The organism is Sporosarcina sp. Y1011 (assembly GCF_057669885.1).
This window is the reverse complement of the sequence record NZ_JBYHFP010000003.1, coordinates 1-57671: the sequence shown is the minus strand read 5'-3', so window position 1 is coordinate 57671 and position 57671 is coordinate 1. Positions and strand designations below refer to the sequence as shown.

The following is a 57671-nucleotide window of genomic DNA, read 5'->3' as shown; positions in this document are numbered from 1 at the left end:
TACGATTCAGGGAGAGGGAAGTACTCTTCAATGTTTTCAATGGCTGTAATCGGAAGACCTGCAGTAACTTTACCGACAAGAGGGACATGTAGAACTCCGGGTTTCATCGTTTCCAACCCTTCAGGATCCAGGACTTCGATTGCTCTAGGTTTAGTCGGGTCTCTTCTAATGAAGCCCTTGCTTTCTAAACGAGCTAGATGACCGTGAACAGTTGAACTTGAAGCTAGCCCCACAGCCTCCCCAATTTCCCTTACGGAAGGTGGATACCCTTTTTTCTTTACCTCTGATTTAATGAATGTCAAAATGTCTTCCTGTCTTTTTGAGATTTTCTTCACAACAATCACCCCTTAACTAAAATTCTTACAACAATCAAAAATCGTGAAAGTCTCACCGAAATTCGAGTTATTTCAATAGATTCATTATATCAGCCCACTATAGGAATGGCAAACACAAGTTCTAATAAGTGTTGACATCCAGTTTTGTATTTCCTATAATGAAAACAGTGATACGAACAAACATTCGCAAGGGGGAGAAATGATGACTTTCATTAAAAACAATGGTTATGGTATATTTATTGTTATTTTATGTTTAGGTTTTGCAATTATAGGAGTTGGTAAATATGAAACGAAGCAAGCTGAAGTCACAACAATTACAATTACTGAAGGGGACACGCTCTGGGGCCTTGCATTTCACCACTCGAAAAACATGTCGTCAGAGAAATGGATTAAAGAAGTGATGACTCTAAATAATCTGTCCTCTGCCACAATCAAGAAGGGAGAAGATTTGCTTTTGCCAACTATACAGACACATGAAGACGACAGTGTACAACTGGCCGGTGGTACTGATGAATGAGCCGCGAAAGAAGTGCGTCATTTATTGCCGAGTGAGCACAGAAAAAGAAACGCAGGAACTATCACTTACGAGGCAAGAAGAGGAACTTGAAGATTTGGCTAGTGAACTCAATTTAGAACTTGTCGCTACATTCGAGGACAAACATAGCGGTTACGACATTGACCGAGAAGGATTGCTTAGTATGCTGGATTACATCCGCGATGAAGAAGTAGATGCAGTACTGATACAAGATGAGACGAGGCTCGGACGTGGGAATGCTAGGATGGCTGTCTTGCACCTGTTGTTGAAAACAGACACAGCCGTTTTTTCACGCAATGATAGTGGGCCAATTGCACTTAATGAAATGGATACGATGTTACTTGAAATTTTGGCAGTAGTTGAAGAATATCAACGGAAAGTGCACAACGCCAAAATTAGACGGGGCATGAAACGTGCTGTCAGGGAGGGGTATCGTCCTGAACGCAATTTGAAAAACAGAGGAAACGTTGAAGGCCGAGAGCGTATCGAAGTGCCAATCAGTGAAATTGTCTCTTTGAGAGAAAAAGGGCTGACTTATGAAGAAATTACGGGCGTCTTGAAAGGGCTCGGTCACAACATCAGTAAAGCGACTGTCCATCGGCGCTTTAAAGAATATGAAACAGAGCAGGGAGTCTGATTTATTGCACTTTCTGTTTTTTTTGTATACGTTTGTATTTATAACGCAAAATGGAGGAAAAAATATGCTATCACCAGATAAAATCAAACGAATTAATGAACTCTCAAAGAAATCGAAGACAACAGGTCTATCTATCGAAGAAGCTAAAGAACAAACACAATTGCGGAAAGAATATCTTGAGACTTTCCGCTCATCGATGCGGGACACAATCGAGCATGTCAAAGTGCTTGATCCAGAAGGAAATGACGTGACACCCGACAAGGTGAAAAACGCACGTAACGGCAAATACCTAAATTGAACTTTGCAATCACCGCGCTGATTGTCTAAACTAGGATATGAAGATAAATAGACATCACGGGAAAGGATGTACACAATGACTCAACAGATTGACCAGCTAGCTATCAATACAATTCGTACACTCTCAATTGACGCAATCGAAAAAGCGAATTCCGGACATCCGGGATTACCGATGGGCGCAGCTCCAATGGCGTATACGCTATGGACAAAACATATGCATCATAACCCTTCAAACCCACAGTGGTTTAACCGCGACCGATTCGTACTATCAGCAGGACATGGATCGATGCTTCTATATAGCCTCCTTCATCTAGGTGGATACGGTCTCCCAATGGATGAAATCAAGAACTTCAGACAATGGAACTCCAAAACACCTGGACATCCTGAATATGGCCATACGGTAGGCGTTGAAGCTACGACAGGTCCGCTTGGACAAGGGATTGGTATGGCGGTTGGTATGGCAATGGCTGAAAAACACCTTGCTGCTACATACAATCAAACTGACTTTGATGTTGTGGATCATTACACGTACGCGCTTTGCGGCGACGGCGATCTCATGGAAGGTGTGGCGGGAGAAGCGATTTCACTAGCTGGACACCTGCAATTGAATAAATTAATTGTCCTATACGACAGCAATGATATTTCACTTGATGGTGAACTAGACATGTCATTCTCTGAAAATATCCGTAAACGCTTTGAATCATACGGATGGAATTACATCCGTGTTGAAGACGGCAACAACATAGGCCTTGTTTCAACAGCAATTGAAGAAGCTAAAGGCAAAGTTGGAGGCCCGACGATGATTGAAGTCAAAACAGTCATCGGTTATGGTTCACCGAACAGATCAGGAAAATCAGATGCACATGGTATGCCGCTGGGCGAAGATGAAATGAAATTAACAAAAGAATATTACAAATGGACATTTGAAGAAGACTTCCATGTTCCTGAAGGTGTCTATGAAACGTTCCAAGAGGCGGCAGAGAAATTAGGCGCGCAAAAAGAACAGGAATGGAACAAACTATTTACAGATTACGAAGCAAAGCATTCAGATCTCGCGAAGCAATTGAAAGATGCAATTGACCGTAAATTACCGGAAGGTTTCGAGAAGTCTTTGCCCGCCTATGAAGCCGGTTCTTCACACGCAACTCGTTCTGCTTCTGGTGAAGCAATAAATGCAATTGCCAAACAGCTTCCTTCGTTCTTTGGCGGAAGTGCAGACTTAGCAGGTTCGAACAAAACGACAATTAAAGGTGCAGGCGATTTCCTTCCATCTAATTATGGCGGACGTAATATCTGGTTTGGTGTTCGTGAATTTGCAATGGGAACAGCGCTTAACGGAATGGCTCTACATGGCGGGTTACAAGTATTCGGAGGTACTTTCTTCGTGTTCAGTGACTACGTGCGTCCAGCAATTAGATTATCATCACTGATGGGTGTACCAGTCACATATGTATTCACACACGACAGCGTAGCGGTTGGTGAAGATGGTCCGACGCATGAACCGGTCGAGCATTTGGCTTCCCTTCGTGCAATGCCTGGACTCTCTGTTATCCGTCCGGCAGATGCCAATGAAACAGCAGCTGCTTGGAACATTGCCGTATCGTCAAAAAATACGCCGACAGCACTTGTGTTGTCCCGTCAAAACTTGACTGTCCTTCCAAAATCGGCTGAACTAGCGATGGAAGGCGTAAAAAAGGGTGCGTATATCGTTTCACCAGCAACCAAAGATAAAGCAGATGCGATTTTAATTGCAACTGGTTCAGAAGTGAGTCTTGCAGTTTCTGCACAAGCGCAATTGTTGTCTGATGGAATAGACGTAGCGGTCGTTTCTATGCCTTCATGGGATCTGTTTGAGAAACAAGACGATGCATACAAACAAAGCGTATTGCCTAAGGATGTTAAAAAACGTCTTGGTATTGAGATGGGCGTATCACTTGGCTGGCATAAATATGTTGGTGACGAAGGGGCAATCATCGCTATTGATACATTTGGCGCAAGTGCACCGGGAGATACTGTCATCAAAGAATTTGGATTTACTGAAGAAAATGTAATAGCAACAGTTAAAATGTTAATCAGTAACTAATTGTAGTAAATGAAGCTGCACTGTTTGTCTGGAAAAAACCAGGCTGACAGTACAGCTTTTTTTTATTTGACGAAAGATTCAGTTATCCATATTTTACGACAGTAATAGTGTCGTTCCGTTCCGCAATGTGACACTTTTCTTGACTCAATCGATGTAATCTATTAGTAGGGGGTGGCGTTTTTGAGAGCATATGGAATTTATAAGGTAAAGGAGATGTACCAGCCATTCGTCATTGGACGCGAACGGTTATTATATGATCTTTTAAAAGAAGATGAGCAAGAGATTGAGTCTATGCCGGAAGTTCATTACTTATGTGACAGACTTGAAGCGGAAATGATTGATGAAGCAATTATCGCGAACCTTGGTAAAGGTTTTTCATCGATTGAAACGCGAGATGGGGAATATAAACTGACACACCCCGTCAAAGGCACCATACTAATTTCTTTATCCACTTACTCACTTAATGTTCTTTGTGACGGATCGCGCATGTTGGATTTGGACTTATTTGTAGCTTTGTCGGGTGCGGACGACCGTTTCTTTGCAGTCATGGACGGACATGGGGAGTGGGGATGGCTTAAACCAATTAAAACAACTGAATTTCGTCCATATGAAGAAAATGTATACCTATGAAAGAGTAGATATACATACCAATGGGGCTGCCTAAATATTCACTTAGGGGCCTTTTTTTTTGTCTGAAAACGAGAAAAATAAAATCTAATAGCTAGGTCCATTGCTATTCACTGCGGCTTTGTTGTATAATCCTTGATGGTAGAGTAAACTCGAATAATAGAGATAGAGGAGGTATAGCGGATGACTACTGTATGGTGGATTGTTTTGATCATCGTCGCGCTATTAGCAGGTTTGGCCCTCGGATTTTTCATTGCACGTCAATATATGATGAAATATTTGAAAGACAACCCGCCGATTAATGAAGACATGTTACGTATGATGATGATGCAAATGGGACAAAAACCTTCCCAGAAAAAAATTAATCAAATGATGATTCAAATGAACAAAGTAAGTGACAAGAAAGACAAAAAAGTTAAGAAAGAAACAAAAAAATAAAAAAGTACTTATCCATAGACTGTTTGTAAACTAAAAGGAGGCAATTCGTTCAATTTTGAACGAATCGCCTCTTTTTCTTAATCAATGAAGTGTATACCACGGGATTCACCTAAAATCATGTGCTTTTCCAGCGGTATCCTTAGACAAGTGAACTTTCCCTTTTAATCCGAAAAACCGAAACGGCTTAGAAATTCTTGCACTGTTTTTTCGTATTGAACTGGATTATCATTGAACGACTTGGCGTGCATGCCATTTTGAAACAATTTCAGCATTTTGTCGCCAGGTTTTGCCTCGTACAATTCCTGCGTCATATAGGGAAGGATGAAATCATCTTCCATACTGTGAATGAAAAGTACGGGTTTGGTGATGTTTTTCACGACTTCACGTGGAGATACCAGGTTTAGTGTATAGCCGTCACGCATTTTGAGAAAAATATTTGCAACCCGCAAAGCCATCGTCGATCGGATAGGTGTACTTTTTCGTAAAATATGGAGAATTTGTTCGGAGAAATCCGAAAATGGACAATCGACAATATGGAAATCAGTTTCGTCCTCATACGTACCCGCATACAATAATGTCGTAGCGGCTCCCATCGATTCGCCATGGATACCGAGCAAGGCCCTTTTACCAATCCGCTCACGTACGGCATGAACAATCGCTTGTAAATCAATCTTTTCATAATAACCGAAACTCGTCGTTTTTCCCCCTGAATCTCCATGCCGTCGATGATCGAATATGACCGAGTTGTAACCCAGTCGTTCAAAAAGACGGGCATACTTCATCGAATTAATTTTATTTTCAGTAACACCGTGGCAAATAATCACCGTTTTTGCTGTTTCAAGTGGCTTCAAAAAGATCGCTCTCAATAAATACCCGTTCGGTGATTCAATCCACATATTATCTTTACGCACTGTTTCATACCATCTCTCATCAAAGCGTTTCGCAATGATTTCACGTTCCAAAATAACATCGGAATCCTTCAACTTTAAAAACATTAGCTTATTCGTTGCGACAACCCCGAAAATGGTCAGTAAAGCCGTAAAAACACTGGAAATCACACCGGAGAGATAAAGAACGCGCCGTTTCAAACCACTCAACTCCTTCTACAATTGCCCGTTTTCGAACAATCTGTACATACCCGTGTCAATTGGCCGTGACACATGCGGCGCAATCACTCGGACTGCTTCACAAACCCTTTTCACATCGATACCCGTTTCGATACCTAGCGAATGTAACATATTCACTACATCTTCAGTCGCTACATTGCCTGTTGCACCTGGAGCGAATGGACAGCCGCCTAGGCCACCTGCAGAAGTATCAAACCGATCAATACCTGTTTGCAGCGCAGCAAAAATATTGGCAATCGCCATTTTGCGTGTGTCATGGAAATGAGCTGTCAACAACACGTCTGGAAATACTACTTTCAATGTCTTGAACAATAGGTAACTTTCACGGGGATTGGCTTTGCCGATTGTATCCGCGACACTCAATTCATCCGCACCCATCGCTACAAAACGTTTGCAAAGTGCAACAACATCTTCTATCTCTATCTTCCCTTCATACGGACAATAAAACGCGGTTGAAATACAAGCCCGGATAAAAATACCATCTTTTTTTAGTTTCGCAAAGACGGGCTGGAGTGCTTCGATGCTTTCATCCGTAGAACGGTTAATGTTTTTCATGTTAAAAGTATTGCTCACCCCAACGAACACGGCAATACTAGTAGCACCAGCTTCAATCGCAAGCTCGGCACCTTTGTCATTTGGCGCAAGAACGATTTGTCTACCGACTTTCTTCGACTTTTCTACAATTGTTTGTGCATCCGCCATTTGCGGCACCCATTTCGGTGAAACAAACGAAGTCAGCTCCATTTCTAGAATACCTGCCCCTTGTAAAGCTTCAATAAATGCTAGTTTGTCATGTTCATTGACAAGTTTTTTTTCATTTTGTAGCCCATCTCGAGGTCCAACCTCGATAATTGTAACAATCTTTGGTAAACTAAACATATCATCCCTCCTTTAGTATATTGTAATGAAGGGATGCATATACAGGCAACTTAAAAAGAGAATTGGGGGAAAAAGAAATGTCAAAAGAAGTCGTAATAGTCAGTGCAGTTCGTTCTGCAATCGGTTCGTTCCTTGGCTCGTTGAAAGATGTACCAGCAACAGAACTTGGGGCAACGGTCATAAAAGAGGCGTTAAAACGCGCTGGAGTGGCACCGGAGAGTGTTGACGAGGTAATCATGGGGAATGTATTACAAGCTGGGCTAGGACAAAATCCAGCTCGGCAAGCTGCTATGAAAGCTGGACTTCCAGAAGCGGTTTCTGCTCTGACAATTAACAAAGTATGCGGTTCTGGGTTAAAAGCTGTTCATCTTGCTCGCCAGGCAATCATTGCAGGGGATGCAGACATTATTGTTGCAGGCGGCATGGAAAATATGAGCCAAGCGCCATTCTTAATGAAAAACGGTCGTGAAGGCTTTAAAATGGGTGACCAGAAAATTATTGATAGTATGATTTCAGATGGACTATGGTGTGCATTCAACGATTACCATATGGGTGTGACGGCGGAAAACATTTGTGAACGTTATTCGATTACACGTGAAGAGCAAGATGAATTTTCAGCAAAATCACAACAAAAAGCGGCAGCCGCTATCGAAGCTGGGACTTTCTCAGAAGAAATCGTTGCGATTGAAATTCCGCAACGTAAAGGCGACCCTATTATTTTCAATCAAGATGAATACGTCAAAGCAGGCACGACTGCTGAGAAGCTAGGTAAACTTCGCCCGGCATTCAAAAAAGATGGTAGTGTAACAGCAGGAAATGCTTCAGGCATTAACGATGGTGCAGCAGCATTCGTTATCATGTCGAAAGAGAAAGCTGACGAGCTTGGCTTGACGCCGCTAGCGACAATTGTAGCGAATGGCAATGCAGGTGTTGATCCGTCAGTTATGGGTCTAGGACCAGTCGAGGCAGTTAAAAAAGCACTCAATAAAGCAGATATGGAACTATCCCAAATCGATTTGATTGAAGCGAATGAAGCTTTCGCGGCTCAAGCGATTGCAGTTGGAAGAGAACTTGAATTTGAAGAGTCCAAACTGAATGTCAATGGCGGCGCAATCGCACTTGGCCATCCAATCGGAGCGAGTGGAGCGCGTATCCTCGTGTCACTTCTGCACGAGATGAAACGTCGTGATGTGCAAACCGGTCTTGCTACATTGTGCATAGGCGGAGGACAAGGCGTCGCAACAATCGTTAAACGCGGGTGAACGAAGGCAGGTGAAACAAATGGCTAAAAAACGTAAACAAGCTGTACCACAGCCAAAAAAGAGAAACAATGAAGGATCGGTATTTTCCGATGCACTTGATGATGACATTCTTGAAAAATTAAAAGCGGCAAAAAAGGCTTTGTTAGCTACTGAAGAAACAAAAGAAGAAGAACGCCAAGAGCAATTGCGCATCGAACGGATAGAACGTGAGAAGAACAAAAGCTTTGGAGAACTTCTGAAAGAGTACGAAGAGGATGGTTTGAAGTCCTAATAACAAGCACCGGCCGCAATTTGGTCGGTGCTTTTCTATGTGCATGGTTTCTGGGTAGTCCAATAAACGCGTTAAATTATCCCACAAAAAAAACGCTGTCCCTTGCAGCTTGGGACAAGCGTTAGACTCATTTTTTTACCATTTGTTCTTGCGCCATCCTCACCATCTCTTTTACCATATTACCACCAATTGGTCCGCCGATTTTTCCTGCCTCTTCAGATGTCAATTTTCCGTTATAGCCTTTCGACAGAGGAATCCCTAGTTCATTTGCTATTTCATATTTCACGTTATTAGGCTCAGACGTATCGATGTCGTAGCCTTGAGCTTTCATGACATCTGCTTTTAGTCGATCCAACGCATCTCTTGCACTAGGAACTAAAATTCTATTTTTTCCTGCCATTTTATCTCCTCCTTCAAGTCGTAGTGTTCCCAGAATGGAGAAAATCACAACTGTTAAATGAAAAGAAAGCTAAAAAACAAATTTTCAAATGAGAGATTGGTGAAAAGAATTGTGTTTAACAACCATTGAACAATAAGTTAAAAAGCTAGCCAGACTGCAAACAGTCTGGCTAGCTTTTCTTGTGTCTGCACTAAGTAATGTGCATTCGCTTAATGAAAAAACTTCACTCTATATTCAGAGGAAAACGGATTCTGAAATTATCTCGTTATTCTTCCATTTTGTTTAAAATTACATAGATACTCGCTTTTTCGGTACCGGTATTCTTGAAAGCAATCAGCTTATTTCCATTACACTGAATGACTTCATCTTTCATGATCGCCATTTCTTGATCATCTATCGTGAATACACCATTTCCTTGAATCGCGAGCGCAGTTAAATTCATACCAGGATGCTTATGAGCAGGCATTTCTTGACCAGGAAAGAAGTTTAATACAAATGCGACACTGTCCGTTTTCGTAAAAATATTTTTCTTTGTAAATCGTTTTTCGTCAAACACTTGGTAATCTAATAGGGATTTTTTCTCCATATTGAATTCCTCCTAAGTAATCGCTTCTTACTAACATCATAAAGCAGTTGAAGGAAAATTCAATTAAGAAGGCTCTATTTCATATGCCAATCTTTGAGTTGAAAAGAAACTCCAACAATTAGATAATCTTTTTTTACTAATAATGACCATCCACCAAGTGGGAACATTGAGGTAGATACTTGTACACCTTGAAATTATCCGAAGATTTCAAGTAGTGGTTGATTTCTCTGCGTTAATGCTTTAGCATGATAGAGTGTCTTTATGTGAAAATCAAGACATTTTATTCATACATAGAAAGCAGTGAATCGCTATGCCCCTCACAAACATCCAAGAAATTATTACGAAAAATCAAGAAGCATACATAGAACAACTCTTTATCTTGTTACGTCAAAGAAGCATTAGCGCGCAAAATGATGGAATCATCGAGTGTGCAGAATTGCTAAAGAATATGATGGAGGAACTTGGAATTAAGACCGAAATCATGAAAACAGATGGCCATCCAGTTGTTTACGGGGAAATGATGAATGATGAAAACTTCTTCACATTACTTATTTATGGCCACTATGATGTGCAGCCTCCAGAGCCGATTGAAGAATGGCTGTCTCCTCCTTTCGAGCCTACGATTCGGAATGGAAGAATCTATTGCAGAGGCGCAGGGGATAACAAAGGACAGCTTATGGCGCAACTCCTTGGAGTTAAAACATATTTAACTAGTCTTAAAGATCTTCCTATTAATATAAAGTTTTTATTTGAAGGGGAGGAAGAAACGGGGAGCCCCCATTTGGCTTCCTTTGTCAAAGCGCATCGAGAACTTTTGAAGGCGGACCTTGTTTATACAGCGGATGGTTCTTCCCATAATAGTGGTGCTCCGCTAATATTATTGGGCGCAAGAGGTTCGCTCGACCTTGAACTGGTAGTAAATGAAGCGAAATGGGATAATCATTCGGGGAATATGGGGAATATTGTTCCAAACCCTGCTTGGAAGCTCGTCAACTTATTGACAACAATGTGTGATGAAGATGGACGAGTGTTAGTCGAAGGCTTTTATGAACATATCCTGCCACCTTCTACGCGCGAAAAAGAATTGCTTCAAAAATTGCCTTTTGACGCAGAAGATATTGGACAAAAAATAGGTTACCCTCATTTACAGATGGACGGCGAAACCTATTATCACAAATTAACGATGGAGCCAACATTTAATATTAACGGGTTACAAAGTGGCTATACGGGAGAAGGTATGAAGACGATTATTCCGGCTACTGCTACTGTGAAAATGGATGTGCGTCTCGTTATTGATCAGGATCCTATCGACATTTACAATAAAATTTGTCAGCATGTCCAAAAATATGACCCTGACATTGAAGTGAAACTTATAGCATCTATGGAACCGTCAAGAACTTCTGCGGATCTCGAGGTGGTTAAAGTTATTACAAACGCTGTTCATCTTGCATACCAACAAGAACCGCTCATTCAACCAAGCCTTGGCAGTTCACTTCCCGATTATGTATGGACCAAAATTTTAGAAGTCCCATCGATTATTATGCCTTATGCAAATTTCGATCAACGAAATCATTCTCCCAATGAAAATATAACTATCAATAACTTTTTAAGTGGGATTCATTGTACTTGTCATGTGATTCATGCACTTGGTGACTATGCACAAAGTCTTAGAAATGGGGTTTCTAAGTGAACAAGGAAAAGAGAACAATAAAATCCTATTTTAAAGTACCCCATGTATTTGCATTAATGTTTTTCATTGTTGTAGTTTCGGCAGTTCTGACTTACTTCATCCCGGCCGGCGAATTTGATCGTGTGGAAGACCCGGTAAGTGGACGAATGATTGTTCAAGAAGGCTCGTTCCATGAAGTTGAAAAGGCTCCAGTTAGCATTTTTGAAATTCCAAGTTTGATTATTACAGGATTAAATGCATCGAGTGGGATTATATTATTCATATTTGTAGTCGGCGGTTCGTTTAAGGTAATTACATCAACGGGTGCATTTGACGCAGTTATCAGATCCATCACCGCTAAATTGGGTAAGCGGGAAATACTGATTATCCCATTGTTGTTAACGCTATTTTCAATTTGCGGTGCGACAGTTGGTATGTCTATTGAGGCATTAGGAATGGTACCGCTCGTCGTTGCCCTTGCCAGATCTTTAAAGTACGACGCGTTAACCGGTATGGCCATTGTACTCGTCGGTTGCTTTTGCGGATTCATCGCCGGATTAATGAATCCATTTACGGTCGGCGTTGCGCAACAAATTGCCGGACTTCCCATCTATTCGGGCATGTGGTACCGAGCGATAATCTTAGTTGTACTTTTGATCGTTGCGAGTCTGTATATCGTTCGTTATGCAAAAAAGGTGAAGGCGGATCCCGCAAAAAGTTTGGTCTACGAACTGGAACAACAAGCAATAAGCGATCAGTCAGAACTTATGCAGTCCTCCACGTTTCAACTTAAACACTTTTTAGTCATTCTTACATTCATTTCGGGGATTGGTACACTCATATGGGGCGTCTCTACCAAGGGTTGGTATATCGAACAAATGGCTGCCCTTTTCCTAGCAATGGGAATTATTTCAGGGGTGTTTGCAAGATTCAATTCGAGTCGTATCGCTGAAGAATTTGTGGAAGGTGCTAAAGCTGTCACACTTGGTGCATTGATTGTTGGGGTTGCTCGGGCGATTCCAGCGGTATTGGAAGATGGTAATATCATTGACTCCTTAGTCTTTGGAATGTCCAATCTAATCATGTTCATGCCCGATTCTATTAAAGTGCTTAGTATCTATATTTTTCAGAACATCGTAAACTTTTTCATCAATTCAGGTTCCGGTCAAGCAGCGGTTACCATGCCAATTATGATTCCTTTAGGCGACTTAGTCGGAATCACAAGACAAACGACAGTCCTATCGTTTCATCTAGGTGATGGATTTACGAATTTAATCTTCCCGACTGGCTCAACGATGATGGCCTATCTCGCAACAACTGGTATCTCTTATGAAAAATGGGTTAAGTTTATATGGCCTTTAGTGCTTATCTTCATCTTTATCGGTGGCGTTTTCGTTATGATTGCGCAGGCAATTCAGTATTGAGGGTAGTGAGTTGAAAATTGGGCATTAGTGTTGTTTACAAAGAAAATGGTGCACTCAGAAGTTTGTTAGTTTTTTTAAAAAAGCATGGTCCTACTCGGATCATGCTTTTTGTTGCCTATTTAATCATGAATTGTACTTCATGCACAATGAATTCTAGTTCTTACTAGGAAACTTGAGCATTAGCATCCAATTGTTACGTGCAATAAATTGATATATGCTAAGATTAATCAAATGATTAACTATTCCGACGGTTTGGCGATTGGGATTTAACACAAACCTAGAACTTGTGGAAGAGTATTAAGTTATTTGATGTGCATGCGTTCCATCATAGGTATGACTAGTAAAAGGATTTTTTTCAATGGAGGTTGTGATGGGGAATGTCAAAACCTATTTTATATTGAGAGGAGTATTATTATGGTGAAGAATTATGAAGTAATTATTGTAGGCGCAGGTTCAATGGGAATGGCTGCAGGCTATTTTTTAGCGAAACAAGGCGTTAGTACTCTACTGATAGATTCACATGACCCGCCCCATGCACAGGGTAGCCACCATGGTGATACACGAATCATTCGCCATGCATACGGTGAGGGAAGAGAGTATGTCCCTCTTGCACTTAGATCTCAGGAGTTATGGGATGAACTTGAGAAGATTACCCATCACAAAATATTTTCACGAGTAGGTTCAATCGGTTTTGGTCCTAAAGGTGAATCTGCATTTATTGATGAAGCGATTGCCAGTGGGAAAGAATATAACCTGGAAATCGATCTCCTAACGGGCAAAGAAATGAATGAACGTTGGCCGGGGCTAACTGTCCCTGAGGACTATATTGCATTCCATGAACATAACTCGGGATTTTTATACAGTGAAAATTGTATAAGAGCCTATCGGGAGCTGGCAGAACATCACGGTGCCGAGTTCTCAGTAAACAATCCTGTTGAAGATATCGAAGTTTTTAACGACTCCGTCAAAGTAATTACAAATAAGGGAACATTTACTGCGGACAAGTTAATTCTTAGCGGTGGTGCTTGGAGTGGGAAAATAGCCAAAAGCCTAAACCTAAATCTACCAATTACGCCTACGCGTCAGCCAGTAGCATGGTTTGAAGCCGAAGAATCGCTTTATAATACGAATGCATTTCCTACCTTTATGGTTGAAGTTCCAACTGAAACATCAAAGGCAATCTATTATGGATTTCCAACTTTCGGGGGATGTGGCGTAAAGGCTGGAAGACATGAATTTATTGATAAAATTGATCCAGATACGATGAATCGTGAATTTGGCTCCGATGAGAATGACGAAGGACATATTCGTGAATTCTTGGAAAAGTTCATGCCACAGGCAGCAGGAAAGCTTAAGAGAGGCGCAATTTGTATGTATTCCAGAACGCCAGATGGACACTTTATCATCGATAAGCATCCGGAACATCCACATATTTCGATTGCGGCGGGTTTTGCGGGACATGGATTTAAATTTGCTAGTGTTGTGGGAGAAGTGTTAAGTCAGTTGGCGGTATCTGGTGAGACAGAGCATGATATATCCATTTTTTCAATCGATCGCTCGGCTTTGAAACCTATGTTGGAAACAGCGGTAAAATAGGGACACGGTAAGCAGTTACAGCAAGAGTGATACAAGTAGAACGCGTCCGTTGGCTTTGATAAATGAACAGCTATACCGCCTTTTATATTTTTATATCAACTGTTAACAGAACTTTCATATTAACAGAGTTTCATTGGCGGGAAAAAAGAATAGTACCGTATTATTTTCATGCATGTAACTTTTCAAAAAAAATAGGGGGTAATAGAATGTCTGGAAAAACAGTAACGAAAAATGAAGTGAAACTATTGTGTGCTAAGCCTGGTATTCAATTAATAAAAGCGGGGACATATAAACTTAATGAATTGAGCGAGCTACGTGGAACTCCGAATCTGAAAGGGCAAATTGTTGATGTTCCACTTACAACTGAAAAGGCTGAATTGACAATGGGTTACTTTGCACTACAACCTTCGGAAGACTATTCTGCAGACTTTGATTTCATTGAAATAAAAGTTGTAACGAGTGGAACAATGATTGTTCGTGATATAGAGGGGAATAGGTATGTGGGAGAAGTTGGAGATGTATTGGTATTTTCTCCGAATACGACGGTTATTTTCGATGGAGAAAGCAATGGAGAAGCTGTATATTTCAAAAATGTAGTAGCTACCCCTAGTTATTTATAAGTAAAAGGATTCAATAGAAAACGTGCCTGCGCAATACGTGTAGGCACGTTTTAATTAACAGGAAATTAGGTGGATTTATATTGTCTAGAAAGTGGCTCGATATTTAGAGCTGTTTGGATCCAGAATTGACAATCGCGTGAAGATAAACTGTCTTGAAGGAGTTCTTCAATTTTTTTTATTCGATAACGTAATGTATTACGATGAATGTGTAGTGTTTTTGCAACTATTTCACGGTTAAAGTTATGCAATGCAAGACAAGTTAACGTTTCATAAAGGACTTCATCTTTTTCAAAACGCAACGCCTCTGGTAACAATTTGTTGAGAAGATTGTGTGCTTCGGCGGGGCTCATATTTCCATAGAGCAAAATCTCGCGACGAAATTGTGAGGTGAAGAAAATATGGCCTGAATTCGTTTTAAATTGACCGATTGCAGCTAGGGTTTGTGCACTCTTGTAACTTAACTCGTAGGATATCAGTTCCGTTTGCGCATCGCCTATTAGAATAACTGGGCTAAGTTGATCATTGATTTTCACGATTTGTTGACTTAAAATTGCTAAACGCTTGTCTAATTCGGCATTCTCCAAGCCTGAAGAAAACAACAACACTACTTGATTGTTGTATATTTCACAGAAACCACTAATGTCTTCTTGTTTCTTGAACCAATTGTTACAGACCCCTCGAATTAATCCTAATTCCAAAAGAGTTTGTTCGGCTAACTTATCATTGCTCGAAAGGATAAGTCCAGCCATCCATTGTCCCGTTTGTTTTAGACCTATTTCATGCATTTTCCTATCAATGACAATACTAGCTGTTTCCAAATTTTCGATGAGTAATCCTAGTAACTCAGATTGCAATTGCCAACGTTTGACGTTTTCTTCTTGCTGAAGCCTGTAAAGATTGATGAGTACGTGTGCTGAATGTTCCAGTGCAAGTGTGTGATACTCATCTAAGATATTGTCATTGTTTAGAAGCCAAAGCGTTCCATATTCATAACCTTCTATAAATACAGGAACCGCCAGTACATAAGGGGAGACGGTCTGTAATTGAATCGTCTCTATATTTCGTTCAGTTACGTTAATAGCTCTATCACCATATGGATGCTCGTTTTTTAATTGTTTAGCAAAACTTTTCATTTTAGGTGTGAATTTGTTTAGTTGTTCATTTTCTAGACCCGCCACTATCAATGCCTCATCTGTTTCATCGGTAAATACAACAGTACATTTGAGAAAGGAGGCTAGAATTTCGCAAACTTCTTTACTGTCCTTTGCGACTTGCATTAATTCCGAGAGAGTTATAGGAACCTGATGGACTAATTCACTAGTTTTATACTGGCGTTCCATTATTTCCTGATGGATTGCACGGGTTACCCGTACGAAAGGTACCTGAAATGGTGCTTCCATAATGGGAATAGAGTATTGTTCTCCGAATTCTAATAGGGCAGGAGGACAATGTGTTAAATAGCGGCCAGTCGCAAGTATAATACCGGAAATTTGATGCCTTAGTAATGAATTAAGAAATTTTTCTTCTAATATTCTATCTTTTGGCCACACTTGTCCACATGACAATAAAAGCTCTTGGCCTTCAAGAAAATGTGCCACATCGTTATGATCAATTACATGAGCCCAACTAATTTTTCGAGCCAACCCACTTTGCCCGGACCTGACGATTATCTTTTGTAATTCGGGCAAACCTAATGATTCTTGTACGGTGATCATATACTCTCCCCCTTAGTGTAATTGTACTGAAAATTAATACTATTGCAAACTTGGGAGATTAAGTATTATTTTGCTCTACTAGTACATTGTGTGAAATACTCTGTTCACTAAACAGAAGTGTCTATCAAAGCGGGGTATTACCAACCATTTCGCAGATTATTGTCTGTTCCCACAAAAGAAAAAGCATGACCCTCAAACTAAGAGGTTCATGCTTTTTCCATTTCCTAATAAAAAGGGTGCACTCGGAAAATTTGATAGTTTTTTAATTACACAAACTGTTATTACTGACGATTAGTACGTAAAACTCGTCCGTGCAGTTTGATGGGTCTGACTCAATTAGCCATTCGGCCATGCAGTCGCAAGATGTTCGGTTAGCGATCTGTTTTATTGAAGTCAGTATCTAATTGCACTTTAAACAAAAAACATAACGCTTACTGCTTGTTCAACACATTAGCTTGGAACCCACATACTCGGTTCTGAAAAAGTGAAACATCGCCAGCAAAGCAAATTTTCCGCCAAGGCTGTGCAGTTCATCGTTAGAATCACCTGTAGGTTACTCGTCTACCGGGTTCATCCTCCGGAAGTTCTGCCTTGTAATCTAATTATACCCGGCAACATTTAAGTTAAACCTCTTTTTTAAAAAAACTTTTAAAAGTTTTTGAGAGTGCAAGAGATCGATGTTAGTATACTAAATGTTGGCGAGAAAAGTTTGAGAATCGCCATTTTTCACATGATTATTTCCGAACCGCTTTCGGCAAATTAATCACTACACCTTAACCGTGGGGCAAGTGTTGCTAGAAGTGACTCCGTCACTTCTAGCAATACCCTTTTCGGTTAGCTTGTTGTGATTAATCGCCTGTCGCGTTCCTACAATATCCAAGTGAAAAATGCAGATGCTTTGAAAGAAAAGAATAGATTACTCTTTATAAAGAGTATAAGTGCCCGAAGATGAAATTTCGGGCACTCTAGTACGTCGTATACTGCATTCTCTGCTTTACTCTATAAGAAAGTGACACATCCCTTAAATGAAAATTGAATTACTATAGTAGAAGGGTAGAGCGGCCAAAATTGTATCTTTGGCCGCACCTTTCCAGGTGAGAAGCAAACTATTCAATCGTTCCGAAAAGCTTCGGCATAACTTGTACCAGTGTATTTGGAGAGCGACGGATGAACAACCACCATACGATTAACGAAAAAAATAGTAGGGATGCGACGAAGTCGCATCCCTACTAATTAAAAAAACTCGATAATGGTATAGAGGTTGATCAATCCAAAGCAATCCAAAAACAATCTTACACGTAACGTCTGGTGTGTGACCAAATTTTATACTGGTTACTTTTGGTAATAATTTAATGGGTAATAATCTAAAGTTTGACCAAAAGCCTAATCCGAATAGAACGCCCAGCTTATAGTTAAGAGAAGAATGTTTAGATTTTACTCGAAAGCTAAATACTAATACTTGAATGTGAAAGCCTTTTCATTGTATAATTTACTAAACCGATTTACTAAACCGATTTATAGAATTAATTGTATGGATGAAAACTATCAGAAATGGTAGAAGAGGAGGAATTACGTGACTTCGAAATTTAGTGTTTTGACACTTGGTGATGGTCTTATTACAATGAATCCGGCTGATACGGGCCCTTTACGATTTGTATCAAATTTCTCCCGCAAAGTTGGCGGGGCGGAATTGAATTTTGCAATTGGATGTGCTCGCCTTGGCCTGAAATCAAAATGGGTGAGCCGTTTAGGGAAAGACGAGTTTGGAAGAGTCATTTATAATTTTGCGCGCGGTGAAGGTGTCGATGTGTCCGATGTCGAGCTGATGGAAGGGTATCCCACTTCGTTGAACTTTAAAGAAATCCAAGAAGACGGTTCTGGGAAGACGTTTTATTATCGCCATCAGTCACCAATACTAACGATGAAACCAGAAGATATTACGAAAGACATGTTTGAAGGTATTGATGTAGTTCATCTTACAGGCGTGTTTTTATCGATAGATCCAAAAAACTTCGAAATAGTACTACAAGTGCTTAAAACAGCAAAAGAAATTGGAATTCCGGTGTCGTTCGACCCGAATCTACGGTTGAAAATGTGGACCATTGAAGAGGCGAGAGCGACATTATTGAAAATATTCCCTTATGTTGATATTCTACTAACCGGGCTCGATGAAATTGAATTGATCATTGGAGAGTCTTCCGATGAAGCGCTGGTCGCTTGTGCAGAGCGTTTTAAAATAAGTCAATTTGTGATAAAAGACGGTGCAAACGGTTCAAGAATTCTTACAGAGGGTACTTGGTATGAAAAGGCTGCATTTAAAGTCAATCCTGTGGACACAGTAGGTGCAGGTGACGGGTACGATGCAGGTTATATTTATGCGTATTTAAATGGGTTCTCTCCAGAAGAAAGATTGGAACTTGCAAATGGCGTCGGGGCTCTTGTTACGACAGTATCCGGAGACAATGAAGGACTTCCTTACTTGGAAGAGCTATTGCCATTCATCAGACAAGAAAAAGGTATCGAAAGGTAAGGTGAACAAGATGAAAGCTGTTCAAGTCAGAAAAGCGCATGACCTTGTCATCAATGAAGTCGAACAACCTAAAATCGTTTCTGCAACGGATGTACTGGTGAAAACGAAGCGCGTCGGAATTTGTGGGTCGGATATGCATATTTACCACGGAACGAATCCGCTTGCGACATTGCCGCGTGTTGTTGGCCATGAAGTGACGGGCGAAGTGGTGGAAATAGGAACAGATGTAACAACACTCAAAGTAGGGGACCATATAGTCGTAGAACCGATTAGCTACTGCGGCGAATGTTACGCATGTCGTAAAGGACGTCCGAATGTATGTGAACAGTTGTCGGTGTTCGGAGTACATGAAGATGGTGGAATGAGAGAGTATTTCGTTCTTCCTGAAAAGCAACTCCACGCAGTCGATTCGACGCTAGATTGGAACGAAGCTGTTATGGCAGAACCATACACAATTGGTGCTCAAGCAACTTGGAGAGGTCAAGTGGGACCAGGAGATACGGTTCTAATCCAAGGAGCGGGACCGATTGGTATATGTATACTGAAATTCGCCAAACTACAAGGTGCATCTGTTATGATGTCAGACTTGAGCGAGGAACGTCTGGCATTTGCGCGGGAAAGTGGAGCGGATGTTACGGTTCAAGTAGGATCGGAAGATGTGAAAGAACGCGTGAAAGAGTGGACAAAAGGCGAAGGGGCGAACGTCGTCATCGATGCAGTTTGTCTACCAATGACATTTCAACTGGGGATTGAAGTTGTTTCTCCTGCTGGAACGGTTGTTGTGCTTGGTTTCGATGAAAGACCAGCTCAAATTCCGCAATTATTAATTACGAAAAAAGAAATCACAATTGTTGGATCTAGATTGCAAACGAATCAAATGCCAAAAGTTGTTGAATTTTTAAACGCAGGAAAACTTCGTCATGACGGATTAATCACACATACTTTTGCACTTACTGATGTGCAAGAAGCATTTACTTTTGTTGAGAATAATCCAGACAAAGTTCGCAAAGCTGTTATTGTATTCGATTAAGGGAGGCTATACAATCATGTCAAAGTTTGAGACGCATGCGCAAATAGCGGCATCTAAGGTCGTAGCAGTCATTCGCGGGAGTGATGCTGAGGAAGCCATCCAGTTGTCAAAAGCGGCTGCTGAAGGCGGAATTCGGGCAATCGAATTGACGTATACGACGCCGAATGTTCAAAAAGTGTTTGAGGAATTGCAGCATGAAGACATGCTTTTAGGGGCAGGAACAGTGTTAGACCCTGAAACTGCTCGTCATGCCATTTTAGCCGGTGCAAAGTTTGTCGTCAGTCCCCATTTCAATGAAGATGTTGCACGCATTTGCAACCGCTACGGCATTCCGTATTTCCCAGGTTGTATGACAATCCGTGAAATGGTAAAAGCGCTTGAATCTGGTTGTGATGTATTGAAACTATTCCCTGCAAACGGCTTCGATCCCTCATTCATCAAATCGGTGAACGGACCATTGCCGCAAGTGAAGATTATGCCAACAGGTGGCATCAGTCTGGATAATATGAATGACTGGCTTGCAGCGGGCGCAGTAGCTGTGGGGATCGGCAGCGATTTGAACAAAGCGTACAAATCGGGCGGGTACGAAGCAGTAGTGGAACTGAGTAAAGAATATATAAACAAAATTGCACAATAAAAGGAGTGGCATGATGAATATCACATTTCGTTGGTACGGAAGAGACAATGACACGGTCACACTCGATCACATCAGACAGATCCCTGGAACAAAAGGTATCGTATGGGCATTGCACCAAGTACCTGCTGGAGAAGTTTGGAAAAAAGAAGACATAAAAGAAGAAGTCGATTATATTAAATCATTCGGTTTTCACGCGGACGTCGTTGAAAGTGTAAACGTCCATGAAGCCATCAAAATTGGCAATGAAGATCGCGATAAATACATTGAAAACTATAAAGAGACAATCCGCAATCTTTCAGAATTCGGCGTTAAAGTCATCTGCTACAACTTCATGCCTATATTTGACTGGACGCGTACGGAAATGTTCCATCCATTAGAAGACGGATCTACTGCGTTATTCTATGAAAAAGCAAAAGTGGACGGGCTTGATCCGAAAGAATTGATCCGTACTGTAAGTGAAGCTTCCGATTTGACGCTTCCTGGATGGGAACCGGAGAAATTAGATAAGATTAATGAACTTTTCGAAGCTTACAAACAAGTGGACGAAGAGCAACTATGGGCAAATCTTGAGATTTTCTTAAAAGAAATCCTACCTGTTGCAGAAGCTTGCGGCATAAAAATGGCGATTCACCCGGATGATCCACCTTGGTCGATTTTCGGTCTGCCACGCATTATGACAGGTCCAGAAAGTTACGAAAGACTGATTGCCATTTCTGACTCCGAGTCAAATGCATTTACAATGTGTACGGGTTCAATGGGCGCAAATCCGGAGAACGATATGGTTGAAGTCGCGAAGAAATATGCTTCACGTGCTCCATTCTCGCATATCCGTAATGTGAAAATTTATGACAACGGTGATTTCGTAGAAACATCTCATTATACGCAAGATGGCTCAATTGACGTCAAAGGTGTTGTAGAAGAGTTGCATAAGCAAAACTACGACGGATACGTCAGACCGGATCATGGCCGCCATATTTGGGGAGAAGTTTGCCGACCGGGTTACGGGTTGTATGACCGTGCTTTAGGCATCATGTATTTGCTCGGATTATGGGACGCATATGAAACTAAAAAAGCGAATGGTGAATCATGATTCCAAATCATGACTTACTCAATGGACGGGTAGCCGTCATTACAGGTGGAAGTGGAGTTTTATGTTCAGAAATGGCGCGTGAATTAGCGCGCCAAGGTGTTAAAGTGGCGATTTTGAATCGCAATGTCGAAACAGGACAGGAAGTTGTTGACAGCATTGAACAAGCTGGTGGCATAGCGCTTGCAGTCGAAGCGGATGTATTAGATAGAGCTTCGCTGGAACAGGCAAAATCGAAAATCGTGGACCAATTTGGTCGTATCGATATGCTCATTAACGGAGCGGGGGGCAATCATCCCGATGCAGTAACCGATCCTGAGAACCACGATGAACATTCGGAAGGGAAATCTTTTTTCGACTTGGATGAGTCGGGCTTTACGAATGTATTTGCTACAAATTTCACGGGTACGTTCCTTGCAACACAAGTATTCGGAAAAGAACTATTGAAATCAGAAACACCTTCAATCGTCAATCTGTCATCAATGAGTTCATATACCCCATTGACGAAAGTGCCAGCGTACAGTGCAGCAAAAGCATCCATTAATAACTTTACGATGTGGCTGTCTGTCCACTTTGCGGAAACTGGATTGAGAGTAAACGCAATCGCACCTGGTTTTTTCCTAACAACCCAGAATCGTGACTTACTACTCAATGAAGACGGTAGCCATACTGCACGTTCAAGTAAAATTATTGCAGCTACACCGATGAAACGATTCGGTAAACCTGAAGATTTGCTTGGCGCATTACTGTTTCTTGTTGATGAATCGTGTTCCGGTTTTGTTACAGGCACAACAATTCAAATAGATGGAGGCTTCATGGCCTACTCCGGTGTATAATGGTGTGTAGTTAGAAAATGGAGTTGGATAAATTGAAGAATATTACAATAGCAGATGTAGCAAAGTTAGCAGGGGTATCTAAAAGTACAGTTTCTCAATTTTTAAATAAACGCTATGAGTATATGAGTGAGCTTACAAGAGAACGAATAGAAGTGGCAGTCGAAGAATTGGATTATCGCCCGAACAGTGTCGCGCGCAGTCTAACACAGAAATCTACATTTACTGTGGGGGTCATTGTCGCTAATATTCTTCATTCGTTCTCAACTCATATTATCCGTGCGATTGAAAACAAGTTCTATGAAAATGGTTTTCATATCATTGTCTGTAATGCGGATGATGAACCTGATAAGGAAAAAGAATATATCGATATGCTTTTGGCGAAACAAGTGGATGGAATCATTATATTTCCAACAGGCGGAAATCTCGACTTATACAAAAGGATGAAAAAGTCCGGTTTTCCACTTGTTTTTATGGACAGAACAATCCCTGATTTAGGGATTGAAACTGTTCTGCTCGATAATGAAAAAGCGGCGGAATTGGCTGTAAATCAATTCGTTGAAAGCGGTTTCAGAAAAATCGCCATTGTGACTACGTCAATCATCAGAAATATCAGTCCTCGGATTGAACGTATTCAAGGATATAAAAGTGCGTTAGCGCATCATCAATTGAATATCAACACAGATTATGTGAAGACTGCTGACTCGGATGCCATTTCTTCAGCGCTCGAAGAATTGTTCGCGCTTGAAGCACCACCCGAAGCAATATTGGCAGGAAATGATTTCGTACTCATGGAAGTATTGAAATTCATAAAACAGCATGATTTAAAAATTCCACAAGATGTAGCTGTTATCGGGATAGATGACGTACCATTTGCCAGTTTTTACACGCCTTCAATCACAACCATTTCACAACCGATGATTGAAATGGCTAATCTGGCTGTTAAATTACTCATGGAGCAAATGAATGAAAAAGAACAAGGGGAACCAGAAATTCACCGGTTACAACCAACGTTAATTGTAAGAGGATCAAGTTGATACAATTTGTAAGAAGAATTGACTTAGATAGATAAATCGGTTTAGTTCATGGAATCTTAATTTAGTACAAATAGCTGTATATCAACTAATAAAAGTGATCAACTATAGAATATTACAAACATTGTTTGCAAAAATTCTATACTTATCAGAGGGAGAAAATTATGCCATTATTAATTGTCGCATTAGGGATTATTGTTTTACTCGTATTAATCATGAAATTTAATGTCAATACATTTATTTCATTAGTGGTTGTATCATTCTTAATAGCATTAGCATTAGGTATGCCAATCAATGAGATTGTCTCATCAATTGAAAGTGGTATGGGGGGAACGTTAGGTAGTATTGCGTTAGTCTTCGGGCTAGGGGCTATCCTTGGTAAACTTATCGCCGATTCAGGCGGTGCTCAACGTATTGCAATGACATTGATTGATAAATTCGGACTGAAGTATATTCAATGGGCCGTTGTTACCGCTTCATTCATCCTGGGAATTGCGTTGTTCTTTGAAGTCGGCCTTGTGTTATTAATACCTATCGTTTATCAAATTTCTAAACAAATAAATGTGCCATTTTTATACTTAGGTCTTCCTATGGCGGCAGCACTTTCAGCAACACATGCATTTTTACCGCCACATCCAGGTCCTACAGTTATTGCCAATGAGTTCGGTGCAAACGTAGGATTGGTATTGCTTTATGGTTTTATAATTGCAATTCCAATCGTCATTATAGCAGGTCCGATATTTACAAAATTCGCGAAGAAGTTTGTACCAAATGCTTTTAATAAAGATAGTACAAGCGGTAGTATCGCTTCAATCGGTGAAACAAAACAATTTAAACTAGAAGATACACCAGGATTTGGAATCAGTGCATTCACAGCGCTATTCCCAGTTATTTTAATGGCATTTTCAACAATCGTTAAATTAGTACAAGATGAAAGTGGAACTGCAAACGTGTTTTTTGATCTAGTGACTATGATTGGATCTCCTACTACTGTTATGTTGCTGTCAGTATTACTGGCAATCTACACAATGGGTATCGCACGGAAAATTCCAATGAAAGATCTTATGGAATCTGCAGAAACTGCGGTTCGGGCAATCGGTATGATGTTACTGATTCTTGGTGCCGGTGGAGCACTTAAGCAAGTCTTGATCAATGGAGGCGTTGGTGATTATGTCGCAGTCCTCTTTGAAGGTAGTGCAATTTCACCGTTGGTATTAGCTTGGCTTATCGCTGCAGTCATTAGAATTGCACAAGGATCAGCAACAGTTGCGGCACTAACAACAGCTGGACTCGTTATTCCAATGATGGCAGGCACGGATGTCAATTTGGAACTAATGGTATTAGCAACAGGTGCGGGTAGTATCATCGCCTCACACGTTAACGATACTGGTTTCTGGATTGTTAAAGAGTCATTTGGTTTAACGATGAAGGAGACATTTGCAACATGGACAGTGCTAGAAACGGTTATCTCAGTAACTGGACTTGGTTTTGTTTTACTTCTAAGCCTATTTGTTTAATTGATAATCAAATATTATAAGTACATAAAGGACTGCCCCGTGAGTTGGAAATTCTTCGACTTATGCGGGCAGTTTTTTATGAAGGTGAATGTCTTTCATGGTATACGGGTACGGAGTTAATAACAACAATTATTCAAACAGCTTTATAAAAATAACTCTGAAAAGTGCTTAGAGTTGATTGTCTTAATATAAGGCAAAGACGTTTACATATCCCTATATGTATACTATCATACTTGTATACAAGTATGTGTAATTTCTAGCAAGGAAGTGAAATTATGAGTGAATCCCAAGAGTTTCTATACCCTGTAAAATGGAATACGAGCGCTTCTACAGGCGTCCGTTTAGCATGCGAACTTCGAATGCGGATTATTTCGGGCATAATTGAAAAGGGGACCGTTTTATCAGAAAACAAGTTGGCATTGGAATTTGAAGTAAGTCGATCTCCTATCCGCGAAGCCCTAAAGATATTGGCTTCTGAAAATATTATACGATTGGAAAGAATGGGTGCGGTTGTAGTTGGCTTGACAGACCGAGACATTAAGGAGTTTTATGATGTACGTTTGCTCATAGAAACGTTCGTTTATGAACGGATTGCACAAATAGACACAAGTGACTTGGTAAGTGACTTAAGTAAAATACTCGAAATGATGGAAGTTGCCATTAAATACAAAGATGCGGATGAGTTCTCCTATCAAGATGTACTCTTCCATGAAACGATTATTCGTTCCATCAACCATTCTTACATCCAACTGATTTGGAATAATACGAAACCTGTGATGGAAAGCTTAATTCTTTTATCGATGCGGGCGCGATTAAGCGAAAAAGACGATGATTTTTCACGTATTTTAACAAATCATGCGCTTTATATAGAAGCCATACATACAAAAGACAGAGCTATCATGATTCAAGCATTACATCAAAACTTCGATAATGTTCAAAACGAAGTAGAAGACCTTTGGATGTCGCAACAATTGCTCACCAAAGGAAGGGAGCAAAAAAAATGACGAATTATATGTTAGGTATAGATATAGGTACGACAAGTACGAAAGCGGTTTTATTCACTGAAAAAGGTGACATCATTCAACAAGAGAATATCGGTTATCCACTCCACACGCCAGATATCTCGACTGCAGAACAGGATCCGGAAGAAATCTATCAAGCCGTGTTGAAGGCAATCTCAACTACAATGAAACATTCCCACATCTCCCCGGAAAAATTATTGTTCATTTCATTCAGCAGCGCGATGCATAGCGTGATTGCGATGGATGAAAATGATCAGCCACTGACGCAATGTATCACCTGGGCGGATAATCGAAGTGAAGCGTGGACACGGAAAATAAAAGAAGAACTAAATGGTCATGAAGTGTACAAACGGACGGGAACGCCGATTCACCCAATGTCCCCCTTAAGTAAAATTGCTTGGATTGTACATGATCGTCCAGAGATTGCGGTAAAAGCTAAAAAGTATATCGGCATAAAAGAATACATCTTTAAAAAGTTCTTTAATCGATATGTTGTGGATCACTCTCTAGCTTCAGCAATGGGCATGATGAATCTACTAGCACTCGATTGGGACGAAGAAGCTTTGGAAATCGCGGGTGTCACGCGGGAGCAGTTATCTGAACTAGTCCCGACTACTGAGATTTTTAACAACTGTAATTATGAAATAGCAAGAAAAATGGGCATTCATCCACAAACCCCATTTGTCATTGGCGCAAGTGATGGTGTCCTTTCCAATATAGGTGTGAATGCGATCGGCAAGGGAGAAGTCGCAGTGACAATCGGTACGAGCGGCGCAATCCGAACAGTCATTGACCGGCCTCAAACAGATGACAAAGGTCGGATATTCTGTTATGCGCTCACGGAAAAACACTGGGTCATTGGTGGGCCAGTCAACAATGGCGGAATGATTCTTCGTTGGATTAGAGATGAATTTGCAGCATCAGAAGTAGAAACCGCAAAAAGGCTTGGCATTGATCCGTACGAAGTGTTAACCAAGATTGCCGAACGCGTCAGACCAGGCTCGGATGGGTTGTTATTCCATCCTTATTTAGCTGGCGAACGTGCACCCTTATGGAATCCAGATGTGCGAGGCTCATTTTTTGGACTAACGATGTCGCATAAGAAAGAGCATATGATACGTGCAGCTCTCGAAGGCGTTTTATACAATCTATACACCGTGTTTTTAGCCTTACTAGAAGTTATGGACGAGCCTGTAACGAAAATTCAAGCTACTGGTGGCTTCGCAAGATCAGCTACATGGCGCCAAATGATGGCAGATATTTTTGACATGGAAGTGATTGTTCCAGAAAGTTATGAAAGCTCATGTCTGGGCGCTTGTATCTTAGGATTATATGCAACAGGTAAAATCGATTCATTTGACGTTGTATCTGACATGATAGGCAGTACAAATCGTCACACACCAGTAGAATCTGCTGTAGAAGAATACGTGAAGCTATTACCGATATTCATTAATGTCTCTAGGGTTTTAGGAAATGAATATGAAAGTATCGCGAATTATCAAAGAAACTTACCGAAACTTGATAAAAAAGGAGTCGAAAATTGATGAATCATACAATTGGAGTTATGGGTCTTGGCGTGATGGGCAGCAGTATCGCGTTAAACATGGCAAGCAAAGGTGAAGATGTAGCGGTTTATAATTACACTAGGGATTTAACAGATCAACTTATACAAAAAAGTGAAAACGAACAAATTCATCCCTATTATGAGCTTCAGCATTTTGTACAATCTCTACAATCGCCTCGAAAAATCTTTCTAATGGTGACAGCGGGTAAAGTGGTCGATACAGTCATTTCTTCACTGATTCCACTGTTAGATTCAGGCGATATCATCATGGACGGCGGCAATTCAAATTATATAGACACAGCACGTAGGTTTGATGAATTAAAAGCCATTGGAATCGACTATTTAGGAATCGGTGTTTCCGGCGGGGAAGAAGGGGCTTTAAAAGGTCCATCCCTCATGCCTGGCGGCGTCGAAGAAGTGTATGAAAAAGTGGCTCCGATTCTAACCAAAATTGCAGCCCAAGTGGAAGGGGATCCTTGCTGCGTTTACATCGGTCCAAAAGGGGCAGGCCATTTTGTGAAAATGGTGCACAACGGGATTGAGTATGCGGATATGCAACTCATTGCTGAGGCATATACGTTTTTAAGAAGACGACTACAGCTTCCATTGGATGAAATCGCAGACATCTTCGAAACGTGGAATCAAGGAGAATTAAAAAGTTATTTAATCGAAATAACTGCAGATATACTAAGGAAAAAAGATGCCAAAACAGGATTGCCGCTTGTCGACATGATTCTTGATAAAACAGGCCAAAATGGGACAGGAAAGTGGACGAGTATACAAGCAATCGATAACGGAATTCCCGTATCAATTATAACGGAATCGCTATTCGCGCGCTATCTATCCCATGCAAAAGAGGAACGAGTATATGCCGAAAGTGTGTTAGCTGGCCCAGCACTAGGAAATGAAGAGTTGGATAAAGAAGTGTGGGTTGAAAATGTACGCCAAGCTTTGTATATGGGGAAAGTTTGTGCGTATGCGCAAGGGTTTACGCAATACAAAAAGACTTCAGAACTAAATGATTGGAATTTGCCATTAAAAGACATCGCTCTAATTTTCCGCGGCGGCTGTATTATACGCGCTGAATTTTTAAACACAATCAGCGAAGCTTATGAGGATGCGCAGGCGGGAATTGCTAATTTATTGGTTGCCCCATACTTTGTGAAAAAAACGAAAGAATATCAAACAGGTTTGAGGAAAGTTTTAGCGGAGAGCGTCATGTCAGGAATGTCGTTCCCATCACTAAGTGCTTCGCTTACGTATTATGACAGCTATCGAACGGGTCAATCAAATGCGAACTTACTTCAAGCGCAACGTGATTATTTTGGTGCGCATACTTATGAGCGTATTGATGAAAAAGGGACATTTCATACGAAGTGGAAATGATCGGCGTAGTTTGTGTCCAAGGAAACTGGTGAAGTCTCCAACAATCCAATTTGGGAATAAATAAAATGAAAAATAGAATCAGCCATGTAGGACATGGCTGATTCTATTTTTTTGTAGTCATGCAACAAATCGTGTTTCACATGCATTACGATCTGGAATGTATGCTGACTAAAGAGACAATTTAACCGAATTGGATTTTTCCAATTCATGATTAATAATTGAATAGATGATTTGTTTAATGGGTTTAGCAATTACCGAATTCTTTCTATATTGTACATACACATCATTTGGGAGATTTGAGATTTCTTTAATGTGTTTCACTGTTAGAGCGCTTTCATTTATTAAATCTACTCCTAGCACTGGCGTAATCCCGATACCTAAACCGCTTTCGACTACTTTTTTTAACATTTCGTTATTAGCAACTTCAATACGTTTTATATTGGGGATGCCGATTAGTAGTTGTTCAATTTCTGTCCAAAGGCTGGAAGTGTGATGGTAACTAATCAATGTTTCATTTTCTAAATCATCAAGAGTGATCACTTCCTTATTGGCAAGGGGATGCGTTTTCCCAAGTACGACAACTAGTTTATTTGGGAATAGATATTCAGAGACAACTTCGGGCTTATGTGACAAAACATTTCTGGTGAAAACGAGATCCATTTCACCAGATAAGATTTGTTTGTTTAATGAATTGGAGTGTTCCCCTTCAATAATTTTTATGCCCAAATTATCAATGGATACAATGGCGGTTAATAGCTCGATGATGAATGTATATGAATAACCTGGTGAAAAGCCCACTCTTATATTGGGGAAGTTGGATGAGTTGGTCACTTCTTTTGAATGGTTCATATAAGTCAATATACTTGTCGCATATTCGAAGAAAACATTCCCTTCTCGGGATAAAATAATGTCTCTTCCCACTCTTTCGAATAATTGACAGAGCAGTTCATTTTCTAAGTTTTTTATTCTTGCGGTTACTGTAGGTTGGGTGACATTTAAGGATATAGCCGCTTTTGAGTAGCTTTTGTGTTCAGCAATTGCCAGGAAAGTTTCTAGTTGAGTTTGGTCCATATCAATCACTCCTTCTATTAATAGAATCCTAAGAGCATAATGTAAATTGGTGTATTTTGATATCAATCTCAAATCCGGTCTAAAAGACCCTAAGTTTGTATTTTCGCCAATAAATGCATTTTACGGATTATTATGGAATCGTATTGCTTTATTATATCAATTCCAAAGGCACATGCAAGCTGACTTTATCCCCCTCTCTCGTATCATCCATTCTTTTGAAATCACTTTATCCCTAGAAATGATGTATAGAAAATAACTTAAAAAAGACAGTAAATGCAAAAAATATTCGATTGGTCTTTAGTCAGAGTAGTCCATATACTAAGAGTAAGTCAAATATACAGACTATTTAATAACTTATCGCACAGGCAACAAAATAGCGCTAATCCTTTGGTAATTGGACAAAAGTATACATAAACTTTCAAAATTACTTATATGAGGGCTCGCTAGAAAGCGGTTAGATTATGAATGGGAAGGTGTGAGACCAGTGTCAATCCAGATTTAAGCATTGCCGATGAAAATCTATATTGATAGTTTACGGAAGTGTCCTCAAAGTACTGAGGGAAATCCAAGCATTTACATAGAGGCCTATTGTAAGCGCTTTCTATGCAGGGGGAAAAAGAAGTCCAATATAGATGTAACATTTCTTATAGAAGAAGTTGCAGATCAAATAGAATTTCAGCTACAGATAGAGCGAAATTCATCTAGGGGCAAGTGATTCGTATCATTGGTGAAGTCAGAGTTTAAAAGGTAGACCAATTGATTCGTAGATGGGTGAATCAATTTAGTATCCCCGTTAGCAAAAGCTGTTGAATTGTACTCTCTAAAGTTTAAATACGATTTATACCTAGGAGGAAATTTAATGAAGAGTTATATTCGTGAAGACAAACAAGAATGTGAATTTGCAGTCCACCGCAGCGTTTTTACAGACCCTGAAATTTTGGAATCAGAAAGAGATGAAATCTTTAGTAAGTGTTGGTTGTATATTGGACATGAATCAGAACTACCGAAAAATGGAGATTTTAAGAGAAGGAAAATTGGCGGAAGAAACTTGCTATTCACACGTGGCAGTGACGGGATTATCAGGACGCTATATAATTCATGTCCGCACCGTGGCGCTTTAATAAGCCGAGAAAGTGAAGGAAACACGAAAGTATTTAGATGTTTCTACCACGCTTGGAGTTTTAAGAATGATGGAACATTAGTTGGAATGCCAGGAAAAGATGGTTTTCCAGATTCATTTAACTGTGATGGCGACAAAAACATGACACAGGTTAAACGACTTGAAAGTTACCGAGGTTTCATGTTTGTAAACTTTGATAATGAAGCCATCTCCTTAGAAGACTATCTCGGAAATGCAAAAGAATACATTGACCTAGTTGCCGATCAATCAGAATTAGGAATGGAAGTTCTAGATGATCCACAGGAATACAGCGTACGTGCAAACTGGAAGTTAATCTCTGAAAACAGTGTCGATCTGTATCATGGGATGCCGACACATAAAACCTACTTTGATATTAAAGCGGCACAGGATCCTAATGTGAAAAAAGTAGTCCTTGAAGGTACGGGCAAAGACCTAGGAAACGGCCATGCAGTTATTGAATACAAAGCCCCTTGGGGAAGGCCAGTCGCCTATTGGACAGGAGCTTGGGAAGAAGAAGATAAAGAAGAAATAAACGAACTTAAGAATAAGTTAGTTGAAAGATTCGGTGAGGAAAGAGCTGAAAGAATTTCAGACTATAATCGCAACATCTTGATATTCCCTAACTTAGTGATTAACGACATCATGGCTGTTACTGCTCGGACATATTATCCGGTTGAACCCGATTATATGGAGGTTACTGGTTATTCACTAGCACCTGTAGGCGAAAGTGACAAATTTAGACGTAGAAGAAACGATAATTTCCTTGAATTCCTAGGGCCAGGCGGCTTTGCTACTCCGGATGATAATGAAGCACTTGAACTGTGTCAGGAAGGTTACCTGAACAATAAAGAAGTTCAATGGAATGATATATCCAAAGGAATGAACAGAGAACAACCACATGCTACGGACGAAGAGCAAATGCGTAGTTTTTGGAGGCAATGGAATAAAGTAATAACGAAAGTAGAAGCGAAAGAGGAGGCCTTGATATGACAATTACACGTCAAGAAATTACGGACTTTCTATATCATGAGGCAGAACTTCTCGATGAATGGCAATTGGAAGAGTGGGCCGCATTATTTTCAAAAGATGGTATATACCAAGTCCCACCACTTGGCAATCCTGATGCAGATCCAGCAAAATCAATTTTTTATATAGACGATAACCGAGCTCGATTAGAAGAGAGAGCGAAAAGATTATTGAAAAAAGAAGCACATGTAGAATATCCACATTCAAAAACAGTAAGGAACATCCACAATGTAAGGATCAAAAGCCAAGAAGGTAATGAAGTGAGTGTTAGATGCAATTTCTCTACTTATCGAACAAAACGTGATGTGCTCGACTGTTTCGTTGGGGTTATCGATTACAAATTTGTTGTGAATGACAATGAAATTATCATACAAGAAAAGAAAGTGACACTAAAACTTGATAGTTTACGACCTCACGGGAAAATAAGTCTCATTTTATAAAGGTCTTGATTTCCCTCTACAAAAAACTAAATTTTCGGATTAAACACTCGCGTTTTAGTGCTTTTAAAGCTATTCAGGAGGATGGATATGGATAAAAAGGATGAAGTATTTGATATAACGATTATCGGTGGAGGACCAGTTGGATTATTTACTGCCTTTTACGCGGGTATGCGTCAAGCATCTGTAAAAATCATTGAAAGCCTACCACAACTAGGAGGACAACTTTCAGCTCTGTATCCGGAAAAGGATATATACGATATTGCTGGATTCCCTAAAGTAGGGGCACAGGAGCTAGTTGATCGACTAACGGAGCAGATGAACCAATTTGAAACGACAACCTGTCTGGGACAAGCTGTGGAGACTGTTGAAAAAGGGCTAGATGATGTATTTAAAATAACGACATCTACAGACATTCATTACTCAAAAACAATCATTATTACTGCTGGAAACGGCGCATTTCAACCTAAGAAAATGAATATTGAAGGTGAAGATAAATTTGCTGATAAAAACCTTCATTATTTTGTTACAAATATAAATGAATTTGCCGGTAAAAAAGTGGTTCTGTTTGGTGGTGGGGATTCCGCGCTGGATTGGGCATTAATGCTTGAGCCAATCGCGGAAAAGGTCACACTTATTCATCGAAGGGATAAGTTCCGTGCACATGAGCATAGTGTTGAGTTGTTAAAACAATCAACAGTTGAAGTGTTAACTCCTTATATACCCATAGAATTAGTGGGAAATGAGGAAGTTGAAAAAGTAATCATCAAAGAAGCAAAGGGCGATGGAATAATTGAAATTGAAGCAGATGCAGTGCTTGTCAATTATGGATTTGTTTCTTCTCTTGGTCCAATTGGAAATTGGGGACTGGAAATCGAGAAGAACTCTATCGTTGTAAATTCCAATATGGAAACGAATATTCCCGGTATTTACGCAACTGGAGATATTTGCACATATAAAGGAAAAGTGAAGTTGATTGCGACTGGATTTGGTGAATCGCCTATAGCTGTAAGCAATGCAAAAGTGTTTATAGATCCTACAGTGAGATTTCAAGCTCCGCACAGTACAACCATAATGGATGATAAAGAACAATCGAAAAGAGAAAAAGTAGGCGCAACTTCATCACTATAAGCTGTCGTTATGAAATCTACTAAATTGCATGATTCCGAGAGAGGTAGTATGGCAAATAGTGCGTAAACCAAAAACTAGATGAGGAGATGTCAAAATGGTCAAATACACGACGGTTGATCAGGATACATGTATCGCCTGCGGTGCATGTGGTGCAGCAGCACCAGATTTATTTGATTATAATGATGAAGGAATTTCCTTTGCTATCCTAGATGACAACATAGGAAATACACCTGTATCGGAAGATTTGGTAGAAGACTTAGAAGACGCTTATGAAAGTTGTCCATCGAATTCAATATTAATGGCGGATGAACCTTTTAATTGTGAAAAGGTTGTGGCTAGTTAACAAAAGCGTCGATTATTTGGGTAAATTCATGGTTCCTTCGTGACTTGAGAACACCTTTTGGTGGGATGAAGCATAGCGGAATAGGAAGAACTGGTGGCTCACATAGCCTTGAATTCTTCTCGGAACTATCAAACGTCACAATTAAGTTATAAAAGGGAGTGTAGAGGGATGACTACTGAAGTTGCAACGAAACGTAAACAGTTTGCTGATCAATTAGTAGAAGCAGAAGAGACGCTAATTGGCATATCACCACTCACTTCAGTTGAGCCGAAGCTTACTATTGAAGAAGCTTACGCTATCCAACTAGAAAATGTTGAGAGAAAAGTAGCACATGGTCAAAAGATTGTAGGAAAGAAAATTGGACTAACGTCAAAAGCAATGCAATCGCTACTTGGAGTCGATGAACCAGATTATGGACATCTGCTCGATAGTATGGTCGTTGAAAATGGAAGTGCTGTCCCGAAACAAAGAGTCCTTCAAGCGAAAGTGGAAGGTGAAATCGCATTCGTTTTGAAGAAAGACTTAAGAGGGCCAAATGTGACGACGCTTGATGTCTTACAAGCTACGGATTACATATTGCCTGCGATTGAAATCGTAGATAGTAGAATTTCAGACTGGAAGATTAAGTTGCCGGATACAGTTGCCGATAATGCTTCATCCGCCTTCTATGTCCTTGGCGGGAAACCGACAAAGCTAGAAGATGTCGATCTTGAATTGATCGGAATGGTACTAACGAAAAATGGTGAAATCGTCAATACGGGTGTAGGCGCAGCCGCACTCGGAAATCCTGCGAAATGTGTTGCGTGGCTAGCCAATCGATTGGCGGATTTCGACATCCCTCTTCTTGCAGGAGAAGTAATTCTTTCAGGCGCACTTTCAGCAGCGGTAGAAGCGAAAGAAGGAGACGCATTCACAGTTAAGTTTGCCCATTTGGGAGAAGTTAGTGTTCATTTTTAATAGAAGGAAAGGAGAATATCATGAGTAGAGTAAAAGTGGCCGTATTAGGCTCAGGAAATATCGGAACTGATTTAATGATGAAATTGAGTAGATCTACAGTTCTAGAATTAACAACGGTAATTGGTATTGATCCTCAATCGGACGGTTTGAAAAGAGCCAAGGAATTGGGCTATGTCACGATTGATAATGGAATAGATGGATTTATGGAGAGACCTGAGCTTGCAGATATCGTCTTTGATGCAACTTCAGCAAAAGCACATATCCGCAATGCAAAACTATTAGGCGAAGCCGGTATAAAAGTAATTGATTTGACACCTGCTGCAATTGGTCCAATCGTTGTTCCACCGGTCAATTTACTAGATCATTTGGATGCTGAAAATATCAACTTAATCACATGTGGCGGTCAGGCTACGATTCCGATTGTCAACGCAATTCACCAAGTACAGCCTGTCGATTATGCAGAAATTGTAGCGACGATTTCTAGTAAAAGCGCAGGTCCAGGTACGAGAGCAAATATTGATGAGTTTACGCAAACAACTTCCCGCGGCATTGAAGAAGTTGGCGGTGCCAAAAAAGGGAAAGCCATTATTATCTTAAATCCTGCAGAACCACCTATTCTAATGCGAGATACAGTTCATGTATTGGTGGAAGGTGACGCTAAACGGGAAGAAATTACCGCTTCTATTCGGGCAATGGAAACAAAAGTTCAAGCGTATGTGCCGGGTTATAGAATCAGACAAGAGCCTATTTTTGATGGGTCATCTGTCACAGTCTTCATTGAAGTAGAAGGAGCTGGCGATTACTTGCCTATCTACTCTGGAAACCTCGATATTATGACGGCAGCATCGGTGGAAGTGGCTGAAGCATGGGCTAAACATAGAGTAGCAAACGCAATCGTGTGAAAAAGGAGATGAAAGAAACAATGGCAGAAACGCGGGATGTATTGATTACAGAAGTAGCGTTAAGGGATGGCAGTCATGCCGTCCGTCACCAATTTACGGTGGAACAAGTAACGAATGTCGCGAAAGCTTTGGATGGGGCGAATGTGCCGTATATCGAAGTTTCGCACGGGGATGGCCTTGGTGGATCTTCACTGCAATTTGGTTTGTCTTTGACAGATGAAATGGAACTGATCGAGGCAGCAGCCTCCGTTGTTGAGCAAGCTAAAATTGCAGTGCTCCTCATACCAGGAATTGGTACAATGCCTCAGTTGAAAGAGGCGGCGGGACTTGGTGCAAAAATGGCACGAATCGCAACGCATGTAACAGAAGCCGATGTATCGCATCAGCATATTGCGTTAGCGAAAGAGCTCGGAATGGAAGCAGTCGGATTTCTAATGATGTCCCATATGGCTCCACCCGAAAAAATCGTGGAACAAGCGAAATTAATGGAGAGCTATGGGGCGGATTCAATCTACGTTGTTGACTCGGCGGGTGCACTCTTACCGCATCAAGTAGGAGAAAGAATTCGCGCGTTGAAAGCCAATTTGTCTGTAGATATCGGATTCCATGCCCATAATAATATGTCACTCGCGTTGGCTAATACACTTGTCGCAATTGAAGAAGGTGCGACGCGAATCGATGGCAGTATTCGTTGTCTTGGAGCAGGAGCAGGCAATACGCAAACAGAAGTCGCAGTAGCTGTTCTCGAAAAGATGAACATTAAAACAGGAATTGATGTATTCAAGATGATGGATATCGCAGAAGAATTGATTGCACCAATGTTAGAAAAACCACAAGAAATTACGAGAGATAGTCTTGTACTTGGTTATGCGGGTGTCTATTCAAGCTTCTTGTTGCATGCACAAAAGGCGGCACAAAAGTTCGGTATTGATTCTCGGTCAATTTTAGTGGAATTGGGCAAGTTACAAGTGGTTGGCGGCCAAGAAGACATGATCATGGATGTGGCAGCCGAGCTAGCGAAGAAAAAAATCGCAATTGGTGTATAAGGGGGCTATTTAATGGAAGCGACAAAAGTGAAAGAAATTGCTAGTTATTTGGTTGCTGGTGAAGTAGAAAAGCGTGAAATTGAAAAAGTGACAGCACGATTGAGGCCCGAATTAACGGTTGAAGAAGGGTATCTCGTTCAACAAGAGCTTGTTTCAATGAAATTGGCTGAAGGCCGTAAGATTGTTGGCCCTAAAATGGGATTGACGAGCAAAGCAAAAATGGACCAAATGAATGTCAATGAACCAATTTATGGATACGTTTTCGATTATATGTTGATCGACAACGGAGGGGAAGTATCCCTTAGCGATTTGATCCATCCAAAAGTGGAAGCGGAAATCGCATTTGTAATTGGGGAAGACATTGTAGGACCAGGTGTGACAGGAGCTCAAGTGTTGGCGAAGACCGAATTGGTTGTTCCAGCGCTTGAAATCATCGATAGCCGTTATGAAAATTTCAATTTCACATTGCCTGATGTAGTGGCAGACAATGCTTCCACTTCAAGAGTCGTGTTTGGTACTACATTGAAAAGTCCAGACCAATTCGAACTGGATCTAGTCGGCGCTACATTAACGATTAATGGTGAATTGAAAGAGTCTGGAGCTGGAGCGGCTGTTCTCGGTCATCCTGCGAATGCGATTGCAATGCTCGCCAATATGCTTGCTAAAAAAGGTGACAAAGTTCGAAAGGGCGACGTCATTCTATCAGGTGCAATCACAGGTGCAGTGTTACTTGAAAAAGGCGATGTAGTGAGCGGCAAATTTGATGGTCTTGGCGAAGTATCATTTACTGTAACCGAATAAATTCTAAAGCAAGAGAGGTGATCAAGTATGCCGTTAATCCAGGTAAGTATTATAGAAGGTAGACCTAAAGAGAAAGTTTCTGAATTGATTGTAAATATTACGCAAACGGTTTCTGAAACATTGGATGCACCAGTAGAAAATATTAGAGTACTCGTTACAGAGATACCTAAAACGCATTGGGGTAAATCCGGAAAACCAATTTCGGAACAAACGAAATAAAATATAGTCTTACTAAATTGAGCGTATTCTTTTATTAAAAAAATAAAACTTTGGATAGGGGAAATTAAATTATGAGTATATCAGCTGATAAAATTGTTGAGGAACAATCACTATTGAAAGAATTAGAACAGTACACAAGAAGTATTGCACATCTTGGGCACGTAGAAATTGGCGTGACTGATTTAGAAAAATCATTGTGGTTTTTCACAGAAGTAATGGGTCTTTATGTTTCTGATACTGAAGACGACAGAGTCTATCTAAGAGCTTGGCAAGATTTCGATCATCATACACTTATCCTTAAACAGTCAGATACATCTGGCGTTAAACAAGTCGGCTGGCGCGTAAGTTCGGAAAAAGCTTTGAAAGCATTTGAAAGACAATTCAAGGATATGGGCATAGACCACAAATGGATTGAAGCTGGAGAGAAAAAAGCACAGGGAGATTCGATTCAATTTAGATCTCCTGCAGGTTTACCAGTTGAATTGTATTGGGAGAAAGAAAAGTATGACCGGACGAGTAATCCAGAGATTGCTTCGAAACTACCAAGTCATCCTAGTAAATACACAGGTAAAGGGGTATCACCACGCCGCTTTGACCATGTCAACTTTATGGTGAATAATGTGGAAGAAGAGCAGAAATGGTGGAGTGAATTACTAGGCATTCACCACCGTTATTATGTTCAAAATCAGGAGGATGTTCGTATCGGTTCATGGTTGAGCCGTACAAATGTTGCACACGAAATTGCTTTAATGCGTAATGCAAATCAGGATGGCGCACTTTTCCATCACTTGGCTTACTATTTGGATTCACCAGACGAGCTTATCAGAGCAGCGAACTTAATGGCTGAAAATGATATTAAAATCGAATGGGGCCCAGGTAAACATGGTACAAGTGGTGCACAGTTCATCTATGTCATCGAACCTTCTGGAAACCGTGTAGAAATTTGGACAGGTGGCTTCTTGATCTTCGCACCAGATTGGGAACCAATCGAATGGAATCCAGAAGTTGGACTATTGGGTCTTGATCTATGGGGTAGCGTTGCTCCAGAAAGTTACTTCAAGTACGGAACAAAATTACTGTAATTCAATCAGCTTGAGTTGTAGAAAAAAATAGGGTTTTGCGAGTGAGGTAGATGGAGTTATTTGTCTACCTCACTCCATTTTTATAAAGATTTAATGAAAAGGGGATGTTTTTGTTGTCTAAAAAGAATTTACGTATTGATTTTCATACACACATCATACCGGAATTTTTCCCGGATATGGCAGCTAAGTACGGAGATGATCGTTGGCCGACGATGAATCGAACATGCGATTGTGGTGCTGAGATTATGATTAAAGGTAAATCCTTCCGGAAAATAACGGACCAGGCGTGGGATGTGGAAAAACGCCTTGCGGATATGGACAAAGAAGGCATCGATATTCAAGTCTTATCTCCGATACCTGTCACATTTGCTTATTGGTCGGACCCTGAAGCTGGTTTAGAACTTTCGAAGGTACAAAATGACTTTATCGCTTCAGTGGTCAATGAGACACCTGATCGGTTTATCGGTTTGGGTACAGTCCCTTTGCAGGACATAGATATTGCGATTGCAGAAATGGATAGAGCGGTAAATCAATTAGGGTTAAAAGGGATTCAAATTGGCTCCAATGTCAATGATCTAAATCTGGATGACAGCTCCATGGAGAAATTTTTTGAAGCTGCGGAGAAATGGAATGTTCCACTTTTCGTTCACCCATGGAAGACATTAGGCGGAGAGAGAATGCCGAGACATAACTTTATGTATAGTATTGGAATGCCTTCTGAAACGGCACTTGCAGCAGGTAGTTTAATTATGAGTGGCATGATGGACAAGTTCCCTGACTTGAAAATATGTTTTGCGCATGGCGGCGGTTCTTTACCGTATTTATTGCCTAGAATGGACAAAGCTTGGGAAGTTTGGCCGGAAATCAGAAATACTGTGCATCCACCGAGTCATTATGCAAAGAAATTATATTATGATTCTCTCGTTTACGACCCTAGGAATCTTCAATACATGATTGAACGATTTGGTCCGGAACAAATCATTGCTGGATCAGATTACCCGTTCTTACTACGTGAAGCGCCATCAGGTAGAGTTGTTGACGAATTGACATCATTGTCAGAGGAAGATGCTCAACTAATTCTAGGGCAAAATGCGCTTAAATTTTTAGGTTTGCATGAAATGGCTGTTTCTAAATAAATTCCAATGCTTTATTAGGCACCTGAATAACATTAGCGTTCATAGAGGAGGAAAAAATTCTGCGTTCAATCGATGTTAGCCGTACCGTAGATAATTCAAAATTTAACCGTTTTCACGCCCTTATTGTGTTTTGGTGTGCTTTTATCATTGTCTGTGACGGATTTGATTTAGTGGTTTATGGTGCTGTTGTATCTGTATTAATGGATGAATGGTCGTTAACATCCGTTCAAGCAGGTACCATAGGAAGCTATGCTCTAATTGGTATGATGTTTGGAGCATTTATTTTTGCACCACTGGCTGATAAAATTGGACGTAAAAAGATTATAATTTTCTGTATGCTTCTCTTCACCTCTTTCACGGGTCTAATTGCATTTGCCAATAGCCCTACGGAATTTGGAATCTATCGTTTTGTTTCAGGTTTAGGATTAGGAGGGGTGTTCCCGGTTACAGTAGCATTAATGACCGAGTACGCACCTAGAAAAATGAAAAATACGTTGGTTACGCTAATGTTATGCGGCTATGGAGTAGGTGGGATTTTAGCATCAGGACTAGGAATCTTCCTTATTCCCAATTTTGGTTGGCAATCAATGTTTTTAGTCGGTGCTTTGCCTATACTTGCCATACCTTTGATATACAAGTATCTACCTGAGTCACTTGGGTTTCTTGTGGCCAAAAATAAAAAGACAGAGGTCGGCCAGTTATTATCCAAACTCGATCCTTCTTATACGCCTCGGGATGATGACAAGTATGAAATGGTGATTCCTTCTAGAACAGGTATTCCTGTAAAAAAATTATTTGAAAATGGACGGACTTCGAGTACTTTATTATTTTGGACAAACTTTTTTTTATGCTTATTAATCACTTATGGATTAAGTACCTGGCTACCAAAGTTAATGTCCCAAGCAGGGTATGCTTTAGGGTCAAGTTTAATGTTTCTCTTAGTGTTAAATGTAGGTGGTATTTTAGGGTCGCTTATTGGCGGTTGGCTGGCAGACCGTTGGGATACTAAAAAAGTGTTGATCATCTATTTCAGCTTGAATGTAGTTTCTTTAACTTTAATGGGAACTCAGCCCAATGCATTTGTGCTATATGTTCTTGTAGCAATCGCAGGTGCTACAACGATCGGAACACAAATTATCCTATATTCTTACGCTTCACAATATTATCCAATTGAAATTCGATCAACAGGTATAGGATGGGCATCTGGTGTAGGTAGATTAGGTGGAATCGTTGGCCCAATGTTCGGAGGGATTCTATTGGCTGCTAATTTGCCGCTACAACAAAACTTTTTGGTATTGACTATTCCGGGAATTATTGCCGCTATTGCTATTTCCTTAGTACGTGAAAAGAAGAATTCGATACAATCGACACAAATATCTCCTGAAATATATAAGCCAGCCAAAAATCTGTAAATAGAGTAAAGTAAAGCGAAATGTCAGGCGTGGTAATACTTAGTGTACGCCGAAAAGTCCACTTTACGTGGACTTTTTTTAGAATTCCCTATCTATTGAAACAAGGAATATTGTTTTAGTAGATAACGGAGGAGCTAGAAAGCTACCTGGGTGAAAAACAAACTGTAGTGAAGGGAGCTAAATTATGCAAGTTACAAATGCTGAAGAAGTCATTGAAAAGGCAAAATTTAATAAGTTTCACGGCATGCTGCTCTTTTGGGGTGCGGTGATCATGGTGTTTGACGGTTATGATTTGACAGTCTATGGGGCTGTCGTGCCAATCATAATGGATGAGTGGAATATATCAGCAGTTGAGACAGGCATGATTGGTAGTTATGCTTTAATTGGGATGATGTTAGGGGCATTAATTTTCGGAACAATGGCAGACAGATTTGGTAGGAAAAAAGTAATTTTAATCTGTACTTTTATTTTCAGTCTCTTTATGCTATTTGCGGGACTCGCTCCTAGTCCCGAGATATTTGGACTTTGCAGATTTATAACAGGTTTAGGATTAGGTGGGGTTATGCCGAATGTCATCGCTCTCGTAAGTGATTATTCTCCAAAAGGAACGCGGAGTCGTATGATTGCTACCATAATGGCTGGTTTTTCAATCGGAGGAGTTATTGCTGCCACGCTTAGTATGGTGATTATCCCGTACTTCGGATGGCAATCTGTATTTTTCTTTGGTGCTATGCCATTATTGCTTCTCCCGTTTTTAGCACGTTCGCTACCTGACACGGTAGGATCACATATGAAAAAGAAAGAATACAAACAGGTGAAAGAATTACTCATTAAAGTCAATCCATTGTACAGTCCAAAGAAACGTGAACGCTTTGTTATGAACGGTAGTGAAATGTCTGGTTCACCAGTCAAATCATTATTCACTGAACGCAGGGCATCTTCGACGGTCATGTTCTGGATAGCTTATTTCATGTCACTTCTCATGATATACGGATTAAATACGTGGTTGCCAAAATTAATGAATGAAGCAGGATTTCCACTTGGATCTAGTTTAAGTTTTCTGCTTGCATTGAATGTCGGAGCAACAGTTGGAGCCATTATGATGGGCTGGTTAGCTGATCTTTGGGGCGTTAAAAAAGCGCTTATTATGTTCTATATTGTTGCAGCGATTACGATTATGAGTTTAGGATTTACAAGTAATATGCTCCTTTTATACGTATTGGTCGCTATTGCAGGAGCGACAACGATCGGTTCTCAAAACCTTGCCAATTCCTATGTTTCTCAGTACTATCCTTCTTCCATTCGTTCTACGGGCTTAGGTTGGGCTTTAGGAATTGGACGTATCGGGGGAATCGTAGGTCCTCTGCTTGGAGGTTTTTTACTGGCTTCAACTTTATCTCTACAATTCAATTTTATGGTCTTTGCATTACCGGGCGTTATTGCAGCATTGGCCGTTTTCTTGATAGATAGAAAACCTAAAAAGGTGCCTGTTCTTGACGTGCAGGCAAGTTCGATTACGGAATAACCTATAGCTACTTAATTAAGACGAGCAGGTTTGAGACTCCAAACCTGCTTTACTAATAAAGGTAGATGAACGGGCGTTACGATGTAATGAATAAAAAAAATACAGAGGAAATGGGGTATTCAAATGAAAAACATAACGGTACTAGGAGCAGGAATTATGGGGCATGGTGCTGCTCAATTATTTGCACTAGCAGGCATGCATGTACATATACAAGCTCGACGCGAGACATCCCTGGAAAAAGCACGAGAACTCATGACAAACAGTTTGGAAATTATGGTCGAAAAAGACATGCTGACCAATAATGAAATGGAACAGGCATTAGCCCGTGTCACCTATACAACAGATGTGCTTGAAGCAATTAAGGAAGCTGACTTCATTCTTGAATCCATTCCGGAGGTTCTCGAAAACAAGCTAGATATTTATGAAATTATTGAGAGCGTTGTCTCTGATAAAACGATTATTTCGTCTAATACTTCTACTTTTCCATTGAAAGATTTAACGCAAAGAGCAAAGCATCCGGAAAGATTTATCATTACGCACTTCTTTAACCCGCCACAACTTGTACCAATTGTGGAAATCGTCAAATTCGAGAAGACTGATGAAAACATTATAAACACAACTTACGATTTAATGAAGGAAATCGGAAAATCTCCAGTCGTGCTAAAAAAAGAGATTCCAGGTTTTATCGTCAACCGTGTTCAAGTAGCTATGCTTCGCGAGGCGTTCCACTTAATGGAAATGGGTGTCGCTACAGCTGAAGATATCGACATCGCCATGAAAGGAAGCATGGGCTTTAAATGGGCTTTCTGTGGTCCAATGGAGAGTCAAGATTTAGCTGGTCTCCAAACAACAAAGGCAATGGTTGGAAATATTATGGAAGACTTATCGAATACAAGAGAAGTGCCTTCCTTCTTAACAGAAATGGTAGAAAATAATCAACATGGCATTCGAACAAATAAAGGTTTTTACAACTATGATGATCATGGTGAAAAAGCCATTCATACACGAGACGATCATTTCTTAGACCTTCTAAAGTTACAGAATAGTAAAGAGAACAAGAATAAAACTGTTTCAGCTTCAAAATGATAAGTGTGGCGATGGATTTTTGCATTGCACTAGCTCTTTGACCAATTGAGTAACTTTCGAAACGTTCTAGTAGGTTAAATTTTGGCACAAAAGTATGGTATATGGGTTTTAATTAGTAACCCCTATACCATATTTTTTCTGAAAAAATGTGTTGCTTATATAGGAACTTATCATTTTCATAATAGATAACTCACCTACAATGAATAACAAAAAACATTTTAAAGTTATACTTTCTGACCATTTCCACTAGCTAAATCGGGAATAATTGATTCTCTTAGAAATGAAATAAAGGAATGCATAACTGGAGAAATTTCCGTTTTACTCCAAGCTACGCCAGTATTGTATGTCGGAAAATCATGCTTTACTGGAATATAGACAATATCATCGTTTTTTACAAATTGAATGGATGAAGGCAAGATGGCAATCCCCATCCCCGAAGCGACGAGGGAGACAACAGTATGCAATTCTTCTGCTTCTTGCGTTTTCTTTGGACTAAAGCCCGCAGTCTGACAAAGATTTATAATAGAATCATAATAACCTTCACCTGAATTTCTAGGAGTCATAATGAATTGTTCATTACTAAGGTTAGCTAAATTGATTTCTCCTTTTTGCTGAGCTAAATGGTGTGTTTTCGGTAATACCACAATAAATGGCTCTTCATGCAATAGTTCGATGTTTACTGATTTGCTAGTTACTGGCATGACGACTAAACCAACATGAATCGTTTTATTTTGAAAAGATAATAGTTGTTCTGCTGTTGTCATTTGTTTTAAAATGACATCTATATTCGGATATTTTTCTTTATACCCTCTAAGAATTTTTGGGAGTAGTTCAAAGGCAATTGCTCCTGTAAAGGCTAATATTAATTGCCCAGATTCACCTCGATCTACTCTTTTTGCTTCTTCACAAGCTTGAACGGTAAGATTCGTAATTTTATAGGCATTCATAAGAAAAGACTTCCCGGCTGTGGTTAAATCTACACGCTGTCTCGTTCTTGAAAAAAGCAATACACCTAATTCAGTTTCAAGTTGTTTAATTTGTTGACTTAAGGGGGGCTGTGAAATTTGAAGGCGGTTAGCCGCTCTTCCGAAATGAAGTTCTTCTGCTACAGCAATAAAATATCTCAAATGACGTAATTCCATAAGTATATATTCCCCCTTGATATTTTTAAAGTATTAAAGTCTACTAAAATGAGTATTAGACATTTGCATTCTTCTATTATAAGCTAATTGTATCAAAGATTCAGAATTAAATGTATATTCGGGTGGAACATATACATGATTTCTGTTTTTGAAATTAAAGTAGTGGAGGAATGTTCAAATGACAACAGCGATATCTAGCGATGTAAAAGAAAGAGTTAGTACTTATTTAAAAGAAAATCGGGAAAAGCTAGTGTCCGATCTCCAGACATTAATTCAAATCCCAAGTGAATCAGGATATGAAGGTCCTGTTCAGGAACATATTCGCAAGATAATGGTTGGCCTTGGCCTTGATGTTGATACGTTCGAAGCAGATGATTCGGTTCGAAATCACCCGGAATACACAGAGTCAGAAGTTGAGCGGAAGGTTGGCTTTAAAGGTCGACCAAATGTGGTTGGAAAATGGGCTGGTTCGGGTGGTAAAGGGAAATCGTTATTAATGTTTACTCACGTAGACACTGTTCCTGTAGGAGATCCTGTTCATTGGAGTTATCCGCCACTTGAGGGGGTAATTGATAAGGGCATCATGTATGGACGAGGAACCGCTGACAACAAAGGTGGTTTTGGATCTATCCTTGCGGCATTAGAAATTATTCATAACTTAGGTTTAAAACCCAATGCAGACATTACGGCAATATCTGTTGTAGATGAGGAAGTCGGAGGCGCTGCAGGTGCCGTTGCAATGACTCAACGATTGCAAGAGGAAGGATTTAAGGCAGATGCTTGTATTTATCCACACCCACTGACTCCGGGCTTAGCACCTCAGATTGCCTGTGCTGGAGGACTTATTTTTAAAGTCAAAGTCAAAGGGCTTGCTGCACATAATTTGAATGGACAAATTGGTGTAAATGCGATTGGTAAGGCTATCAAAATATATGAAGCGTTAATAGAGTTAGATGAGGAACGGGCTAAAACGATTAAATACGCACCTTTTGAAAGATATTTTGAAGCTTCCAATATGCCAGTTCGTTCAACTAACTTAACGCCAGCAATTATAAGTGCTGGTGATTGGGCATATAAAGTTCCAGCCGAATGTGAACTAACGGGAACAATTGGTTATCCACCAAATGAGGAACTAGAAGATGTAAAAGCGCAAATTGTAGCAGCGATTAATAAAGTTGCAGCTAATGATGAATGGCTAACTGAACATCCACCTGTAATTAGTTGGGAATGGCAAACAAGTGCAGCAGAAATTAGTCCAGATCATCCTCTTGTAACATTGTCTAAGTCAAATATTGACAAAGTTACTGGGAAAGACACTGAGATTCTAGGAATGCCTACATTTAGTGATATTCGCTTATCTATTCTACACTTGGATATTCCGACAATCATTTACGGTCCAACTGGCGGTAATTTACATGGTGCTGATGAATGGTTAAACCTGGAAGAGTGGCTTCAATGTGTTGAAATTAACGTCCTAAACATCCTTGAATGGTGTGGATTTGAAGAAGTTGGTTAAGAACCGTCAATGATGTAATCTCGCAAAAAGTCTAAGATTCAAGAAAGATAGTTCAATAATTTGTGTCCTTGTGTTATTGAAGTGCATTCTTCTGGTCTGTGAAAGGTTGAGAAATTATTCTCATAAATTCGGATTTGAAGAAGGCACTTTTCTTTTTTTATAATTGCGTAAATTTTGTAACTACTAGAAGTGAAAAAAATAAACGTGCAGGAATTGGTGTCGTAAAATCGAATATCATTAATGAAGGATCAAATATACGCGAATGGGAAAGAAGGTATGCCAACTAAACGTAAGAAGCAGAGTCAGGTACTTGAAACCGACTCAACCCAAACTTGTTTTTATGGATAGGACTAGCTTCGTAGATTTCTACCTTTTATTCTGCAATTGAATTAAAGAAGAATTTTTGTTCGTACTTTTCATGGCTTGAAAAAAATAATGGAATAATTCAATTTTGATTCTACTCAAAAAAGGGGTGCACATAATGGCTAAGGCTAAACTTGCAGTTGATGTTGGGGGCACATTTACCGATCTAATAATAATAAGTGAAGAAACAAATACATTCACTGTCCATAAGGTACCAAGTACAATTGAAGATCAATCGATTGGGGTAGTTAAAGGCATTAAAGAAATATGTGAAAATGCAGATATACCACTTTCCGATGTAGATTATATTCTGCATGGAACGACAGTTGCTACAAATATTACAATTGAACGAGACGGAGCGACTGTAGGCATGTTAACCACAAGAAACTACAGGGATATTTTACACATTGCACGTCACAAAAAGGTTGAAAATTTTTCGATTCAACAAGATTTACCATGGCAATCAGAACCATTGGTAAAGCGTCGCAATAGGCTTCCAATTACAGAGAAATTATCTGCTCCAAATGGCGAAATTACGACAGCTTTAAATGAAGAAGATGTGCGTTTGGCTGTTCAACAACTAAAAGAGTCAGATGTTGACGTTGTAATTGTTTGTTTCATGTTCTCGTTCATTAATGACGTTCATGAACGAAGAGCAAAAGAAATTGTAAATGAATTATGGCCAGAAGTGCAGTGCTTTACATCTAGTGAAGTAGTCCCGCAAATTAGAGAATATGAACGGTTTAGTACGACAGCCATGAATGCTTATGTAGCGCCTAAGGTAAGTCGTTATGTAGACCATTTGGTAAATTCACTAGAAAGTATTGGTAGCAAGGGGAAATTACACATTATGCAATCATCTGGAGGAATGGCATCCGTTGAGATGGCAACTGCAACACCTGTCACTTTACTGAAATCAGGACCAGCTGGAGGTGTCTTAGCCGCAGTCAGATGGGGAGAATTAGATAATATCGATAACTTGATTAGTGTAGATATTGGTGGGACTTCTGCTGACATATCAGTCATTCCAAATAGAGTAGCTAAGCTTGTCAACTCTCTTGATGCTACTGTTAATAGTTCACCAGTGCTCACTCCAATGGTTGATGTAGAAACAATAGGTGCTGGCGGTGGGTCAATCGCATACGTTGACGCTGGCGGCGCTTTCAGAGTAGGGCCAAAAAGCGCGGGTGCAAATCCAGGTCCAGCTTGTTACAACCAAGGCGGTCAAGATCCCTGTGTAACTGACGCTAACATTGTGTTAGGTAGACTTGATAAAGAACAATTTCTCGGTGGGGAACTCGATATAGATCCACAGCTTAGTTTCGAGGCGATGGAAAGACTTGCCAAACAGCTGAATATGAGCACAGAAGAAGCTGCTCTAGGCGTACTTAAGATTATCAATAGCCATATGGCATTATCAATCCGTGCAAGCTCTGTTAAAAAAGGGACAGACCCTAGAGAGTATTCTTTGTTTGCTGCTGGCGGGGCAGGTCCATTACATGCCGTTGAGTTGGCTGACACGGTCGATTCCAAATCAGTTGTTGTTCCAACTTATCCGGGAGTCGCCGCAGCGATAGGTCTGTTGGTAGGAAACCTTAAATATGATTTCATAAAATCACGTGTAGCGAGTTCAGAGGACATTACTGAAGAGCTCATTGCTAAAATCAATGTAGATTTTAATGGACTAGTGAATCAAGCTAAAACGCAATTAAAAAAGGATGGCATTGAATCAGAGTTTATTGGTATTGAAAAAATTGCAGAATGTCGTTATGTTGGTCAGGGAATAGAATTACGCGTTCCGCTACCAGAAGGTGAACTGACAGAAGATTCAATGAAAGAAATTCATAAGAACTTCCATATGGTACATGAACAAGAATATGGACATCATTTCCCAGATACGCATGTACAGATTATAACTTTACGTGTCATTGGAACTGGTAATATACCACCTATGGAATTGCCTAAATTGGAAAAAGGAAATAGGGATAACCCTGAAGAGGCCATCGCATACGTACGTGATACTGTTTTTGAAATAGATGGGGAAATAAAGCGCATACCAACACCACGATTCAAACGAGACAAGTTACTAGCCTTTGACTTAGTAAGCGGACCAGCAGTTGTCGTGCAACGCGATTCTACAACATTAATTCCACCAAACTGGGAAGCTACTGTTTCAATTTACGGTACACTTTTAGTAGCAGCTAAAAATATAACAGTAGAAAAAGAACATCAGCTAGAAAAAATTGGTATATAAAGGGGAGAGTAATGACATGACGTTGATAAATGAAACCAGGGGAAAAATGGATCCTGTAACACTGCAAATTATTGGCGGTGCACTTCATACAATTGCGAAAGAAATGGCCCATGTAATTGAACGGATGGCATACTCCTCGCTTATTCGTGAATCAGAAGATTTAGGAGCGGGTGTATTTAATAAGTTTGGCCATACAATCGCTGAAGCTGATTCAACACCAATGCAACTAGGATGTTTACCGGGGTATATCAAAGGATTTCAAAGTGTCTTGGGAGATAATATAAATCCTGGCGATATTATTTGGAATAACGATCCATATGCTGGTGCTTCACACTCACCGGATATCGCCCTTTGTCAACCGATATTTTATGATGGCGAGATAGTTGGATATGCAGGAACTTCAGCACATCATCTGGATATCGGCGGGGCACAACCTGGATTAATGGTTGACGTTCCTGATATATATGCTGAGGGATTGATCATGAATGGCATTAAGTACTATGAAAAAGGAGTGCGAAATGAGACAGTAGCCGAGATTGTGCGTCAAAATGTGCGGACACCTCGAGAGGTACTAGGTGATTTAGAAGCTCAAGTAGCTGGTTGCCGTCTCGGTGTTAAACGTTTCGTTGAATTGATGGATAAATACGGAAAAGATACAGTGCTACAGGCCTCAGAAGAGCTTATGGACTATTCAGAGCGTGTGATGAGGCAACAGATTGCAAAGGTTCCAGATGGGACATATGAAGCAGAATCATGGTTAGATGACGACGGTCGTAATTTGGACAAACGACTAAGAGTACATGTACAAATAAATATCGAAGGGGACGAATTAGAAGTGGATGTATCCGGCTCGGCGGATCAGACACCTACGGCATTCAATGCGTCGTATTCAGGTGCCCTTTGTGTAAGCGTTTACAGTGTGTTGCGTTCCATATTTTTAGACACTGCTGTACATGAAGAATTCATCCCACCCAATCATGGAACTTTCCGTCCGATTACAGTAACAGCTCGAGAAGGTTGTATATTTAATCCGATTAAACCAGCTGCTACATTTAGTCGAGCGAATCAGGTAAATACAGTTGCGGACTTGATCATCAAAGCGTTAGCACCAGTACTGCCGGAACAAACATGTGCAGGCAGCTCAGCCAATATCCAATTTGCTTCCTATGCAGGCCTAGATAAGAATAGCGACTACTGGGTATATATTGAAGTTAACGAAGGTTCCTATGGCGGTCGTCCAGGACAAGATGGAATGGATGCAATGGATTTCAGCTCATGGAACACCCGTAACAACCCGATAGAGGATCTCGACATGCATGTACCAATGGTTTGTGATAGATATGAATTGCGTGAAGATACGGGCGGTGCGGGTCGCTGGCGTGGAGGTCTTGGAATTGTCCGTAAAAATCGTATGTTAACTGATGGATTTATGACAATGGAGGGGGATAAACATACTGTACGTCCATGGGGATTCAAAGGAGGATTGCCGGGCACTAGCGCAAGCCTCATTAAGAATCCAGATACAAATCCAGAACATCTTAGTTCCAAATTAAACGGCTATACGCTTAAAGCAGGAGAGTCGATTATGGTTTCGGTCCCATCCTCTGGCGGCTATGGTGATCCTCTAGACAGGCCAGCAGAACAAGTATATGAAGATGTATTGGATGATTATGTCTCGGCAGAAACGGCTCTAAGGGATTACGGGGTCATCATTAATAATAGAAAACTCGATGTAGAAGGCTCAATAGAAATTAGAAAAAAACTGCGAGCACAAAGAGGTAAAGTAGAGTTATATACTCACTAAATTTTCATGTTGATAAAGATGCTTCAAAGGAAGGGTGATTGCTAAAAAATCATCCATTCTTTGAAGCATTATAAATTAAGGGGATTTTCAAAAGAAAGTTGATCTGAACTAGACATCTAGAATGCAAAATACCTAAAACCGCCATTTAGCTTCTATAAAAGTATCCAATACCAGGAGGGCTAACGATTAATGAGCAAAAATAACGAAAGTAACCATTTAATAGAAGAGTCCATCCTTCCTATAACAAATAATAGGCGTACAGTTGGTATGTTAGGCTACTTTTTCATTTGGGTCGGTATCGTTGTTATGATTGTTGCTTACCAATTTGGCGGGGATGCTGTTAATTCACATTCAATCATCATTAGTATGCTAACTATTTTACTTGCCTATTTTACGATTGGTATTGTCATGTTATTGTCAGCGGATATTGGAACAGAACATGGCCTTTCTTTTGCAGTCTTTCTTCGCGCACCATTTGGAATATATGGTACCCATTTTCCGGGGGTATCTCGAGGAATTGTTGCAGCAGCATGGTTTGGAATTCAAACGTACCTAGGAGCCCTTGCTCTAAATGGTATCTTTCAATATCTGACAGGATATGATAATTGGATCATTTGGTATGTTTTATTTGCTGCAGTACAAGTAATTAATACGATGTTAGGTATTAAGGCTGTAGAAAAGTTTGCTAGTTTGGCTGCACCCATATTAATTGGTATATCGGTTTGGATGTATTTTTATTTGGATGGTCTAGCTCAAATGGGTGGCCACAATATTTGGACATTTGTGGGTGAGGGGAATACTTCCTTACTTTTAATCTTCATGGCCAATCTATCTCTTTGGGCAGCATTAGCAGTCGATGTTCCCAATATCTCACGTTTTATCAAAGTTAATTCAGGAAACAAAAAATTCTTTAAACGGAATAAAAACATTTTCGCTGCTCAGATTATTGCATTACCTATCCTTTCAACGTTTATGGCGTTTATTGGAGCAGTTGCCTTTATTGCGACTGGTAATTGGAATCCAATTACGATTATTCAAGAAAACCAAAGCGGTTTAATTCTAATCGCATTATTAGGATTAGTTATAATTGCTCAATGGTCTACAAATAATGCTGCAAACTTAATTCCGGCTACCCTTGCATTTGTAAATGCGCTTGCACCTAAAATAAGTTATAAAATGGGTGTCGTTTTAGCGGGGATTGTTGGCACTGCTACTATGCCATGGTTGATATTGGAACATTTATACGTATTTCTCGGTTTCTATGGCGGAGCGCTATCGGCAATAGGGGGGATTATGATATGTGATTACTTCTTAATCCGGCGTAGAAGAGTCAATATACCAGATTTATATAAAAAAGATGGGCAGTTTCGCTATATGAAAGGGTATAATCCTGCTGGTCTAATTGCATGGGTAGTAGCGAGTGCTATCGCAATTAAATTTTTGTCAATAGCATATCTTGTCGGGCTTCCGCTAGGTTTCGTTATCTATTACGTGTTAATGAAATTATGGATTATACCAAAATATCCTCAAGCCGAGATTGAATCAAACTACGATGACAAATATTTGTCAACGAGTGTAAATCAGGATTGGGTATATACTCCGGATGGATTTGTATGTGAAAAGTATGGTAATCCACTTGATGAAACAGACGAATCATTATCACCCAGCCCAGACACCGTACGTCTAAGCTGAATTTACCTACTAACCAAACTGTTTAGTTGGTCTATAATCGTGAAAATAATTACTCAGTATCCCCTGACGATTCAGTCAGGGGCTATCGTTATTTCCAAGCACTTATTGAATGTGATGGATTAACTTCTCTCTTTTCTATTCATAACGATAAGTGAAAGGATGAAAAAGACAATCGTTGTACCTATTAAATAGAGTACGCTTATCAATTTCGTTATTGTTTGGCCATTCATTTCATAAACGACGCCCATATTGGATAAGAAATCTTCCTTTAATCCAGGAGGTGCATTTGCAAAAGCCTCGACCAATGAATTTTCCATTAAAAGTTGTCTAAACAGCGAGGCAGAATGGGAAACAGGGAATAATTTTACGATTGTTTGAAGGTAGTCGGGTAACGTGCCGATTGGAATATAGATGCCTGCCAAAAAACCGAGCAGCGTGCCAATGACTGTGCTTGCGGCGGCAAAAGCATTTGTTGTTTTGAAAAATGAGACAACAAACAGAACCATTGAGCCACTTGAGACAACTGCTAATAGTATGACACCAACCAATAAGACTGTCTTGTCAAAAGCCAACAGTCCCTCGCCAGATAGTAAAAGAAAGACGTTTGCAACGATTAATGTAAATATACACATGATAAACCCAATAAATAATGCACTTAATATATAGCCGCCAACTAATTTAGCACGAGAAATAGGGGAGGCATAAAAATCCATAAACCTTTTATGTGTCCGATCCTCTACTAGAATACCGAATGACCCTAAAGTAGTCGTCATCGAAGTAATCGCGAGAATTCCTGCAATGAACCAGGAGGCGAGTAATAATTTTTTTGAAGGGAAGTCAGGAAGTCCTTTTGACGTTAAATCTCCTAGAAAAAGAACATACAAAGCGATGAGTATAATAACTGAAAGAAATGAAAAGAAGATTGTTGTTTTGTCACGGAAGTATAATAAAATATTCCTTTTAGTGAATGCCATCATCGCTGTTCACGTCCTTTCCGTTAATTGCGATGAACACGTCATCTAGGCTTGATTTTCGGACTTCGAAAGAAGAGATATAATCTGCATGTTTCACTAGTATTGGAACTGCCGATTTTGTTTCTTGTAGCGGAACATAGAATAGTGATTTATCTACTTTATATTCAATTTCAGCTTCGGATAATAAGCTCCTCATCGCTCTCTCATCGACTGCTGTGATGACTAAGAGATCAGATGCATAGTCGTTTTTTAGTTGTTCAGGTGTTCCTTTTGCAATGATTTCTCCCGCTTTCATCACAACCACATAATCAGAATTGGCCGCTTCCTCGATATAATGCGTCGTTAGAAAAACAGTCATTTTTGTTTCTTTTTGAAGTTGTAAAATCGTGTTCCAAATATTTTTTCGGCTCCCGGCATCGAGGCCGGTTGTCGGTTCATCTAATATTAAAATCGAGGGCGTATGTATGAGTGCCCGAGCAATATCAGTTCTTCTTTTTTCACCGCCCGATAGTTTTCCGTAAGGACGTTTAATAAATGAATGTAAATCTGTAATAGCCGTTACTCGTTGAATTGCCTTATTCTTTTCCTCCTTCGACATTCCATAAAAAGATGCTCGAACTTGTAAATTTTCTTCGACTGTTAACAAAGGATCCAATATGCTGTCTTGGAAGACGACGCCAATTTCCTGCCGAATTTTATCGTCTTGTTTTCCTAAGGTGTATCCTTTTACTTTCACCTCGCCTGTATCTTGTTTCAATAGCGTTAATAAAATGGATATGGTCGTTGATTTACCTGCGCCATTTGCACCTAAAAATGAAAACAAAGCACCTTCTTCAACGTGAAAGTTGATATCCTTCACAGCTTCCAATTTCCCAAATGATTTTGACAGCCCACTCACTTCGATGATTTTATTCATGAAATCCCTCCGTTTTCGGTTTTGAATAATTGTATTAATACGATGTGCACTCGCTGGGTCGCCAATGAATCCGATTCCGATTAGGAATAAGTGGATTGTCAAATAAATCAATAGCAATAACTTCTATTAATTATTCAAACTCATACGGCTGTATACCTATTTAGAGAAATATAGTTCTCTTTTTGTATATATTAACAAGTGTAACAGAATTTTCTGTCCCTACACTCATTGCAATCTGAAGATTAATATTGTTCTGTCTTTTTTGGGTCAACATGGAATACATTATCTAAAAGCCAATTGTAAGGTTGGATCGTATTTATTGTTTTCAAGCACACGCATGGACAAGGGCATCTGTAAGCAGCACCGAATGCGACATTGACACTATTGATATTGTATTGGCTTTAGTTTAGTGTTGGATACCAGGTATGCATTGTCAAGAAGTCTGTGTAATTTATGGCTTCATGATTTTTTTGCAACAATATAGAAGGTGGTATTGGTTTGAGTAGAATGGAACGTAGGAAAAAACAGACACGATTAAGCGGCATGAAAGAATGGTTTAAATCAAAAAAACTCATTAGTAGACTATTAGTAGTCTCTATAGGCGTTATCTTGTTTGGTCTATTGGTACTTACTATTTTAATATCGTTTAGCGATGTAAGTAAATTGGATATTGTTGAACCAAGACCTACATTTATTTATGATATAAATGGCGAGGTAGCAAGTAAAGTTTCTAACTCCAAAATTGAAGGAGTTAGTCTGGACCAAATTCCAAAAGAACTCATTGAAGCTTTTGTCGCTACAGAAGACCAACATTTTTATAAGCATAACGGTATTAATTACTTTGGCATTACCAAAGCATTCATGCAAAATCTAGTTTCAGGTAAAGTCGTTTCTGGTGGTAGTACAATTACGCAACAACTTTCGAAAAATGTATTTCTAACAGCGGAACGCACTTATACACGTAAATTCAAAGAACTTATATTTACTAAGAAAATTGAGAGAAAGTACTCAAAAGATGAAATCATGGAACGCTATCTAAATCGAATTTATTTTGGCGAAGGCGCATGGGGAATTCAGCGAGCGTCGCAAGTCTATTTTGGTAAAGATGTTAGTGAACTAACATTAAACGAATCAGCTACACTAGCGGGCATAGTCAAAGCCCCATCTAACTTATCGCCTTATAAAAGCATGGAAAAAGCGGTTGATCGAAGAAATATCGTGCTGTCATTAATGAAGAGCGAAGGATACATCAGTCAAAAGGATTTTGAAAAAAACCTAGATCAACCCATTGTATTAACGGATAAAGAGACGGTAGATTATAAAGGGAATTATCCATATTATGTTGATTATCTAATCCAGGAAGCAGTAGATAAGTACAAGTTAACTGAGAATGAAGTGCTGTCTGGGGGGCTTCACATTTATACGGAACTGAATCCTATTATTCAGGACGCTACGGAAGAAGTATTTCAGAATGAAAACAATTTTCCAGATAGCAAGCCTGATCAACTGATTCAAAGTGGATCCGTATTTATTAATCCTAAAACAGGTGGGATTAGCGCGTTAGTTGGAGGAAGAGGAGAATATACTTACAAACGATTTAATAATGCGACAAATTTAATAAGGCAACCCGGATCAGCATTAAAACCACTCGCTGTTTACACATCTGCATTGGAGCAGGGTTATGACTTTGGGGATATGCTGGTTGATGAACCAATCAATATAGACGGCTATCAACCGCAAAATATTGATAAACAATACCGTGGACAAGTCACAATGTATGATGCACTTATTAATTCTTATAATATACCCGCAGTTTGGCTATTAAATGAAATGGGCGTTGAAGAGGGTTTTAGTGCAGTTGAACGGTTTGGTATTCCTTTAGAAAAAGAAGATCATAATCTCGGACTAGCACTAGGGGGCCTACACCGTGGAACGTCACCCTTGTTAATGGCCCAGGCTTTTTCCGCATTTCCTAACGATGGAATAATGATGCAAGCTCATGCCATTTCAGAAATAAAGGATGCTGAAGGAAAAATAGTTGGAAGTTGGAGTGGGAAATCTGACCGAGTTACAGAACCGGAAGTTGCTCAAAAGATGACGTATATGCTAAAAGATGTTGTGGAAAACGGAACAGCTAAAAATGCACAGATAACCGGAATAGACGTAGCTGGAAAAACCGGTACGACACAACTACCTTTCCCGGGTGTAGCTGGTTCAAAGGATCACTGGTTTGTTGGATATACGCCAGACATCGTTGGTGCAATTTGGTTAGGGTATGATAAAACTGATCAAGACCATTACTTGACAGCAACTAGTGGTGTCACAGTCACAACTATCTTCCAACAAATAGTGAATAAATCCATGAGTGAATTGCCTAACAAGGACTTTAATTTACCATTGGTTGAAAAGAAGAAAAAGAAACCAAGTAAAAAGATAGATAACGGGCAGAAGAAGGATAAAGAAAACAAAAAGGATAAAGAGGACAAAGGAAATAAGGAGAAAAATATAGAAAAAGACAAAGACAAAGACAAAGACAAAGACAAAGACAAAGACA

At 40.0% G+C, this 57671-nt stretch carries 51 protein-coding genes and 1 pseudogene (1 of these 52 running past the window's edge); 42 read left to right on the top strand and 10 right to left on the bottom strand.

The window, feature by feature from the left end; all coding sequences use genetic code 11:
- Nucleotides 1–335: the 5' portion of a transcriptional repressor LexA gene (gene lexA, locus AC25Y5_RS04520; RefSeq protein WP_482100518.1), read on the bottom strand. 286 nt of this gene lie to the left of the window's left edge; the window shows 335 of its 621 coding nt (coding positions 1–335); the start codon lies at nt 333–335; the stop codon falls past the left edge of the window.
- A gap of 202 nt (nt 336–537) precedes the next feature.
- Here lexA and yneA point away from each other — a divergent pair, with 202 nt between their 5' ends.
- From yneA to AC25Y5_RS04490, 6 genes are all read left to right on the top strand, one after another.
- On the top strand, nt 538–852 hold the full coding sequence (gene yneA / locus AC25Y5_RS04515; protein WP_488139304.1) for a cell division suppressor protein YneA: 315 nt from the start codon (nt 538–540) through the stop codon (nt 850–852).
- On the top strand, nt 845–1507 hold the full coding sequence (locus AC25Y5_RS04510; RefSeq protein WP_488139303.1) for a YneB family resolvase-like protein: 663 nt from the start codon (nt 845–847) through the stop codon (nt 1505–1507). Before yneA ends, AC25Y5_RS04510 begins: the two co-directional genes overlap by 8 nt.
- 64 nt (nt 1508–1571) lie before the next feature.
- On the top strand, nt 1572–1805 hold the full coding sequence (locus AC25Y5_RS04505) for a DUF896 domain-containing protein (protein ID WP_482100521.1): 234 nt from the start codon (nt 1572–1574) through the stop codon (nt 1803–1805).
- 75 nt (nt 1806–1880) lie between these two features.
- A complete protein-coding gene (tkt, locus tag AC25Y5_RS04500) occupies nt 1881–3887 on the top strand; it encodes a transketolase (protein ID WP_488139302.1) in 2007 nt (668 codons plus the stop codon).
- A 180-nt stretch (nt 3888–4067) separates the two neighbouring features.
- Nucleotides 4068–4517 (top strand): sporulation inhibitor of replication protein SirA, encoded by a 450-nt coding sequence (gene sirA / locus AC25Y5_RS04495; RefSeq protein WP_488139301.1) that lies wholly within the window; start codon nt 4068–4070, stop codon nt 4515–4517.
- Between the two features lie 180 nt (nt 4518–4697).
- Nucleotides 4698–4952, top strand: a complete 255-nt coding sequence (locus AC25Y5_RS04490; protein WP_482100524.1) for a YneF family protein — start codon at nt 4698–4700, stop codon at nt 4950–4952.
- A gap of 161 nt (nt 4953–5113) precedes the next feature.
- On the opposite strand, the gene AC25Y5_RS04485 is transcribed toward AC25Y5_RS04490, so the two are convergent.
- Together AC25Y5_RS04485 and AC25Y5_RS04480 are read right to left on the bottom strand one after the other, a co-directional pair.
- Complete coding sequence (locus AC25Y5_RS04485) at nt 5114–6040, bottom strand: alpha/beta hydrolase (RefSeq protein ID WP_482103984.1); 927 nt, start codon at nt 6038–6040, stop codon at nt 5114–5116.
- 15 nt (nt 6041–6055) lie between these two features.
- Entirely contained in the window at nt 6056–6958 is a 903-nt protein-coding gene (locus AC25Y5_RS04480; protein WP_488139300.1) for a hydroxymethylglutaryl-CoA lyase, read from the bottom strand.
- Nucleotides 6959–7035: 77 nt separating this feature from the next.
- Between AC25Y5_RS04480 and AC25Y5_RS04475 the strand changes: the two genes are divergently transcribed.
- Together AC25Y5_RS04475 and AC25Y5_RS04470 are read left to right on the top strand one after the other, a co-directional pair.
- On the top strand, nt 7036–8220 hold the full coding sequence (locus AC25Y5_RS04475; protein ID WP_488139299.1) for an acetyl-CoA C-acetyltransferase: 1185 nt from the start codon (nt 7036–7038) through the stop codon (nt 8218–8220).
- Nucleotides 8221–8239: 19 nt separating this feature from the next.
- Nucleotides 8240–8491: a DUF3886 domain-containing protein gene (locus AC25Y5_RS04470; RefSeq protein WP_482100528.1), complete on the top strand. Its 252-nt coding sequence runs from the start codon at nt 8240–8242 to the stop codon at nt 8489–8491.
- Between the two features lie 127 nt (nt 8492–8618).
- Here the strand turns inward: AC25Y5_RS04470 and AC25Y5_RS04465 are convergent, their stop codons facing one another.
- Both AC25Y5_RS04465 and AC25Y5_RS04460 read right to left on the bottom strand, forming a co-directional pair.
- Complete coding sequence (locus AC25Y5_RS04465; protein ID WP_488139298.1) at nt 8619–8891, bottom strand: alpha/beta-type small acid-soluble spore protein; 273 nt, start codon at nt 8889–8891, stop codon at nt 8619–8621.
- A gap of 265 nt (nt 8892–9156) precedes the next feature.
- Complete coding sequence (locus AC25Y5_RS04460) at nt 9157–9477, bottom strand: cupin domain-containing protein (RefSeq protein WP_488139297.1); 321 nt, start codon at nt 9475–9477, stop codon at nt 9157–9159.
- A 310-nt stretch (nt 9478–9787) separates the two neighbouring features.
- On the opposite strand from AC25Y5_RS04460, the gene AC25Y5_RS04455 reads away from it, so the two are divergent.
- The 4 genes from AC25Y5_RS04455 (at nt 9788) to AC25Y5_RS04440 (ending at nt 14786) form a co-directional block, all read left to right on the top strand.
- Nucleotides 9788–11167 carry a M20/M25/M40 family metallo-hydrolase gene (locus tag AC25Y5_RS04455; protein ID WP_488139296.1) on the top strand — a complete coding sequence of 460 codons (1380 nt, stop codon included), beginning with the start codon at nt 9788–9790 and terminating at the stop codon, nt 11165–11167.
- Nucleotides 11164–12570 carry a YfcC family protein gene (locus AC25Y5_RS04450; RefSeq protein ID WP_488139295.1) on the top strand — a complete coding sequence of 469 codons (1407 nt, stop codon included), beginning with the start codon at nt 11164–11166 and terminating at the stop codon, nt 12568–12570. The genes AC25Y5_RS04455 and AC25Y5_RS04450 overlap by 4 nt, the downstream gene beginning before the upstream one ends.
- Before the next feature lie 414 nt (nt 12571–12984).
- Nucleotides 12985–14166 carry an N-methyl-L-tryptophan oxidase gene (solA, locus tag AC25Y5_RS04445; RefSeq protein WP_488139294.1) on the top strand — a complete coding sequence of 394 codons (1182 nt, stop codon included), beginning with the start codon at nt 12985–12987 and terminating at the stop codon, nt 14164–14166.
- A 206-nt stretch (nt 14167–14372) separates the two neighbouring features.
- Nucleotides 14373–14786 (top strand): cupin domain-containing protein, encoded by a 414-nt coding sequence (locus AC25Y5_RS04440; RefSeq protein WP_482103990.1) that lies wholly within the window; start codon nt 14373–14375, stop codon nt 14784–14786.
- A gap of 65 nt (nt 14787–14851) precedes the next feature.
- Here the strand turns inward: AC25Y5_RS04440 and AC25Y5_RS04435 are convergent, their stop codons facing one another.
- The gene (locus AC25Y5_RS04435) at nt 14852–16501 is read right to left on the bottom strand and encodes a PucR family transcriptional regulator (RefSeq protein WP_488139293.1); all 1650 of its coding nucleotides are present in this window, start codon (nt 16499–16501) and stop codon (nt 14852–14854) included.
- Between the two features lie 1573 nt (nt 16502–18074).
- Here AC25Y5_RS04435 and AC25Y5_RS04430 point away from each other — a divergent pair.
- The 10 genes from AC25Y5_RS04430 (at nt 18075) to gnd (ending at nt 29141) form a co-directional block, all read left to right on the top strand.
- Complete coding sequence (locus tag AC25Y5_RS04430; RefSeq protein ID WP_488139292.1) at nt 18075–19031, top strand: sugar kinase; 957 nt, start codon at nt 18075–18077, stop codon at nt 19029–19031.
- A gap of 10 nt (nt 19032–19041) precedes the next feature.
- Entirely contained in the window at nt 19042–20061 is a 1020-nt protein-coding gene (locus AC25Y5_RS04425; protein ID WP_488139291.1) for a zinc-binding alcohol dehydrogenase family protein, read from the top strand.
- 16 nt (nt 20062–20077) lie between these two features.
- Nucleotides 20078–20698: a bifunctional 2-keto-4-hydroxyglutarate aldolase/2-keto-3-deoxy-6-phosphogluconate aldolase gene (locus AC25Y5_RS04420; RefSeq protein ID WP_488139290.1), complete on the top strand. Its 621-nt coding sequence runs from the start codon at nt 20078–20080 to the stop codon at nt 20696–20698.
- Between the two features lie 13 nt (nt 20699–20711).
- Nucleotides 20712–21788 carry a mannonate dehydratase gene (gene uxuA, locus AC25Y5_RS04415; RefSeq protein WP_488139289.1) on the top strand — a complete coding sequence of 359 codons (1077 nt, stop codon included), beginning with the start codon at nt 20712–20714 and terminating at the stop codon, nt 21786–21788.
- The gene (locus AC25Y5_RS04410; RefSeq protein WP_488139288.1) at nt 21785–22621 is read left to right on the top strand and encodes an SDR family oxidoreductase; all 837 of its coding nucleotides are present in this window, start codon (nt 21785–21787) and stop codon (nt 22619–22621) included. Before uxuA ends, AC25Y5_RS04410 begins: the two co-directional genes overlap by 4 nt.
- 32 nt (nt 22622–22653) lie before the next feature.
- Nucleotides 22654–23655 (top strand): LacI family DNA-binding transcriptional regulator, encoded by a 1002-nt coding sequence (locus AC25Y5_RS04405; protein ID WP_488139287.1) that lies wholly within the window; start codon nt 22654–22656, stop codon nt 23653–23655.
- Between the two features lie 161 nt (nt 23656–23816).
- The gene (locus AC25Y5_RS04400) at nt 23817–25169 is read left to right on the top strand and encodes a gluconate:H+ symporter (protein WP_488139286.1); all 1353 of its coding nucleotides are present in this window, start codon (nt 23817–23819) and stop codon (nt 25167–25169) included.
- 275 nt (nt 25170–25444) lie between these two features.
- Nucleotides 25445–26173 (top strand): GntR family transcriptional regulator, encoded by a 729-nt coding sequence (locus AC25Y5_RS04395; protein WP_488139285.1) that lies wholly within the window; start codon nt 25445–25447, stop codon nt 26171–26173.
- Entirely contained in the window at nt 26170–27735 is a 1566-nt protein-coding gene (gene gntK, locus AC25Y5_RS04390; protein ID WP_488139284.1) for a gluconokinase, read from the top strand. Before AC25Y5_RS04395 ends, gntK begins: the two co-directional genes overlap by 4 nt.
- Nucleotides 27735–29141, top strand: coding sequence for a decarboxylating NADP(+)-dependent phosphogluconate dehydrogenase (gene gnd, locus AC25Y5_RS04385; RefSeq protein WP_488139283.1), 1407 nt, complete (start codon nt 27735–27737; stop codon nt 29139–29141). The genes gntK and gnd overlap by 1 nt, the downstream gene beginning before the upstream one ends.
- Nucleotides 29142–29309: 168 nt before the next feature.
- Here the strand turns inward: gnd and AC25Y5_RS04380 are convergent, their stop codons facing one another.
- A complete protein-coding gene (locus tag AC25Y5_RS04380) occupies nt 29310–30212 on the bottom strand; it encodes a LysR family transcriptional regulator (RefSeq protein WP_488139282.1) in 903 nt (300 codons plus the stop codon).
- Nucleotides 30213–31071: 859 nt separating this feature from the next.
- Between AC25Y5_RS04380 and AC25Y5_RS04375 the strand changes: the two genes are divergently transcribed.
- The 15 genes and pseudogenes from AC25Y5_RS04375 to AC25Y5_RS04305 all read left to right on the top strand — a co-directional run bounded on the left by AC25Y5_RS04375 (nt 31072) and on the right by AC25Y5_RS04305 (nt 44456).
- Complete coding sequence (locus AC25Y5_RS04375) at nt 31072–32343, top strand: aromatic ring-hydroxylating oxygenase subunit alpha (protein WP_488139281.1); 1272 nt, start codon at nt 31072–31074, stop codon at nt 32341–32343.
- A complete protein-coding gene (locus tag AC25Y5_RS04370) occupies nt 32340–32819 on the top strand; it encodes an aromatic-ring-hydroxylating dioxygenase subunit beta (protein WP_488139280.1) in 480 nt (159 codons plus the stop codon). The genes AC25Y5_RS04375 and AC25Y5_RS04370 overlap by 4 nt, the downstream gene beginning before the upstream one ends.
- An 87-nt stretch (nt 32820–32906) precedes the next feature.
- On the top strand, nt 32907–33947 hold the full coding sequence (locus tag AC25Y5_RS04365; protein WP_488139279.1) for an NAD(P)/FAD-dependent oxidoreductase: 1041 nt from the start codon (nt 32907–32909) through the stop codon (nt 33945–33947).
- A 94-nt stretch (nt 33948–34041) separates the two neighbouring features.
- Entirely contained in the window at nt 34042–34290 is a 249-nt protein-coding gene (locus AC25Y5_RS04360) for a ferredoxin (RefSeq protein ID WP_482100554.1), read from the top strand.
- Between the two features lie 14 nt (nt 34291–34304).
- Nucleotides 34305–34442: pseudogene (locus AC25Y5_RS04355) on the top strand (aldehyde dehydrogenase family protein); the annotation flags it as partial.
- 16 nt (nt 34443–34458) lie between these two features.
- Nucleotides 34459–35247, top strand: a complete 789-nt coding sequence (locus AC25Y5_RS04350) for a 2-keto-4-pentenoate hydratase (protein WP_488139278.1) — start codon at nt 34459–34461, stop codon at nt 35245–35247.
- A gap of 20 nt (nt 35248–35267) precedes the next feature.
- The gene (locus tag AC25Y5_RS04345; RefSeq protein WP_488139277.1) at nt 35268–36149 is read left to right on the top strand and encodes an acetaldehyde dehydrogenase (acetylating); all 882 of its coding nucleotides are present in this window, start codon (nt 35268–35270) and stop codon (nt 36147–36149) included.
- Nucleotides 36150–36169: 20 nt separating this feature from the next.
- Entirely contained in the window at nt 36170–37195 is a 1026-nt protein-coding gene (gene dmpG, locus AC25Y5_RS04340; RefSeq protein WP_482104008.1) for a 4-hydroxy-2-oxovalerate aldolase, read from the top strand.
- 12 nt (nt 37196–37207) lie between these two features.
- A complete protein-coding gene (locus AC25Y5_RS04335) occupies nt 37208–37996 on the top strand; it encodes a 2-keto-4-pentenoate hydratase (RefSeq protein WP_488139276.1) in 789 nt (262 codons plus the stop codon).
- 27 nt (nt 37997–38023) lie between these two features.
- Nucleotides 38024–38215, top strand: coding sequence for a 4-oxalocrotonate tautomerase (locus tag AC25Y5_RS04330; RefSeq protein WP_488139275.1), 192 nt, complete (start codon nt 38024–38026; stop codon nt 38213–38215).
- Between the two features lie 71 nt (nt 38216–38286).
- Nucleotides 38287–39297 carry a VOC family protein gene (locus AC25Y5_RS04325; RefSeq protein WP_488139274.1) on the top strand — a complete coding sequence of 337 codons (1011 nt, stop codon included), beginning with the start codon at nt 38287–38289 and terminating at the stop codon, nt 39295–39297.
- A gap of 113 nt (nt 39298–39410) precedes the next feature.
- Complete coding sequence (locus AC25Y5_RS04320; RefSeq protein ID WP_482104012.1) at nt 39411–40433, top strand: amidohydrolase family protein; 1023 nt, start codon at nt 39411–39413, stop codon at nt 40431–40433.
- 26 nt (nt 40434–40459) lie between these two features.
- Nucleotides 40460–41845 (top strand): MFS transporter, encoded by a 1386-nt coding sequence (locus AC25Y5_RS04315; RefSeq protein WP_488139553.1) that lies wholly within the window; start codon nt 40460–40462, stop codon nt 41843–41845.
- Between the two features lie 184 nt (nt 41846–42029).
- Nucleotides 42030–43370, top strand: a complete 1341-nt coding sequence (locus AC25Y5_RS04310; RefSeq protein ID WP_488139273.1) for an MFS transporter — start codon at nt 42030–42032, stop codon at nt 43368–43370.
- A 123-nt stretch (nt 43371–43493) separates the two neighbouring features.
- Nucleotides 43494–44456 (top strand): 3-hydroxyacyl-CoA dehydrogenase family protein, encoded by a 963-nt coding sequence (locus AC25Y5_RS04305; protein WP_488139272.1) that lies wholly within the window; start codon nt 43494–43496, stop codon nt 44454–44456.
- Between the two features lie 224 nt (nt 44457–44680).
- Here the strand turns inward: AC25Y5_RS04305 and AC25Y5_RS04300 are convergent, their stop codons facing one another.
- Nucleotides 44681–45598: a LysR substrate-binding domain-containing protein gene (locus tag AC25Y5_RS04300; RefSeq protein ID WP_488139271.1), complete on the bottom strand. Its 918-nt coding sequence runs from the start codon at nt 45596–45598 to the stop codon at nt 44681–44683.
- 178 nt (nt 45599–45776) lie between these two features.
- Between AC25Y5_RS04300 and AC25Y5_RS04295 the strand changes: the two genes are divergently transcribed.
- The 4 genes from AC25Y5_RS04295 (at nt 45777) to AC25Y5_RS04280 (ending at nt 53227) form a co-directional block, all read left to right on the top strand.
- Nucleotides 45777–47114, top strand: a complete 1338-nt coding sequence (locus tag AC25Y5_RS04295; protein ID WP_488139270.1) for an ArgE/DapE family deacylase — start codon at nt 45777–45779, stop codon at nt 47112–47114.
- Nucleotides 47115–47595: 481 nt separating this feature from the next.
- On the top strand, nt 47596–49731 hold the full coding sequence (locus AC25Y5_RS04290; RefSeq protein WP_488139269.1) for a hydantoinase/oxoprolinase family protein: 2136 nt from the start codon (nt 47596–47598) through the stop codon (nt 49729–49731).
- Nucleotides 49732–49747: 16 nt separating this feature from the next.
- Nucleotides 49748–51535 carry a hydantoinase B/oxoprolinase family protein gene (locus AC25Y5_RS04285; protein ID WP_488139268.1) on the top strand — a complete coding sequence of 596 codons (1788 nt, stop codon included), beginning with the start codon at nt 49748–49750 and terminating at the stop codon, nt 51533–51535.
- A 189-nt stretch (nt 51536–51724) separates the two neighbouring features.
- Entirely contained in the window at nt 51725–53227 is a 1503-nt protein-coding gene (locus AC25Y5_RS04280; RefSeq protein ID WP_488139267.1) for an NCS1 family transporter, read from the top strand.
- 119 nt (nt 53228–53346) lie between these two features.
- Here the strand turns inward: AC25Y5_RS04280 and AC25Y5_RS04275 are convergent, their stop codons facing one another.
- Entirely contained in the window at nt 53347–54204 is an 858-nt protein-coding gene (locus AC25Y5_RS04275; protein WP_488139266.1) for an ABC transporter permease, read from the bottom strand.
- Nucleotides 54188–55228, bottom strand: coding sequence for an ABC transporter ATP-binding protein (locus AC25Y5_RS04270; RefSeq protein WP_488139265.1), 1041 nt, complete (start codon nt 55226–55228; stop codon nt 54188–54190). The genes AC25Y5_RS04275 and AC25Y5_RS04270 overlap by 17 nt, the downstream gene beginning before the upstream one ends.
- A 396-nt stretch (nt 55229–55624) precedes the next feature.
- On the opposite strand from AC25Y5_RS04270, the gene AC25Y5_RS04265 reads away from it, so the two are divergent.
- On the top strand, nt 55625–57671 hold a 2047-nt coding region (locus tag AC25Y5_RS04265; protein WP_488139552.1), incomplete at its 3' end, for a transglycosylase domain-containing protein.

Coding starts and splice junctions, on each gene's coding strand:
- yneA (WP_488139304.1), top strand. CDS start 538: ATGACTTTCATTAAAAACAATGGTTATGGTATATTTATTGTTATTTTA.
- AC25Y5_RS04510 (WP_488139303.1), top strand. CDS start 845: ATGAATGAGCCGCGAAAGAAGTGCGTCATTTATTGCCGAGTGAGCACA.
- AC25Y5_RS04505 (WP_482100521.1), top strand. CDS start 1,572: ATGCTATCACCAGATAAAATCAAACGAATTAATGAACTCTCAAAGAAA.
- tkt (WP_488139302.1), top strand. CDS start 1,881: ATGACTCAACAGATTGACCAGCTAGCTATCAATACAATTCGTACACTC.
- AC25Y5_RS04490 (WP_482100524.1), top strand. CDS start 4,698: ATGACTACTGTATGGTGGATTGTTTTGATCATCGTCGCGCTATTAGCA.
- AC25Y5_RS04480 (WP_488139300.1), bottom strand. CDS start 6,958: ATGTTTAGTTTACCAAAGATTGTTACAATTATCGAGGTTGGACCTCGA.
- AC25Y5_RS04475 (WP_488139299.1), top strand. CDS start 7,036: ATGTCAAAAGAAGTCGTAATAGTCAGTGCAGTTCGTTCTGCAATCGGT.
- AC25Y5_RS04470 (WP_482100528.1), top strand. CDS start 8,240: ATGGCTAAAAAACGTAAACAAGCTGTACCACAGCCAAAAAAGAGAAAC.
- AC25Y5_RS04465 (WP_488139298.1), bottom strand. CDS start 8,891: ATGGCAGGAAAAAATAGAATTTTAGTTCCTAGTGCAAGAGATGCGTTG.
- AC25Y5_RS04460 (WP_488139297.1), bottom strand. CDS start 9,477: ATGGAGAAAAAATCCCTATTAGATTACCAAGTGTTTGACGAAAAACGA.
- AC25Y5_RS04455 (WP_488139296.1), top strand. CDS start 9,788: ATGCCCCTCACAAACATCCAAGAAATTATTACGAAAAATCAAGAAGCA.
- solA (WP_488139294.1), top strand. CDS start 12,985: ATGGTGAAGAATTATGAAGTAATTATTGTAGGCGCAGGTTCAATGGGA.
- AC25Y5_RS04440 (WP_482103990.1), top strand. CDS start 14,373: ATGTCTGGAAAAACAGTAACGAAAAATGAAGTGAAACTATTGTGTGCT.
- AC25Y5_RS04435 (WP_488139293.1), bottom strand. CDS start 16,501: ATGATCACCGTACAAGAATCATTAGGTTTGCCCGAATTACAAAAGATA.
- AC25Y5_RS04425 (WP_488139291.1), top strand. CDS start 19,042: ATGAAAGCTGTTCAAGTCAGAAAAGCGCATGACCTTGTCATCAATGAA.
- AC25Y5_RS04420 (WP_488139290.1), top strand. CDS start 20,078: ATGTCAAAGTTTGAGACGCATGCGCAAATAGCGGCATCTAAGGTCGTA.
- uxuA (WP_488139289.1), top strand. CDS start 20,712: ATGAATATCACATTTCGTTGGTACGGAAGAGACAATGACACGGTCACA.
- AC25Y5_RS04410 (WP_488139288.1), top strand. CDS start 21,785: ATGATTCCAAATCATGACTTACTCAATGGACGGGTAGCCGTCATTACA.
- AC25Y5_RS04400 (WP_488139286.1), top strand. CDS start 23,817: ATGCCATTATTAATTGTCGCATTAGGGATTATTGTTTTACTCGTATTA.
- AC25Y5_RS04395 (WP_488139285.1), top strand. CDS start 25,445: ATGAGTGAATCCCAAGAGTTTCTATACCCTGTAAAATGGAATACGAGC.
- gntK (WP_488139284.1), top strand. CDS start 26,170: ATGACGAATTATATGTTAGGTATAGATATAGGTACGACAAGTACGAAA.
- gnd (WP_488139283.1), top strand. CDS start 27,735: ATGAATCATACAATTGGAGTTATGGGTCTTGGCGTGATGGGCAGCAGT.
- AC25Y5_RS04380 (WP_488139282.1), bottom strand. CDS start 30,212: ATGGACCAAACTCAACTAGAAACTTTCCTGGCAATTGCTGAACACAAA.
- AC25Y5_RS04375 (WP_488139281.1), top strand. CDS start 31,072: ATGAAGAGTTATATTCGTGAAGACAAACAAGAATGTGAATTTGCAGTC.
- AC25Y5_RS04370 (WP_488139280.1), top strand. CDS start 32,340: ATGACAATTACACGTCAAGAAATTACGGACTTTCTATATCATGAGGCA.
- AC25Y5_RS04365 (WP_488139279.1), top strand. CDS start 32,907: ATGGATAAAAAGGATGAAGTATTTGATATAACGATTATCGGTGGAGGA.
- AC25Y5_RS04360 (WP_482100554.1), top strand. CDS start 34,042: ATGGTCAAATACACGACGGTTGATCAGGATACATGTATCGCCTGCGGT.
- AC25Y5_RS04350 (WP_488139278.1), top strand. CDS start 34,459: ATGACTACTGAAGTTGCAACGAAACGTAAACAGTTTGCTGATCAATTA.
- AC25Y5_RS04345 (WP_488139277.1), top strand. CDS start 35,268: ATGAGTAGAGTAAAAGTGGCCGTATTAGGCTCAGGAAATATCGGAACT.
- dmpG (WP_482104008.1), top strand. CDS start 36,170: ATGGCAGAAACGCGGGATGTATTGATTACAGAAGTAGCGTTAAGGGAT.
- AC25Y5_RS04335 (WP_488139276.1), top strand. CDS start 37,208: ATGGAAGCGACAAAAGTGAAAGAAATTGCTAGTTATTTGGTTGCTGGT.
- AC25Y5_RS04330 (WP_488139275.1), top strand. CDS start 38,024: ATGCCGTTAATCCAGGTAAGTATTATAGAAGGTAGACCTAAAGAGAAA.
- AC25Y5_RS04325 (WP_488139274.1), top strand. CDS start 38,287: ATGAGTATATCAGCTGATAAAATTGTTGAGGAACAATCACTATTGAAA.
- AC25Y5_RS04310 (WP_488139273.1), top strand. CDS start 42,030: ATGCAAGTTACAAATGCTGAAGAAGTCATTGAAAAGGCAAAATTTAAT.
- AC25Y5_RS04305 (WP_488139272.1), top strand. CDS start 43,494: ATGAAAAACATAACGGTACTAGGAGCAGGAATTATGGGGCATGGTGCT.
- AC25Y5_RS04300 (WP_488139271.1), bottom strand. CDS start 45,598: ATGGAATTACGTCATTTGAGATATTTTATTGCTGTAGCAGAAGAACTT.
- AC25Y5_RS04295 (WP_488139270.1), top strand. CDS start 45,777: ATGACAACAGCGATATCTAGCGATGTAAAAGAAAGAGTTAGTACTTAT.
- AC25Y5_RS04290 (WP_488139269.1), top strand. CDS start 47,596: ATGGCTAAGGCTAAACTTGCAGTTGATGTTGGGGGCACATTTACCGAT.
- AC25Y5_RS04285 (WP_488139268.1), top strand. CDS start 49,748: ATGACGTTGATAAATGAAACCAGGGGAAAAATGGATCCTGTAACACTG.
- AC25Y5_RS04280 (WP_488139267.1), top strand. CDS start 51,725: ATGAGCAAAAATAACGAAAGTAACCATTTAATAGAAGAGTCCATCCTT.
- AC25Y5_RS04275 (WP_488139266.1), bottom strand. CDS start 54,204: ATGATGGCATTCACTAAAAGGAATATTTTATTATACTTCCGTGACAAA.